General features: G+C 71.9%; 51 protein-coding genes, 3 pseudogenes and 1 riboswitch (1 of these 55 running past the window's edge). Of the genes and pseudogenes, 41 read left to right on the top strand and 13 right to left on the bottom strand.

The window, feature by feature from the left end:
- The 3 genes from glyA to gcvT all read right to left on the bottom strand — a co-directional run.
- A protein-coding gene (gene glyA / locus B9S58_RS18405; RefSeq protein ID WP_103533225.1) for a serine hydroxymethyltransferase crosses the window boundary here: on the bottom strand, positions 1–3 show its start. 1,257 nt of this gene lie to the left of the window's left edge; the window shows 3 of its 1,260 coding nt (coding positions 1–3); the start codon lies at positions 1–3; the stop codon falls past the left edge of the window.
- Between the two features lie 19 nt (positions 4–22).
- Positions 23–400: a glycine cleavage system protein GcvH gene (gene gcvH, locus B9S58_RS18400; RefSeq protein WP_103533224.1), complete on the bottom strand. Its 378-nt coding sequence runs from the start codon at positions 398–400 to the stop codon at positions 23–25.
- 122 nt (positions 401–522) lie between these two features.
- Positions 523–1,647 carry a glycine cleavage system aminomethyltransferase GcvT gene (gene gcvT / locus B9S58_RS18395; RefSeq protein WP_103533223.1) on the bottom strand — a complete coding sequence of 375 codons (1,125 nt, stop codon included), beginning with the start codon at positions 1,645–1,647 and terminating at the stop codon, positions 523–525.
- 174 nt (positions 1,648–1,821) lie between these two features.
- Positions 1,822–1,919, bottom strand: a riboswitch (glycine riboswitch).
- 164 nt (positions 1,920–2,083) lie between these two features.
- Between gcvT and B9S58_RS18390 the strand changes: the two genes are divergently transcribed.
- The 12 genes from B9S58_RS18390 (at position 2,084) to B9S58_RS39185 (ending at position 13,246) form a co-directional block, all read left to right on the top strand.
- A complete protein-coding gene (locus B9S58_RS18390) occupies positions 2,084–2,764 on the top strand; it encodes an AAA family ATPase (RefSeq protein WP_103533222.1) in 681 nt (226 codons plus the stop codon).
- A gap of 72 nt (positions 2,765–2,836) precedes the next feature.
- A complete protein-coding gene (locus B9S58_RS18385; RefSeq protein ID WP_103533221.1) occupies positions 2,837–3,607 on the top strand; it encodes an enhanced serine sensitivity protein SseB in 771 nt (256 codons plus the stop codon).
- A 209-nt stretch (positions 3,608–3,816) separates the two neighbouring features.
- Entirely contained in the window at positions 3,817–4,560 is a 744-nt protein-coding gene (locus B9S58_RS18380) for an enhanced serine sensitivity protein SseB C-terminal domain-containing protein (protein WP_181009362.1), read from the top strand.
- A gap of 282 nt (positions 4,561–4,842) precedes the next feature.
- A complete protein-coding gene (locus B9S58_RS18375; protein ID WP_103533219.1) occupies positions 4,843–6,513 on the top strand; it encodes an ABC transporter substrate-binding protein in 1,671 nt (556 codons plus the stop codon).
- Positions 6,514–6,598: 85 nt separating this feature from the next.
- A complete protein-coding gene (locus B9S58_RS18370; RefSeq protein ID WP_103533218.1) occupies positions 6,599–7,603 on the top strand; it encodes an ABC transporter permease in 1,005 nt (334 codons plus the stop codon).
- A 1-nt stretch (position 7,604) separates the two neighbouring features.
- Positions 7,605–8,567: an ABC transporter permease gene (locus B9S58_RS18365; protein WP_103533217.1), complete on the top strand. Its 963-nt coding sequence runs from the start codon at positions 7,605–7,607 to the stop codon at positions 8,565–8,567.
- A gap of 6 nt (positions 8,568–8,573) precedes the next feature.
- Entirely contained in the window at positions 8,574–9,566 is a 993-nt protein-coding gene (locus tag B9S58_RS18360) for an ABC transporter ATP-binding protein (protein WP_103533216.1), read from the top strand.
- A complete protein-coding gene (locus tag B9S58_RS18355; protein ID WP_103533215.1) occupies positions 9,563–10,735 on the top strand; it encodes an ABC transporter ATP-binding protein in 1,173 nt (390 codons plus the stop codon). Before B9S58_RS18360 ends, B9S58_RS18355 begins: the two co-directional genes overlap by 4 nt.
- 180 nt (positions 10,736–10,915) lie before the next feature.
- A complete protein-coding gene (locus B9S58_RS18350) occupies positions 10,916–11,575 on the top strand; it encodes a trimeric intracellular cation channel family protein (protein WP_103533214.1) in 660 nt (219 codons plus the stop codon).
- 106 nt (positions 11,576–11,681) lie between these two features.
- On the top strand, positions 11,682–12,551 hold the full coding sequence (locus tag B9S58_RS18345; RefSeq protein WP_181009359.1) for a thioesterase family protein: 870 nt from the start codon (positions 11,682–11,684) through the stop codon (positions 12,549–12,551).
- A gap of 93 nt (positions 12,552–12,644) precedes the next feature.
- Positions 12,645–12,797, top strand: a complete 153-nt coding sequence (locus B9S58_RS39190; RefSeq protein WP_258044682.1) for a hypothetical protein — start codon at positions 12,645–12,647, stop codon at positions 12,795–12,797.
- Entirely contained in the window at positions 12,794–13,246 is a 453-nt protein-coding gene (locus B9S58_RS39185) for a YafY family protein (protein ID WP_258044681.1), read from the top strand. The genes B9S58_RS39190 and B9S58_RS39185 overlap by 4 nt, the downstream gene beginning before the upstream one ends.
- Before the next feature lie 20 nt (positions 13,247–13,266).
- Here B9S58_RS39185 and B9S58_RS18335 read toward each other — a convergent pair whose 3' ends face one another.
- The 3 genes and pseudogenes from B9S58_RS18335 to B9S58_RS18325 all read right to left on the bottom strand — a co-directional run bounded on the left by B9S58_RS18335 (position 13,267) and on the right by B9S58_RS18325 (position 15,628).
- Complete coding sequence (locus tag B9S58_RS18335; protein ID WP_103533232.1) at positions 13,267–14,088, bottom strand: MerR family transcriptional regulator; 822 nt, start codon at positions 14,086–14,088, stop codon at positions 13,267–13,269.
- 44 nt (positions 14,089–14,132) lie between these two features.
- Positions 14,133–14,916, bottom strand: a pseudogene (locus B9S58_RS18330) (DUF2268 domain-containing protein).
- Between the two features lie 85 nt (positions 14,917–15,001).
- The gene (locus B9S58_RS18325) at positions 15,002–15,628 is read right to left on the bottom strand and encodes a TetR family transcriptional regulator (RefSeq protein WP_103533211.1); all 627 of its coding nucleotides are present in this window, start codon (positions 15,626–15,628) and stop codon (positions 15,002–15,004) included.
- A gap of 138 nt (positions 15,629–15,766) precedes the next feature.
- On the opposite strand from B9S58_RS18325, the gene B9S58_RS38040 reads away from it, so the two are divergent.
- The 3 genes from B9S58_RS38040 (at position 15,767) to B9S58_RS18315 (ending at position 17,755) form a co-directional block, all read left to right on the top strand.
- Positions 15,767–15,922: a hypothetical protein gene (locus tag B9S58_RS38040; RefSeq protein ID WP_181009358.1), complete on the top strand. Its 156-nt coding sequence runs from the start codon at positions 15,767–15,769 to the stop codon at positions 15,920–15,922.
- Between the two features lie 93 nt (positions 15,923–16,015).
- Positions 16,016–16,375, top strand: coding sequence for a hypothetical protein (locus B9S58_RS18320; RefSeq protein ID WP_103533210.1), 360 nt, complete (start codon positions 16,016–16,018; stop codon positions 16,373–16,375).
- 210 nt (positions 16,376–16,585) lie between these two features.
- Complete coding sequence (locus tag B9S58_RS18315) at positions 16,586–17,755, top strand: cysteine desulfurase family protein (RefSeq protein ID WP_103533209.1); 1,170 nt, start codon at positions 16,586–16,588, stop codon at positions 17,753–17,755.
- A gap of 19 nt (positions 17,756–17,774) precedes the next feature.
- Here the strand turns inward: B9S58_RS18315 and B9S58_RS18310 are convergent, their stop codons facing one another.
- Entirely contained in the window at positions 17,775–18,530 is a 756-nt protein-coding gene (locus B9S58_RS18310; protein ID WP_103533208.1) for an N-acetylmuramoyl-L-alanine amidase, read from the bottom strand.
- Positions 18,531–18,591: 61 nt separating this feature from the next.
- Here B9S58_RS18310 and mnmA point away from each other — a divergent pair, with 61 nt between their 5' ends.
- Positions 18,592–19,728, top strand: a complete 1,137-nt coding sequence (gene mnmA / locus B9S58_RS18305; RefSeq protein ID WP_103533207.1) for a tRNA 2-thiouridine(34) synthase MnmA — start codon at positions 18,592–18,594, stop codon at positions 19,726–19,728.
- Positions 19,729–19,797: 69 nt separating this feature from the next.
- Here the strand turns inward: mnmA and B9S58_RS18300 are convergent, their stop codons facing one another.
- Positions 19,798–20,601: an alpha/beta fold hydrolase gene (locus tag B9S58_RS18300; RefSeq protein WP_103533206.1), complete on the bottom strand. Its 804-nt coding sequence runs from the start codon at positions 20,599–20,601 to the stop codon at positions 19,798–19,800.
- 106 nt (positions 20,602–20,707) lie between these two features.
- Positions 20,708–21,043 carry a DUF427 domain-containing protein gene (locus B9S58_RS18295; protein ID WP_103533205.1) on the bottom strand — a complete coding sequence of 112 codons (336 nt, stop codon included), beginning with the start codon at positions 21,041–21,043 and terminating at the stop codon, positions 20,708–20,710.
- A 117-nt stretch (positions 21,044–21,160) separates the two neighbouring features.
- Here B9S58_RS18295 and B9S58_RS18290 point away from each other — a divergent pair, with 117 nt between their 5' ends.
- The 15 genes from B9S58_RS18290 (at position 21,161) to B9S58_RS18225 (ending at position 41,649) form a co-directional block, all read left to right on the top strand.
- Positions 21,161–21,700, top strand: a complete 540-nt coding sequence (locus B9S58_RS18290) for a TIGR00730 family Rossman fold protein (protein ID WP_103533204.1) — start codon at positions 21,161–21,163, stop codon at positions 21,698–21,700.
- A gap of 51 nt (positions 21,701–21,751) precedes the next feature.
- Positions 21,752–22,441, top strand: coding sequence for an SDR family oxidoreductase (locus B9S58_RS18285; protein ID WP_103533203.1), 690 nt, complete (start codon positions 21,752–21,754; stop codon positions 22,439–22,441).
- A 45-nt stretch (positions 22,442–22,486) separates the two neighbouring features.
- Positions 22,487–23,515: a methionine synthase gene (locus B9S58_RS18280; RefSeq protein ID WP_103533202.1), complete on the top strand. Its 1,029-nt coding sequence runs from the start codon at positions 22,487–22,489 to the stop codon at positions 23,513–23,515.
- Between the two features lie 32 nt (positions 23,516–23,547).
- Positions 23,548–25,779 carry an NAD-dependent DNA ligase LigA gene (gene ligA / locus B9S58_RS18275; RefSeq protein WP_103533201.1) on the top strand — a complete coding sequence of 744 codons (2,232 nt, stop codon included), beginning with the start codon at positions 23,548–23,550 and terminating at the stop codon, positions 25,777–25,779.
- Positions 25,780–26,128: 349 nt separating this feature from the next.
- Positions 26,129–28,303, top strand: a complete 2,175-nt coding sequence (locus B9S58_RS18270; RefSeq protein WP_103533200.1) for a bifunctional diguanylate cyclase/phosphodiesterase — start codon at positions 26,129–26,131, stop codon at positions 28,301–28,303.
- Between the two features lie 126 nt (positions 28,304–28,429).
- Complete coding sequence (gene gatC / locus B9S58_RS18265) at positions 28,430–28,726, top strand: Asp-tRNA(Asn)/Glu-tRNA(Gln) amidotransferase subunit GatC (RefSeq protein ID WP_003966094.1); 297 nt, start codon at positions 28,430–28,432, stop codon at positions 28,724–28,726.
- A gap of 5 nt (positions 28,727–28,731) precedes the next feature.
- A complete protein-coding gene (gatA, locus tag B9S58_RS18260) occupies positions 28,732–30,234 on the top strand; it encodes an Asp-tRNA(Asn)/Glu-tRNA(Gln) amidotransferase subunit GatA (protein ID WP_103533199.1) in 1,503 nt (500 codons plus the stop codon).
- Positions 30,235–30,239: 5 nt separating this feature from the next.
- Positions 30,240–30,479, top strand: a complete 240-nt coding sequence (locus tag B9S58_RS18255; protein WP_103533198.1) for a hypothetical protein — start codon at positions 30,240–30,242, stop codon at positions 30,477–30,479.
- Between the two features lie 17 nt (positions 30,480–30,496).
- Positions 30,497–32,005, top strand: a complete 1,509-nt coding sequence (gene gatB, locus B9S58_RS18250) for an Asp-tRNA(Asn)/Glu-tRNA(Gln) amidotransferase subunit GatB (RefSeq protein WP_103533197.1) — start codon at positions 30,497–30,499, stop codon at positions 32,003–32,005.
- A 184-nt stretch (positions 32,006–32,189) separates the two neighbouring features.
- A complete protein-coding gene (locus B9S58_RS18245) occupies positions 32,190–34,298 on the top strand; it encodes a phosphocholine-specific phospholipase C (RefSeq protein WP_103533196.1) in 2,109 nt (702 codons plus the stop codon).
- 231 nt (positions 34,299–34,529) lie between these two features.
- The gene (locus B9S58_RS18240) at positions 34,530–36,770 is read left to right on the top strand and encodes an efflux RND transporter permease subunit (protein WP_103533195.1); all 2,241 of its coding nucleotides are present in this window, start codon (positions 34,530–34,532) and stop codon (positions 36,768–36,770) included.
- Entirely contained in the window at positions 36,748–37,305 is a 558-nt protein-coding gene (locus B9S58_RS18235; RefSeq protein WP_103533194.1) for a GNAT family N-acetyltransferase, read from the top strand. Before B9S58_RS18240 ends, B9S58_RS18235 begins: the two co-directional genes overlap by 23 nt.
- A gap of 59 nt (positions 37,306–37,364) precedes the next feature.
- On the top strand, positions 37,365–38,036 hold the full coding sequence (locus tag B9S58_RS18230; RefSeq protein ID WP_103533193.1) for a hypothetical protein: 672 nt from the start codon (positions 37,365–37,367) through the stop codon (positions 38,034–38,036).
- Between the two features lie 236 nt (positions 38,037–38,272).
- The gene (locus B9S58_RS38035; protein WP_181009357.1) at positions 38,273–38,449 is read left to right on the top strand and encodes a hypothetical protein; all 177 of its coding nucleotides are present in this window, start codon (positions 38,273–38,275) and stop codon (positions 38,447–38,449) included.
- A gap of 53 nt (positions 38,450–38,502) precedes the next feature.
- Positions 38,503–41,649, top strand: coding sequence for a helix-turn-helix transcriptional regulator (locus B9S58_RS18225; protein WP_103533192.1), 3,147 nt, complete (start codon positions 38,503–38,505; stop codon positions 41,647–41,649).
- A 31-nt stretch (positions 41,650–41,680) separates the two neighbouring features.
- On the opposite strand, the gene B9S58_RS18220 is transcribed toward B9S58_RS18225, so the two are convergent.
- From B9S58_RS18220 to B9S58_RS18210, 3 genes are all read right to left on the bottom strand, one after another.
- Positions 41,681–42,031, bottom strand: a complete 351-nt coding sequence (locus B9S58_RS18220; RefSeq protein ID WP_103533231.1) for a DUF6191 domain-containing protein — start codon at positions 42,029–42,031, stop codon at positions 41,681–41,683.
- 39 nt (positions 42,032–42,070) lie between these two features.
- The gene (locus B9S58_RS18215; protein ID WP_103533191.1) at positions 42,071–43,282 is read right to left on the bottom strand and encodes a sorbosone dehydrogenase family protein; all 1,212 of its coding nucleotides are present in this window, start codon (positions 43,280–43,282) and stop codon (positions 42,071–42,073) included.
- 152 nt (positions 43,283–43,434) lie between these two features.
- A complete protein-coding gene (locus tag B9S58_RS18210) occupies positions 43,435–44,391 on the bottom strand; it encodes an aldo/keto reductase (RefSeq protein WP_181009360.1) in 957 nt (318 codons plus the stop codon).
- A gap of 173 nt (positions 44,392–44,564) precedes the next feature.
- On the opposite strand from B9S58_RS18210, the gene B9S58_RS18205 reads away from it, so the two are divergent.
- From B9S58_RS18205 to B9S58_RS18160, 10 genes and pseudogenes are all read left to right on the top strand, one after another.
- Positions 44,565–45,512: a 2-hydroxyacid dehydrogenase gene (locus B9S58_RS18205; protein WP_103533189.1), complete on the top strand. Its 948-nt coding sequence runs from the start codon at positions 44,565–44,567 to the stop codon at positions 45,510–45,512.
- A gap of 407 nt (positions 45,513–45,919) precedes the next feature.
- A complete protein-coding gene (locus B9S58_RS18200; RefSeq protein ID WP_103533230.1) occupies positions 45,920–48,742 on the top strand; it encodes a bifunctional diguanylate cyclase/phosphodiesterase in 2,823 nt (940 codons plus the stop codon).
- Positions 48,743–48,960: 218 nt separating this feature from the next.
- On the top strand, positions 48,961–50,817 hold the full coding sequence (locus tag B9S58_RS18195; protein ID WP_103533188.1) for an acetolactate synthase large subunit: 1,857 nt from the start codon (positions 48,961–48,963) through the stop codon (positions 50,815–50,817).
- Positions 50,818–50,839: 22 nt separating this feature from the next.
- Positions 50,840–51,367, top strand: a complete 528-nt coding sequence (gene ilvN, locus B9S58_RS18190) for an acetolactate synthase small subunit (protein WP_103533187.1) — start codon at positions 50,840–50,842, stop codon at positions 51,365–51,367.
- Positions 51,368–51,476: 109 nt separating this feature from the next.
- Positions 51,477–52,478, top strand: a complete 1,002-nt coding sequence (ilvC, locus tag B9S58_RS18185; protein WP_103533186.1) for a ketol-acid reductoisomerase — start codon at positions 51,477–51,479, stop codon at positions 52,476–52,478.
- A gap of 293 nt (positions 52,479–52,771) precedes the next feature.
- Positions 52,772–54,364, top strand: a complete 1,593-nt coding sequence (gene serA, locus B9S58_RS18180) for a phosphoglycerate dehydrogenase (RefSeq protein ID WP_103533185.1) — start codon at positions 52,772–52,774, stop codon at positions 54,362–54,364.
- Between the two features lie 234 nt (positions 54,365–54,598).
- Positions 54,599–55,192: pseudogene (locus tag B9S58_RS39180) on the top strand (hypothetical protein); the annotation flags it as partial.
- A gap of 65 nt (positions 55,193–55,257) precedes the next feature.
- Positions 55,258–55,956, top strand: coding sequence for a hypothetical protein (locus tag B9S58_RS18170; RefSeq protein ID WP_103533184.1), 699 nt, complete (start codon positions 55,258–55,260; stop codon positions 55,954–55,956).
- Positions 55,953–56,483 (top strand): annotated as a pseudogene (locus B9S58_RS18165) (hypothetical protein). Before B9S58_RS18170 ends, B9S58_RS18165 begins: the two are co-directional and overlap by 4 nt.
- A gap of 82 nt (positions 56,484–56,565) precedes the next feature.
- Positions 56,566–57,348 (top strand): isoprenyl transferase, encoded by a 783-nt coding sequence (locus tag B9S58_RS18160; RefSeq protein WP_103533183.1) that lies wholly within the window; start codon positions 56,566–56,568, stop codon positions 57,346–57,348.
- 18 nt (positions 57,349–57,366) lie between these two features.
- Here the strand turns inward: B9S58_RS18160 and B9S58_RS18155 are convergent.
- Positions 57,367–57,671, bottom strand: a 305-nt coding sequence (locus B9S58_RS18155; RefSeq protein WP_146063527.1) for a CdaR family transcriptional regulator, incomplete at its 5' end; no start/stop codon positions are given.

The following is a 57,671-nucleotide window of genomic DNA, read 5'->3' as shown; positions in this document are numbered from 1 at the left end:
CATCAGTAGGTCCCTTAAGGTCTCAGTTGCCGGAGAACGCGGTGTACTCGTCGGCGGAGAGCAGGTCGGCCGGCTCCTCCGCGACGCGCACCTTGAACAGCCAGCCGCCCTCGAAGGGAGCGGAGTTCACCAGCGAGGGGTCGTCCACGACGTCCTGGTTGGCCGCCGTCACCTCACCGGTCACCGGCGAGTACAGATCGCTGACGGACTTGGTCGACTCCAGTTCGCCGCAGGTCTCGCCCGCGGTCACCGTGTCGCCGACCTCCGGGAGCTGGGCGTAGACGACGTCACCGAGCGCGTTGGCCGCGTACTCCGTGATGCCGATGGTCGCGACGCCGTCCTCGAAGGCCGACAGCCACTCGTGCTCCTTGCTGTACCGCAGCTGCTGGGGGTTGCTCATGACCTGAATTCTCCTGTACGCGGGGGAGTGCTGATGAACGGTGGTCTTACGGTGTGAGACGGAGGTACGTCACTTCCGTGACGCCTGCGTGCGGCTGAGAAGGACCGGTTTCTTCCGGGATATCACTTCTGGCGCTTGTAGAACGGCAGCGCGACGACCTCGTACGGCTCGTGCGTGCCGCGGATGTCCACGCCCACGCCCTCGGTGCCCGGCGCGGCGAAGGCCGCGTCCACGTAGGCCATGGCGATCGGCTTGCCCAGGGTCGGGGACGGGGCGCCGGAGGTGACCTCGCCGATCACCTTGCCGTCGGCGACGACCGGGAAGCCGGCGCGCGGGACCCGGCGGCCCTCGGCGATCAGGCCGACCAGCTTGCGCGGCGGGGCGGTCTCGGCGCGCTCGGCGGCGGCCCGCAGCGCCTCGCGGCCGACGAAGTCGCCCTCCTTCTCGAACTTCACGACCCGGCCCAGGCCCGCGTCGAACGGGGTGAGCGCGGTCGTCAGCTCGTGCCCGTACAGCGGCATGCCCGCCTCCAGGCGCAGCGTGTCCCGGCAGGAGAGGCCGCACGGGATCAGGCCGTGCGCCGAGCCGGCCTCGGTCAGGGCGCGCCACAGCTGCTCGGCGTGCTCGGGTGCGACGAACAGCTCGAAGCCGTCCTCGCCGGTGTAGCCGGTACGGGCGATGAGCGCCGGGACCCCGGCGACCGTGCCCGGCAGGCCCGCGTAGTACTTCAGCCCGTCCAGGTCGGCGTCGGTGACGGCCTTCATGATGGCGGGCGACTCGGGTCCCTGGACCGCGAGCAGCGCGTACGCGTCCCGGTCGTCGCGCACCTCGGCGTCGAAGCCCCCGACGCGGGCGGTCAGCGCGTCCAGCACGATCTGCGCGTTGCCCGCGTTGGCGACCACCATGTATTCGGGGGCCTCGGTCTCGCCCAGCCGGTAGACGATCAGGTCGTCCACGATCCCGCCGTCCTCCTGGACGATCATCGTGTAGCGGGCACGGCCGTTGCCGACGGTGGCGATGTTGCCCACCAGCGCGTAGCTCAGGAAGGCGGCGGCCTCGGGTCCGGTGACGGTGATCTCGCCCATGTGCGACAGGTCGAAGAGCCCGGCGTGGGTGCGTACGGCGTTGTGCTCGTCGCGCTCACTCGCGTACCGCAGGGGCATGTCCCAGCCCGCGAAGTCGGTCATGGTGGCGCCGAGCGAGCGGTGCAGCGTGTCGAGGGCGGTAAGACGGGGGGCAGTGCTCATGGATACGGCTCCAGGGCATGACGACGTCAGGACGAATCCTCCCCATCTGTCATCGGAACCTGAGAGGTTCGCCGATAGCCCCCGACGGGGTGTGCCCCTGGAGGGCGCCCTGGTTCAGGGGGCTCGGCTTGCACCTTGGGTGGAGCCGCAGGGCGGCTCGCTTTTCAGATCTGCCTCATCCACGCGGTACGGGGCCTGAGAGATTCAAGGGAGGATCTTGCTCCTTCGGCGTCCGGCCCACACTGTGGCCGGAACTCTCCCGCGCGGATTCGAACGGCCGGTATGCAGTTTGGCGGGGTCATCATCGCACGCATTGGGAGAGAGTGGGGGGTCCGGTCCCCACGCAGGTGAAGACGGCGAGGCCGGTTGTGCCGCATTGCCTTTTCTTTACACTTCAGGGGCAGGTGCGGGTGACCCGACGGCAGGGGGATGGGCGATGACGTTGCAGCGGTCGGTACCGACCGCGGGGGTGGCGCACGGCGCGATGCCCGCACAGCCCGGCGCACCCGCACGGGAGCTGCTTGCAGAGAGCGCGCCGGTGGTACGCGACCTGCGCGGGAGCACCTGCCACGGTCCGTACAGCCTCGATTTCACCGCCGGTGACGTCGTCGTGGTCTCCGGACTCCCCGGCAGCGGGAAATCGACCCTCATCCGGCGGGCCGCGCAGGGCCGTGCCATCGACTCCCAGAACACCCGCGACAGCTGGGCCGCGGCCCTGCCCCGCTTACTTCCCTACGCCCTCTACCGCCCGCTGGTCCGCGCCGCGCACTACCTCGGTCTCTGGAACGCCCTGCGCTCCGGTGAATCCGTCGTCGTGCACGACTGCGGCACCCAGGCCTGGGTACGCCGCTGGCTCGCCCGGCACGCCGTGAGCCAGGGCCGCACCCTCCATCTGATCCTGCTCGATGTGACGCCAGAGGTGGCCCGGCAGGGGCAGCGCGAGCGCGGACGCGGGGTCTCCGGCTACGCCTTCGCCCGCCACCGGCACGCGGTGGCCCGGCTGCTCCGCGACACCGAACAGGGGCTGCTGCCCGCCGGCTGCACCTCCGCGGTGCTGCTGGACCGGGTGGCCGCGGGGGCGCTCGGCCGGATCTCCTTCCCGCCCACCGCCCGCTGACGGCTAAGGTGCTGGCCGGAGCACGACGGCCGCCGCGCGCGGCCGAGGCGGTCGAGAGAGGGCACAGAGGCAGTGGACATTCCGGCACCCGCACCGGCGCACCCCCAGCAGGGGTGGCCCGCCAACGAGCTCGAAGAGGTGCTGTCGGCCTCGCTCGGCGTCCCGGACGCGGGCGGCCGCCTCGTCGAGGTGCTCGGCCGCAGCTCCGTCTGGGTGCCGCTGCCGGCCGGCGGCAGCCCCGCGAGCGCGGACCTCGACCTGCCGATGATGGAGATCGACGGTGCGGCCTTCGTCCCCGTCTTCAGCTCCGAGGCCCAGTTCCTCAGCTGCGTCGGCAGCCACATGTCCTTCGCCGTCGCGCCCGCCCGCGACTTCGCCCGGGGCCTGCCTCCGCAGGTCGGCATCGCCGTGAACCCCGGCGGAGTGGTCGGCATACCGCTTCCGCCGCCCGCCGTCGCCGAGCTCTGCCGGGCCGGCCGCACCGCCCTCGACGGGCCCGCCACCGGCGGCCGGGTCCGGCTGTTCGAGCCGGACTGGCAGCACGACCCGGTCGACTTCCTCACCGCCGTGTCCGAGGAGTTCGAGGCCGCCGGCGTGGTGAGCACCGCCCGCCGGGCCCTGGCCAGCATCGAGGGCGGCGACCCGGTCCTCTTCGTCGGCGTCGAGTTCGCCACCTGGGACGGCGCGGGGCAGAGCGCCCCCATGGACGCCATCGGCCGGGCGCTCGGCCGGGTCCAGGTGCCCTGGCCGGTCAACCTGGTCCTGCTCGATGTCGCCCAGGACCTCGTCGGTGACTGGATGCGGGAGAAAGTACGCCCGTTCTACCTGCGCGAGGGGCACTGATCCACCGGTACGAAGGACACTGACGGCAACGGGGCCGGGTGCCGCCGGACCGCGGCGTCAAGTCGGTGTCAGAAGTGGCGCATAAGCTGGTTTGATGGCGTGGTCGCTCCCGTGTGCCCGGGAGCGGTGGCGCGAACGCGACGGATCGACGAGGGGCGGAACCCAGGGTGAGTGCGTCAGGCACTGCGGCGGCCGGGAAGGTCGAGCACATGCTGCGCCAGGTGACCCCCGGGCGTTACGACACCTACGAGGCGCTGCTCGCCGCGGTCGCCGAGGGCCGGATCTGGATGCTGCTCTGGCACGGCGCGGCCGGCTCACCGGACGCCCAGTACGGGAGCATGGAGATCGACGGCCTGGGTTACGCCCCCTGTGTCACCTCCGCCCAGGAGCTCTCCGCCAGCGGCTGGAACCGTGCCCACGAGCTGGTCACCGGACGTGATATCGCCCGCGCCCTCTTCCCCGACCGCTGGGGCATCTGGCTGAATCCGCATGCCCCCGGCGGCGGTGTCGGCATCCCCTGGCTCGACCTGCGGCGCATCGCCACCGGCCTGGACCGGCTGCCCGCCGGACCGCTCCGGCTCTCCGACCCCGCCATCGAACTCCCGCAGTTCTACGCCCTGCTCACCCAGAACGCCCACCGCACCCCCGTGATCCGTTCCCTGCGCCGCGCCTGGGTGCACCCGGCGGTCGGCGTCCCGTATCTCGCGATCGGCCTCGACCTCTACGACACCGGCCGCGCCTCCGTCGAATCGGTGCGCGAGATGATGCGGCAGTCGGTCGGGGCGGTCCCCGAGGGGCTGCCCGTCTCCACCGTCGCCATGTCCGACGAGTACGACCCGGTCGGCATGTGGCTGCGCGCGAACGCCCGTCCGTTCTACGACCGCGAGGCGCACGCCCCCGCCGGTCCGCCGCCCGCCGCCCCCGGATACGGATACCCGCCCCAGCCCCGCTGAACGGCGGCGAGCGGGACGCCGGGGCGCGCGGGCGCTCCGCCCCGCCCCCGACCGGGGCGGAGCGGTCAGTCGCGCCCTCTGACTCCGGTCACCCTCCGTCGAACACCCAGCGATGTCCGGCTTGTTAACTTCCAACGTGAGGATGTCCCGGATCTGGACGGTTTGTTAACCGTCCGGGTCTCGACTAGGTCTCACCGCTATCCGGACTGTTCTCTTGCGGCAGGCACCGTCTGTAGTGTGCGGCCATCAAACCTCACCACATGGCGAACCAGGGGTGGACCCATGCGCATATTCAAGTCCCGGGCTGTCCGGGCGATCACGACAGCGGTCGCTGTCGGGCTGATCGCCACGGGCTGTTCCAGCGAGCGGGACGAGGGCGGCTCCAAGGGGGGCGACAAGGACACCTTCGTCTTCGCCGGATCCGGTGACCCCGGCTCCCTCGACCCGGCCCTCGCGAGCGACGGCGAGACGTTCCGCGTCACCCGTCAGGCCTTCGAGGCGCTGCTGGAGCACGAGCCCGGCGGCAGCAAGCTGGTCGGCGGCCTCGCCGAGAACTGGGAGAGCGACCCGGCCGGCAAGGTCTGGACGTTCAACCTGCGCGAGGGCGTGAAGTTCCACGACGGCGAGACGTTCAACGCCGCCGCGGTCTGCGCGAACTACGACTACTGGTTCAACTGGAAGGGCACGTACCAGTCCAGCGCGGTCTCCTACTACTGGCAGACCATCATGGGCGGGTTCGCGAAGAACGAGGACGCCGAGACGCCCAAGCCGAACTACAAGTCCTGCACCGCCGAGGACGACAACACGGCCGTCATCGAGGTGAACGAGCCCTCGGCGAACCTGCCGGGCGGATTCTCCCTCCAGGCGCTCGCGATCCACTCGCCGAAGGCGCTCAAGGAGTACGCGAAGCAGGACGCGACGGCCAAGGGCGACGCGATCACGTACCCCAAGTACAGCCAGGAGGCCGGCACGGTCGCCGGCACCGGCCCGTACAAGATCGTGAAGTGGAACAAGGGGAACAAGGAAGTCTCCCTGGAACGCTTCGACGACTACTGGGGCGACAAGGCCAAGGTGAAGAACCTGGTCTTCCGCACCATCTCCACCGAGGAGACCCGCCGCCAGGCGCTCCAGGCGGGTGACATCGACGGCTACGACCTGGTCGCGCCGGCCGATGTGACGACGCTGGAGAAGGAGGGTTACGAGGTTCCGACCCGTGACGTCTTCAACATCTTCTACGTCGGCATGAGCCAGTCGGCGAACCCGGCGCTGAAGAAGCTCGATGTCCGTCAGGCGATCACGCACGCCATCGACCGTGAGAACCTCGTCAACACCCAGCTGCCCGAGGGCGGCAAGGTCGGCACCCAGTTCATGCCCGACACGGTCGCCGGCTACTCGGACAAGGTGAAGACGTACCCGTTCGACACCGCCAAGGCGAAGGACCTCCTCAAGCAGGCCGGTGAGGAGAAGCTGAACATCGAGTTCTGCTACCCGACCGAGGTCACCCGCCCGTACATGCCTGCCCCGCAGGACCTGTTCGAGCTGATGAAGGCCGACCTGGAGAAGGCCGGCATCACCGTCACGCCGAAGGCCATGAAGTGGGCCCCGGACTACCTGGACGCCACCGAGGCCGGCTCCTGCGCCCTGCACCTGCTCGGCTGGACCGGTGACTTCAACGACGGCTACAACTTCATCGGCACCTGGTTCGCCGGGCCCGACAAGCAGTGGGGCTTCAAGGACCAGAAGGTCTTCGACGCCGTGAACGCGGCCTCCAAGGCCACCGACTCCACCGAGCGCACCGAGGCCTACAAGAAGGCCAACGAGACGATCATGGAGTACGTCCCGGGCGTGCCGATCTCCTCGTCCCCGCCGGCGATCGCGTTCGCCAAGAACGTCAACCCGCCGAAGGTCTCCCCGCTGACGCAGGAGAACTTCGCCGAGGTCTCCTTCAAGTAATCGCACACCAGCGGGTCCGCCCGGCCACAGCAACCAGGTGGCCGGGCGGACCCGCATCGACGCACGTGAGAAAGGGGCATGCGGGGTGCTGCGACTCGTCGTAAGAAGACTTCTCCAGCTCATTCCCACCCTGCTCGGCCTGTCGGTCCTGCTGTTCCTCTGGCTGAACCGACTGCCCGGCGGACCCGCCACAGCGATCCTGGGCGAGCGGGCCACCGAAGCCGAAGTAGCGAGAATCAACCGGGCCCTCGGACTCGACGAGCCGGTCCACGTCCAGTACTGGCGGTTCCTCAAGCGCATCTTCGAGCTCGACCTCGGAACCTCCACCCAGACCGGCCAGCCGGTGTGGGACGAATTCACCCGCGCCTTCCCCGCCACGGTGGAGTTGAGCATCGCGGCGATTCTGATCGCCGTCGTCGTGGGCATCCCGATGGGTTACCTCGCGGCCAAGCACCGCGGCGGCTGGCTGGACGTGGCCTCCGTCTCCGGATCACTGCTCGGCATCTGCATCCCCGTCTTCTTCCTGGCCGTGCTGCTGCGCGGGATCTTCTCCGTACAGCTGCGGTGGTTCCCGAGCCAGGGCCGGCTCGACTCCGGCCTCAACGCCACCGACGTCACCGGATTCGCCGTCCTGGACGGCCTGTTGACCGGCGAGTTCGACGCGAGCTGGAACGCGATCATGCACTTGATCCTGCCCGCCGTCGCCCTGGCCTCGATCCCGCTCGCCGTCATCGTCCGGATGACCCGCGCCAGTGTCCTGGAGGTGCTCGGCGAGGACTACATCCGCACTGCCGAGTCCAAGGGCCTCGACAAGAAGACCGTGCGCGGGCGCCACGTACTGCGCAACGCCCTGCTCCCCGTGATCACCGCGGTCGGCCTGCTGACCGGCAGCCTGCTCTCCGGTGCGGTGCTCACCGAGTCCGTCTTCGACTTCGGCGGCCTGGGTTCCTTCATCCGTACCGCGATCGACGGCCGCGACTACCCGGTCCTCGTCGGATTCATTCTCTTCATCGCGATGGTGTACGTGCTCATCAACCTCCTGGTCGACCTCGCGTACAGCATCATCGACCCGAGAGTGCGGGTGCACTGACGTGACGATCCTGACCAACCAAGCAGACAAGATCGACCGTCTCGCCGAGCTGACCCAGAGCTCGGAGACGGTCACCGGCACCAGTCTGTGGCGTGAGGCCTTCCGCCGCATGCGCTCCAGCAAGATGGCGATCATCGGCGCGGTCATCATCGGCGTGTTCGTCCTCGTCGCCGTCGTCGGACCGATGCTGGCCCCCCACGGCCCCACCGCGCAGAACTGGCGCAGCGAGGTCTTCCCCAACCAGGGCAAGTTTGTCGGCATGCGCGGCGAGAACTGGTTCGGCCTGGACCACCTGGGCCGCGACATGTTCTCCCGCTGGCTCGTCGGAGCGCGGCAGACGCTGCTCGTCGGTGTGGTCTCCATGCTCATCGGCCTGATCGTCGGCGCCACCGTCGGCGTCCTCTCCGGCGCCGCCGCCACCCTCGGCGGCAAGGTGGGTCAGCGCGTCGACACCGTCATCATGCGCTTCACCGACATCATGCTGTCGCTGCCGTCGCTGCTGCTCGCGGTTTCCATCGCCGCGGTCCTCGGCCAGTCGCTGACCACCGTGATGATCGCCGTCGGTGTCGTCCAGATCCCCATCTTCGCCCGCCTGCTGCGCGGTTCGATGCTGGTCCAGGGCGGCGCCGACTACGTGCTCGCCGCGAAGGCGGTCGGTATCCGGCGCAAGCGGATCGTGCTGACCCAGATCCTGCCGAACTCGCTGAGCCCCGTGATCGTCCAGGCCACCCTGAGCCTGGCCACCGCGATCATCGAGGCCGCGGCCCTGTCCTACCTGGGCCTCGGCAACCCCGACCCGGCCATTCCCGAGTGGGGCGTGATGCTCTCCCAGGCACAGCGCTTCTTCGACAACGACCCGATGATGGCCGCCTACCCGGCTGTCGGCATCATCATCACCGCCCTCGGCTTCACCCTGCTCGGCGAGGCCATGCGCGAAGCCCTCGACCCGAAGTTGCGAGGCTGAAGTCCCATGTCACTGCTCTCCGTTGAGGAACTCAGCGTCACCTTCACCGCCCGCGGCCGCAAGGACGCCACGGCCGTGGACGGTGTCTCCTTCGAGGTCGACCAGGGCCAGGTCGTGGGCCTGGTCGGCGAGTCGGGCTGCGGCAAGTCCGTCACCTCGCTCGCCCTGATGGGGCTGCTGCCCCGCAAGGCCGCGAGGATCGGCGGCCGTGCCGAGTTCGACGGCCGGAACCTGCTGACCATGAACGAGCGCAAGCTCCGCGATCTGCGCGGCAGCCAGCTCGCGATGATCTTCCAGGACCCCCTCTCCTCACTGAACCCGGTCGTCCCCATCGGGATCCAGGTCACCGAGATCCTCCAGCGCCACCGCGGGCTGAAGGGCGAGAAGGCCCGCAAGGAAGCCGCGTCCCTGCTCGACCGGGTCGGTATCCCCGACCCGGACCGGCGGCTCAAGGAGTACCCGCACCAGCTCTCCGGCGGTATGCGTCAGCGGGCGCTGATCGCCATGGCGGTCGCCTGCGCCCCCCGGATGCTGATCGCCGACGAGCCGACGACAGCCCTGGACGTGACCATCCAGGCACAGATCCTGGAGCTCCTGAAGGAGCTGGTCGACCAGGAGGGCACCGCCCTGCTGATGATCACGCACGACCTCGGTGTCGTCGCCGGTCTCTGCGACGAGGTCAACGTCCTGTACGCCGGCCGGGCGGTGGAATCGGCGGGCCGCCGCGAGCTGTTCGCCCACCCCACCCACCCGTACGCGCACGGGCTGCTCGGCTCCATCCCGCGCCTCGACGCGCCGCGCGGCGAACCGCTGCACCCGATCCGCGGGTCCATCAACGACAAGATCGCCTGGGCCGACGGCTGCGCGTTCGCACCCCGGTGCGACCACTACACGATGGAGTGCCTCACCGGCACCCCCGAACTGACCGAACCACGCACGGCCGGACACCAGGTGCGCTGCGTCAACCCGGTCCTGCCCAAGGCGGAGGTCCCGGCATGAGCCTTCTCGAACTGGACGGCGTCAAAGTCCACTTCCCGGTCAAGAAGGGCCTCTTCTTCGACCGTACGGTGGGCCACGTCTACGCGGTCGACGGCGTCTCGCTGAGCGTCGAGGCCGGCCAGACGTACGGGCTGGTCGGCGAGTCGGGCTGCGGCAAGACGACGCTCGGCCGCGCGGTACTGCGGCTGAACGACATCACCGAGGGCGGGGTCGTCTTCGACGGCACCGACCTGGCGAAGCTGCCCTCCGAGGAGATGCGGGCCTTCCGCCGCCGTCTCCAGATGGTCTTCCAGGACCCGCTGGGCAGCCTCAATCCCCGGCAGAACATCGAGTCCATCCTCGCCGAGGGCATGGCCGCCCACGGCATCGGGAAGGACTCGGCGGAGCGCCGGGAGAAGATCAAGGACATCCTCGCCAAGGTCGGCCTGCCGTCCAACGCGATGTCCCGCTACCCGCACGAGTTCTCCGGCGGCCAGCGCCAGCGCATCGGCATCGCCCGCGCCCTGGTCCTGGAGCCGGACGTGATCATCTGCGACGAGCCGGTGTCCGCGCTGGACGTCTCGGTCCAGGCACAGGTGATCAACCTGCTGGAGGAGCTCCAGGAGTCGCTGGGCCTGACCTACCTGGTCATCGCGCACGACCTCGCGGTCGTCCGGCACATCTCGGACGTCATCGGGGTGATGTACCTCGGCGGGCTCGTCGAGGAGGCCCCGAGCGACGCGCTGTACGCGGGGCCCCGGCACCCGTACACCAAGGCGCTGATGTCGGCGGTCCCGGTGCCCGACCCCGAGGTCGAGGACCGCCGCGAGCGGATCCTGCTCCACGGCGACCTGCCCTCCCCGGCCAACCCGCCGACGGGCTGCCGCTTCCACACCCGCTGTCCGTGGGTGCAGGAGACCAAGTGCGCCACGGAGCGCCCGCCGCTGCTGGACACCGGCGACGGGCACAAGGTGGCCTGCCACTTCACGGCCGAGATCGAGGCCGGGACGGTGAAGCAGGCCCTGGCCACCGGCACCGAGGCGGTCACCGGCACGGAAACCGCGGCGGCCGAAGCGGTGGAGGTGCCGGAGGGAGAGGCCGATGTCGCGGAGGCCGAGGCCCCCGCGAAGGTGCCGGGCCAGGGCGACGCGCCTGTCGCGGCACCGGCCAAGGACGGAGCCCAGGACTAGGGCCTCTCGTTTGGATCATGTCGGGCTCGCGGGGTCCGGCACGCGCATCTGCGGCGTTGTCGTCAATCACCAACGCTCCGCGTTGACTCAGTCCTCCGCCTTGCAGCTGCACGCACCGGACCCCGCTCCCTGATCCGACCTGATCCAAACGAAAGGCCCTAGGACCGGCACAATTGCCTGGTGCTCACCGAACTGTTCACGCCCTCCGTCCAGCATGCGCTCGACATCGCCGGGATCTTCGTCTTCGCGATCTCGGGCGCCCTGCTCGCCGTCCGCAAGAACTTCGATGTCTTCGGCATCGCGGTCCTCGCGGAGGTGACAGCGCTGGGCGGAGGGCTGTTCCGTGACGTGATGATCGGCGCGATCCCGCCTGCCGCCTTCACCGACCTCGGCTACTTCATCACCCCGCTGTTCGCCGCCGTGCTGGTCTTCTTCCTCCACCCGCACGTGGAGCGCATCCAGGCCGGCGTCAACGTCTTCGACGCGGCGGGGCTCGGGCTGTTCTGCGTGGCCGGCACGGTCAAGGCGTACGAGTACGGCCTCGGGCTCACGGCGTCGGCGGCGCTCGGCCTGGCCACCGCGGTCGGTGGCGGCGTGCTGCGCGACGTGCTGGCCAACGAGGTGCCCTCGCTGCTGCGCTGGGACCGCGACCTGTACGCGGTGCCCGCGATCGTCGGGGCGACCATGGTGGTCCTGTGTATCCGCTTCGACACCCTCAACGCCCTGACCAGCAGCCTGGCGGCGATCTGCGCGTTCTCCCTGCGCCTGCTGGCGCTGCGCTTCCACTGGCGGGCGCCGCGTGCGTACAACCGCTCCTCCGCACGGGCCGAGGAGGGCTAGGGAAGTCCGGCGGATCGCGTGAGCGGGTCCCGGGCGGCCACGTGGCCGAGAAGTGCGCAGCTTGAAAGCTACCGCTTAGTAGGGTGTTCGATGTACCGTGCATGCCATGGCACAGGCAGCGACTGAGGCGGCGCAGACCGCACGGGCAACCATCGGCGACAGCGAGTTCGACCGGGACACCGCGGTCACCCTGCGCGAGGCGGGCGTCTACGACGCCGAGCTCTCCGCGGGCTGGACCATCATCCAGGCCGTCAACGGCGGCTATCTGCTGGCCCTGCTCGGCCGGGCCCTGGGCGAGGCCCTGCCGCACCCCGACCCGTTCTCCGTCTCGGCGCACTACCTCACCGCCTCCGTGCCGGGCCCCGCCGTCGTGCGCACCCAGACCGTCCGCGCCGGCCGCACCCTCTCCACGGGCCAGGCCTCCCTCTTCCAGTACGCCGAGGACGGCAGCGAGATCGAGCGCATCCGGGTCCTGGCCACCTACGGCGACCTGGACACGCTCCCCGACGACGTCCGTACGACGGCACTCCCGCCCGCCATGCCCGACCGGGACCACTGCCTCGGCCCGAGCGACGGCGCGCCCAGGATCCCCGGCAGTTCCGCCATCACCGACCGCCTCGACATCAAGCTCGACCCGGCGACCGTCGGCTGGGCCGTCGGAGCCCCGTCCGGCAAGGGCGAGATGCGCGGCTGGTTCGGCCTGGCCGACGGCCGCGACCCGGACCCGCTGTCGCTGCTGCTCACCGTGGACGCCCTGCCCCCGACCTCGTTCGAACTGGGCCTGACCGGCTGGACCCCCACCGTCGAGCTGACCACCCACATCCGCTGCCGCCCCGCCCCGGGCCCGCTGCGCGTCGCCATCACCACCCGCAACCTCGCCGGCGGCTTCCTGGAGGAGGACGCCGAGGTCTGGGACAGCGCCGACCGCCTCGTCGCCCAGTCCCGCCAGCTCGCCAAGGCCCCGCGCAGCGCATAGCCGTACGGTGTGGGGGCCCGGCACCGCACGGCTCAGGCCCCCCACGCGGCAAGCAGCCGCAGCGCCCGGGTCCTCCGGCCATCAAATGGACCGGTGAAATCCGACCGGCTGCTCTCCGTCCTCCCGCTGCTCCAGACCCGGGGCACGGTTCCCGCCACCGAGCCGGCCGATCGCCTCGACGTCTCCGGCACAGCGGCGCGGACGCCCCGCGCGACTACACCGTCGACCCCTACGGCCTCGTCGTGAAGGCCGGCGTCTGGTACCTGGTCGCGGACCTCGACGGCGGCCCCCGCCTCTTCCGCGCCGACCGGATCCATACGGCCGAACCCACCGGGGACCCCGTGCGGCGGCGCGCCGGGGCGGAGCCGGCCGGGGTGTGGGAGACGCTGCGCGCCGGGGTGGAGCAGCGCCCCTCCGCCGTACGCCTGCGGGTCCGGTTCCACCGCCCCCGTCCGGAGCTGTTCGGGCGATTGAACGCGGCCGCGCTGACCGGGGAGCCCTTACCGGCCGCGCCCCGGCCGGGGGAGGAGCAGGGGGAGTGGCTGCTGGCGGAGCCGGCGGTGTCCGAGGTCGGCCGGGTGCGGTCCCTGCTCGCGTTCGGGCCGGCCGTGGAGGTCCTCGACCCGCCCGAGGCCCGCACGCTGTTGGCCGAGGTCGCCGCCGAGGTCGTCGAGATGTACGCGGCCGGCGGCTGACCCGGCCCCGCCGCCGTCGCTCACTCCCAGGCGGCGGACTCCGGATCGACGCCGTGGGCCCGGGCGTTCGCGGCGATCACCGCGAACAGCCAGCTGTTGAGCCCCGGCGCGATCGCGTCGTAGTGCGCGGCGTACCCGGGGTCGGCGACATACGTCCGGCCGATGCAGACCTGCATGGCGTACGTGCAGTCGAAGTACGTCGAGATCTGCGCGCGGTGCCGCTCCGCGAGGGCGTCCGCGACATCCGACCCGGGAGCGACGCCGGAACGGTACGCGCCGCCGAGGTCGGCGGTCAGGGCCTCGGTGGCCGCCGCCACGTCCTTCCAGTCCTCGGCGCTCATCCCGGCCGCCCGCTCCGCGTACTGCGCCCACTGGTCCGTGCCGCCCCACCGCTCCTCGGCCTCCTCGGCCCAGCCGGGCTGCCAGTCGGCCCCGAAGATCTCCACCTGCTCCCCGGGCGTCAGCCGGATGCCGGGCTTCGACTCCAGCAGCATGCGGTCCACCGCCCCGACCATCCGCTCGAGCCGGGAGATCCGGTCCACGAGCCGCCCCCGCTGCCGGTGCAGATGCTCGCGCGCGTCGACCGCCGGGTCGTCCAGGAGCCGCCCGATCGCGGCGAGCGGGACGCCGATCTCCCGGTAGACGAGGACCCGGTGGAGCCGGGCGACGTCGTCGTCCCCGTACACCCGGTAGCCGGCCCGGGTACGCCCGACCGGCCGCACGAGGCCGATCGTGTCCCAGTGGTGCAGCGTCTTCGCGCTGACCCCGACGAGCGCGGCCGTCCGTCCGACGGTCAGCCCGTCGGCGGGCGGCTCATCGGGGCGCCGGTCCTCGATCCTCATCGGTCCAGTCTCCCGCAGCCGGTTGTACGGGTTCCGGAGGCGGGTCACACGGTGGTCGGCACGCCCGCGTTGGTGAGGATCTCCCGTGCGGGCAGGGCGACGCTCGCTGCGGCGGTCAGCCCGGAGACCGTGAGGTGGGCGTCCACGAAGCGCAGCCCGGCCGCGTACCCGGCGAAGTCCGGCAGCCCGACTGACCGTTGCCCCAGATGGCGCGTGGTGCGGTCGCCGTACACGTACGCGGGGAGGTTCGGCATCCCGGCGACGTCGATCCCGGCCGCCACCTTCGCGGAGACCTCGTCCAGCTCCGCGCCGGACAGGGACGTCGACCAGGGGCCCATGGCGGCCTCGCCCGCCAGCTCCCGAACGAACGCCTCGGCCAGCCCCTCGGCCACGACCTGTTCACCGACCGTGACCGCCATCGGGTCCCAGACCACGTTGGCGTAGCGGACGTTGTGGTGCAGCTCGTGGGCGGCGGCGTGCTCGATCTTGGCCAGGCCGGTCGCTGTGGGCCACATCATCAGCAGGATCGCGCCCGGGATGCCGCCGAGGCCGAAGTACCCCTGGTTGAGGGTCATCTGCGGGTCGTCCGGGTCGCCGAGCACCAGGACGACGTGCACGGTGCCGGCGGTCCGCGCACCGGGCGCCGTCCCGGTCGAGCGGGAACCCGCTGCCCGCGCGGTGCGTCTCGACCAGGTCTCCGACCCCCGCCCGGGACATCACCTCCTGCAACGGGGCGAGCATCTCGCGCAGGGCGTCAGGTCGTTGGGCCACGGGGCGGTGCAGGAGGTCGAGCAGGGCGGAGGCGGTGTCATGGACGACGATCTTCATACCCGGGGACCGTAGAGCCTCCTGTTGCGGGAGGGTCAAGCGCGGCGGTGGCGTCTCCACGCCTCTCGTCCGGCCCGTGCGTACGTCACCCCTCGTCCAGCCAGTGCGCACGGCCGATGGTGACCAGCCGCAGCCGGCGCCGGGCCACCCGGACGACCTCCGCCTCACCCGCCGGCCCGGCCTCCAGCAGGGTCGACGTGGTGATCACCATGTGGTCCACGTAGAGGCCGCCGAGCATCAGCAGGTCCTCCTCGTTCCATCCGGCGGAACCCGGCTCCTGGCCGAGCGCGCAGGCCACCTCCTCCGCGAACCGCCGCAGCTGGGTCGCGATCGCCTCGCGCACCGGGCCGACCCCGCCGTGCTGCTCACGGGCGATGAACCGGAAGTGGGCGGGCTGCGCGCCGACATGGCGCGCTATCACCTCCACGCTGCGGTCCAGCCGCTCCTCGCTGTCGCCCGTCTCCGCGAGCACCGCGCCGATCAGCCCGTGCAGGCTGCCCAGGGTCTCCTCGACCAGGGCGACGCCGAGCGCGGCGGTGTCCTCGAAGTGGCGGTAGAAGGCCGTCGGGGTGACCCCGGCGGCTCGGGTGACCTCCCGCAGTCCCAGGCTGCTCAGGCTCTGGTGCTCCAGCAGAACGAGCGCGGCGTCCAGGAGGGCCTGGCGGGTCCTGAGCTTCTGGGCCTGGCGGATTCCGGCGGTGATGTGACTCATGCCATTCAGTAAACAACCGTTCTCCGAGTCGAGGAAGGGGTCCGGGGTTTAGACTTCCAAGTCAGTGAACACTCGTACTCCGAATGGCTTCCGGCCCGCTTCCGAGCGGTATTCGTCGTCGCACAGAGAGGTTCCGCCGTGCTCGTCCTCGTCGCCGCGCTGCTCCTGCTGGGGATCGTCCTCGGGGCGGTCACCCACATCCCGCTGTCGCTGACCCTGGCCGCCGCGACCGTGATCGGCTGCTGGCTGATGGTCTTCGCCGTCCGCGAACGCACCGCGCGTCGCACCCGCTGACCCGTCCCGCACTGTTCTGCGCTGTCCCGCCGCACCCGCACCCGCACCCGCCGAGCCTGCCGTTTCCCGGACCGATCCGAAGGAGCTCGCACCATGGCCCTCACCGACTCCGCCCGCCGCGTGACCGACGCCGATACGAATACCGGGACCGGTGGCGGCACCGATGCTGCCGTCGCTCCCGATGCCGCCGCGCCGGCCCCCGCCTCCCGGGCCGTGGGCCGGGAGGCGGACGGTCTTGCCGTCGCCTCGTTCGTCCTCGGCCTCGTCGGGCTGCTGGTCTTCAACATCCTGCTCGGGCCCACCGCGATCGTGATGGCGCTGCTGGCCCTGGCCCGCCGCACCCGCCGCCGGGGACGCGCCTGGCTCGGCCTCGCCCTGGGCGTCGCCGACCTCGCCGTGCTCGCCGCCCTGGTCACCGCCGACGGCACGGTCGCCTGGAGCCTCGGCGGCTGACGCACACCCCCGACGCGGCACCGCGAGCCGCTCTCCCCGTTCCGGATCGGGCTCCGGATCAGGCTCCGTCGGGCTCAGGAACGTGCGCCGGAAGGGGTCCCTGACCGGCCTCCGAGCCGGTCCGCCACACCTCGCGCGGGCGTGCGCGGGCACCGGGCCGTGACGCGCCCGGCATGCGCCCCACCCGGGGCTCGTAGAATCGGCCCCACCATGGCCTACCTCGACCACGCCGCGACCACCCCGATGCTTCCCGAAGCGATCGAGGCGATGACCGCCCAGCTCTCCGTCACCGGCAACGCGTCCTCGCTGCACGCCGCCGGACGCCGGGCCCGCCGTACCGTCGAGGAGTCCAGAGAAGCCCTCGCCGACGCCCTCGGCGCCCGCCCCAGCGAGGTCGTCCTCACCTCCGGCGGCACGGAGGCCGACAACCTCGCCGTGAAGGGCCTCTACTGGTCCCGCCGCGATGCCGACCCCCGCCGCACGCGGGTCCTCGCCGGTCCCGTCGAACACCACGCCGTGCTGGACGCCGCCGACTGGCTCGCCGAGCACGAGGGCGCGACCGTCGACTACCTCCCCGTCGACCACCACGGCCGGGTCCACCCCGAAGACCTGCGCGAGGCGATCCTCCGCAATCCCGACGACGTCGCGATGATCACCGTCATGTGGGCCAACAACGAGATCGGCACCATCATGCCGGTACGTGAACTGGCGGCGGTCGCCGCGGAGTTCGCCATCCCCATGCATGCCGACGCGGTACAGGCCTTCGGTCAGCTGGAGGTCGACTTCGCCCGCTCCGGGCTGGCCGCGATGACCGTCAGCGGGCACAAGATCGGCGGCCCGTTCGGCATCGGCGCACTGCTGCTGGGCCGTGACCACACCCCCGTGCCCGTGCTGCACGGCGGAGGCCAGGAGCGCCATGTGCGCTCCGGCACTCTGGACGTGCCCGCCGTCGCCTCCTTCGCCGTCGCCGGACGGCTGGCCGCCGAGCGGCGCGAGCAGTTCGCCCGCCGCGTGGGCTCCCTGCGCGACGATCTCGTGGCCGCCGTGCGCCGGGCCGTGCCGGACGCCGTGCTGGGCGGCGACCCGGATCCGGCCGGACGCCTCCCGGCCAACGCCCACTTCAGCTTCCCGGGCTGCGAGGGCGACTCCCTCCTCCTGCTGCTGGACGCCCAGGGCATCGAATGCTCCACCGGCTCCGCCTGCACCGCCGGGATCGCCCAGCCCAGCCACGTCCTCCTCGCCACCGGCACCGACCCGGACCTGGCCCGGGGCACCCTGCGCTTCTCGCTCGGCCACACCTCGACCGAGGAGGACGTGAAGGCGCTCGCCGGAGCGATCGGCCCGGCGGTCGAGCGGGCGAGGACGGCCGGGCTCAGCTGAGGGCCATCCCCCGTGACCGTCAGCCGGCGGCCTTCGCCGAAGGCGTGGGGGAAGGGGCGGGCGGCGCCGTCGCGGCCCGCCGCACCAGCTCCAGATAGCGGTCCCAGTCCCAGTGCGGCCCCGGATCGGTGTGGTCGGTGCCCGGCACCTCCACATGCCCGATGATGTGCTTCCGGTCGATGGGTACGTCGTGCCGGGCACAGATCGACGCCGTGAGCCGGGCCGAGGACGCGTACATCGCCTTCGTGAGGTCTCCCGGCCGGTCCACGAACCCCTCGTGCTCGATGCCGACGGCGCGCTCGTTGTAGGCGCGGTTGCCCGCCTGGTACGCCACGTCCAGCTCGCGGATCATCTGCACCACCCGCCCGTCCTGCCCCACGATGTAGTGCGTCGCGGCCCGGTGGGCGGGATCCTGGAACACCTTCACAGCGCTGTCGAAACTGCCCTGGGTGACATGGATGATCACCCGGTCGATCGTGAAGTCGTCCGGGCGGTCCGCACGTCGCCAGTTCGCCTCCGACGCGGCCACCCAGGTCGCCCCCGCGTAGTCCAGCTCGCCCGGTTTCCGGGGCTTCTCGATGCCGGGCACCTGCCACCACAGGCGCTTCACCTTGTCGCGTGCGAGCACGGCGGCCGTGCCGGCGGCCGCCACCGCACCGCCGCCGATCAGCAGCGCGCGCCGGCTGACGCCGTCGGCGGGCTTCCTCCGCGACGACTTGCCCGACGACTTGCCCGAGGGCTTTCGCGACGCCCGGGTGCTCCCGTTGTTCCCCATGTGGTCGTCAACGCTTATCCGCGAGCGTTCGGTTCCCGGCGACCCGTACCCTGGAGGAGCTATGACTCAGACTTCCCAGCGCCCCCTACGTGTCCTCGCCGCGATGTCGGGCGGCGTGGACTCCGCCGTCGCCGCGGCCCGTGCCGCCGAGGCGGGCCACGACGTGACCGGTGTCCACCTCGCCCTGTCCGCGAACCCCCAGTCCTTCCGGACCGGGGCGCGCGGCTGTTGCACCATCGAGGACTCCCGGGACGCCCGCCGCGCGGCCGACGTCATCGGTATCCCGTTCTACGTCTGGGACCTGGCGGAACGCTTCCGCGAGGACGTCGTCGAGGACTTCGTCGCGGAGTACGAGGCCGGGCGCACGCCCAACCCCTGCCTGCGCTGCAACGAGAAGATCAAGTTCGCCGCGCTCCTCGACAAGGCCCTCGCCCTCGGCTTCGACGCCGTGTGCACCGGCCACTACGCCACGGTGGTACTCGCCGAGGACGGCAGCCGCGAGCTGCACCGCGCCTCCGACATGGCCAAGGACCAGAGCTATGTGCTCGGCGTCCTGGACGAGAAGCAGCTCGCCCACGCCATGTTCCCGCTCGGCGACACCCTCACTACCAAGGACGAGATCCGCGCCGAGGCCGAGCGCCGGGGCCTGGCCGTCGCCAAGAAGCCCGACAGCCACGACATCTGCTTCATCGCCGACGGCGACACCCAGGGCTTCCTGGCGAACCGCCTCGGCGGCCCGGCCGAGGGCGACGTCCTCGACGAGTCCGGTACGAAGCTGGGCACCCACGAGGGCGCGTTCGGCTTCACCATCGGCCAGCGCAAGGGCCTGAAGATCGGCCACCCGGCCCCGGACGGCAAGCCGCGCTACGTCCTCGACATCTCCCCGGTGAACAACACCGTCACCGTCGGCCCCGTCGAGGCCCTCGACGTGACCTCGCTGACCGCCATCAAGCCCCGCTGGTGCGGTACGCCCCCGGCCGGCCCGGGCACGTACACAGCTCAGCTCCGCGCCCACGGCGGCGAGACCGAGGTCACCGCCGAGCTGGTGGACGGCTCGGAGCTGAACGTCACCTTCACCGAGCCGGTCCGGGGCGTGGCCCCCGGCCAGGCGGTAGTCCTGTACGACGGCACGCGCGTGGTCGGATCGGCCACCATCGCGACGACGGCCCGCCGCGAGCGGGTGGCGACGGGCGGCTGACGCACGGGCCGACGGGCGGCCGAGGCCAACGGCCCGCCCGGCCTTTCGGCCGGATCGGACAGGGCCCGCCTACGACGCCTGCCGGTACGCGTACACGTCCTTGGCGAAGAAGCCCGCCAGCACCGGGGCGATCACCTGGGGCGCCACCTCGCGCATCTGGCCCGTCAGCGTGCGGTGCCGGCCGCGCGGCAGGGCCTCGGCCAGGGTCCGGGTCGCCGCGCGCGCCGGGGTGCTGCTGAAGCCGCCGCAGACCACCAGCGTCCGGGCGGCGACGGCCGCGAACCGCTCGACCGGGACCGCCCCGTCGCCCAGCAGGGCGTCGTCGTACGCCAGGGTGTGCGCCATCGCCTCCAGCTCCGCCCACACCGGTGTGCGCCGCATCCGGGCGGCCGTCTCGTCGGCGACGCCCGTCATGGACAGGAAAAGCTCCACCGCCCCGCCCCGGTCCCCGGCCGCCAGCAGCCGGTGCAGCCGGACCGTGCAGCGGGCCTTGAACAGCAGACCGGACGCGCCCGGTGTGTAGGGCGGCTCGTACACGGCGATGAGCTCCGCCGGGAGCCCGGCGGCCGCCGCCTCCAGGGCCAGCGCCCCGCCGGACGACATCCCGAAGACCGACGCGCCCGGCCCGGCTGTACCGACGACGGCGGCCAGATCCTCGATCTCCCGTGCCACGGTGCAGTGCCCGGTGTCACCGCTGGCGCCCCGGCCCCGGCGGTCGTAGGTGAGCACCGTGAACCGCGGCGCGAGCAGGGCGGCCAGCGGTGCGTCGGCCGCCGCGGCGCTCAGTGCCCCGCCGACCAGCACCAGCGGCGGCCCCTCGCCCTGGCGGCGGTAGGCGATCGAGGTGCCGTCGGCGGAGAGAATCCTGTCCATGGGAGAGGAGACCGGAGCGGTCCGGGAAACTCATCGCTCCGGCGGGAAAACCTCGCGGAGCCCGGACCCGGACCCGGAACCCGTAACGCGGAGCCCGGACCGCGGGTCAGCCGGCCACCGTCTCCGCGGCGTAGAAGCAGAAATGGTCCTTGATCGCGGCGACTTCGGGCCTCGGTTCCGGGTAGGCCCAGACGAGATCGGCGGCCCCGGGCAGCGACCAGTAGGAGGCGTCCCCCTTGAACGGGCAGTGCGTGCTGGTGTCCGACGGGGAAAGCAGCTCGGTGCGGACGTCCTCGGGTGGCAGGTAGTAGCGGACCGGACAGCCGGTCTCGCGGAGCACGAGCGGGCGGCGGCTCTCGGCCAGCACCTGTCCGTCGTGCACGACCCGGACGTGCTCGGTGTCCGGCTCGACGGTGATGCGGTGTCCTCGCGTGGCAGTCATGCCTGTTCCAGCGGCGTACCGGCCCGTAATCTTCCCCGCCCCGCTGCTGTGGCCGGAATCCGCCCCGGACGAGGGAGTGAACGGGGCGGTGCCCGCAGCGGGTCGTACGGTTGCCCCATGAACATCTGCGTCTTCCTCTCCGCCGCCGACCTCGACGACCGCTACACCGTGCCCGCCCGGGAGTTCGCCGAGCTGCTCGGCAGAGGCGGGCACACCCTCGTCTGGGGCGGGTCGGAGAGCGGCCTGATGAAGGTCGTCGCGGACGGCGTCCAGTCGGCGGGCGGGCGGCTGGTGGGCGTATCGGTCGAGTTCCTCGCCGCGAGGGCCCGTACGAGCGCCGACGAGATGATAATCGCCCGCGACCTCGCCGAGCGCAAGGCGCTCCTTCTGGAGAAGGCCGACGCCGTCGTCATCATGGTCGGCGGGACCGGCACGCTCGACGAGGCCACCGAGATCCTGGAACTGAAGAAGCACGGCAAGTCCACCAAACCGGTCGTCCTGCTGAATACCGCGGGCTTCTACGACGGGCTGCGCCAGCAGTTCCAGCGCATGGAGGACGAGGGCTTCCTCCCCGTTCCCCTGACCGACCTGGTCTTCTTCGCCAAGGACGGCGTCGGCGCGCTCGCCTACCTGGAAGAGGCCGCCGGTCACCAGTGAGCAGGGGCGTCCGCCGGACCCGGTGATCACCGCTCCACCTAGGATCGCCCCATGTCTACCCACCTCATCACCGGCGCCGGATCCGGCATCGGGGCCGCAGTCGCCCGCCGTCTCCTGGAGCGCGGCGACGACCTCGTCCTGCTCGCCCGCGACGCCGGCCGTGCCAAGGAGTTCGCCGACCGCTACCCGGGCGCGCGCACGCTCGTCGGCGACCTCGGCAACCCCGACCGGCTGTCCTGGGCGTTCGGCCAGCAGGCCATGCCCGAGCGGATCGACACCCTGCTGCACATCGCGGGCGTCGTCGAGCTCGGCGAGGTCGGTGAGCTCACCCCCAAGGCCTGGCACTTCCAGCTCAACGCCAACCTGATCGCCCCCGCCGAGATCACCCGCCTGCTGCTCCCGCAGCTCCGTGTCTCCCAGGGCCAGGTTCTGTTCGTGAACTCCGGCGCCGGGCTCAACGCCCACGCGGGGTGGAGCGCGTACGCCGCGAGCAAGCACGGCCTCAAGGCGCTCGCCGACTCGCTGCGCCACGAGGAGCACGGCAACGGTGTGCGCGTCACCACCGTCTACCCCGGCCGCACCGCCGGCCCCATGCAGGCCAAGGTGCACCAGCAGGAGGGCAAGGAGTACGACGCCGCCCGCTGGATCGACCCCGAGTCGGTGGCGACCACGATCCTGATGGCGCTCGACCTGCCGCGCGACGCCGAGGTCAACGACCTCACCGTCCGACCCGGCCGCTGACGCCCTGGGGAGCAGGTTCCCCGCCGGTGACCGTAGGCTTCCCGCGTGAGCGAGAAGAGCAAGTTCAGCGGGTGTCCGGCGACCGGCATCGGGTCGATGCCCGGGGGAGACGCGAGGGAGGCGGCGAAGACCGTCACCGGTTCCTTCGCCGACGGCCAGGGTATGCCGTACCTGGCGGAGCTGCCCGCGCGCGGGCCGGGCGCGGACATGATCGGCCGGACCATCGGCATGCTCGTCGAGATGTACGGACACGTCGAGCCGAGCGGCTGGCGGATCAGCGACCGGCCCGGCCGCGACACCCGCCGCGCCCGCTCCTGGCTGGGGGAGGACCTGGATGCCCTGGAGGAGTTCACCCAGGGGTACGACGGCCTGCTCAAGGTCCAGGCCGTCGGGCCCTGGACGCTCGCCGGCGGACTGGAACTGCGCGGCGGTGAAGCCATGCTGGCCGACCCCGGCGCCTGCCGCGACCTGGCCGGATCCCTGGCCGAGGGGCTCCGCGCCCACCTCGCGGAGGTCCGCCGCCGGATGCCCGGGGCGCGGGTCGTTCTCCAGCTGGACGAACCCTCCCTGACCGCCGTCCTGCTGGGCCGGGTCCGCTCGGCCAGCGGCTACCGCACCTACCGCGCCGTCGACCGCCAGGTCGTGGAGGCGACCCTGCGCGACGTCCTCGCCGTCGCGGGCGAGGACGGCACGACGCTCGTCCACTCCTGCGCTCCGGAGGTGCCGTTCGCCCTGCTGCGCCGGGCGGGGGCCGATGGGATCTCGTTCGACTTCTCCTTGCTCACCGAGCGTGAGGAGGAGGCGATCGGGGAAGCCGTCGAGGGCGGCACCCACCTGTTCCTGGGGGTGGTGCCCTCCACCGACGCCGCCTCGGACGGATTGTCAGACCCGGGCGGTAGCGTCATGGGAGTCAGGACGCTGTGGAGCAGGCTGGGGCTGAATCCGGGGACTCTCGCCGAGTCCGTCGCGATCACCCCGTCGTGCGGTCTCGCGGGTGCGTCGCCCGCGTACGCCCGTACCGCGCTCGCCCACAGCGCCAGAGCGGCGAGGTCGCTCGCGGACAACCCTGAGTGACGGGGACGACGGGCAAACGGGAGGACGGGACCATGGTCGGCGAACAGCGGGTGGAGCAGGAGAGTTCGGTTCCGGCGGACGTGCGGGAGAAGCACGCGCTGCTGGCCGAGCAGATCGAGGAGCACCGCTTCCGCTACTACGTGAAGGACCAGCCGGTCGTCAGCGACGGCGAGTTCGACCGGCAGCTGCGCTCCCTGGAGGCACTGGAGGAGGAGCACCCGGCGCTGCGCACCCCGGACTCCCCGACCCAGAAGGTCGCCGGGTCCTACCGCACGGAGTTCACCTCCGTGGAGCACCGCGAACGCATGCTCTCCCTGGACAACGCCTTCGACGACGAGGAACTGGCCGCCTGGGCGGACCGGGTCGCCAAGGACGTCGGCACCCCCGACCACCACTTCCTGTGCGAGCTCAAGGTCGACGGGCTCGCCGTCAACCTCACCTACGAGCACGGCCGTCTGACCCGGGCGGCGACCCGCGGCACCGGCCGCGTCGGCGAGGACATCACCCCCAACGTCCGTACGATCGCCGAGATCCCGCACCGCCTCAAGGGCGAGGACGTCCCCGCGCTCGTCGAGATCCGGGGGGAGGTCTTCTTCCCCATGGAGGACTTCGAGGAGCTGAACGCCCGGCTGGTCGCCGCCGACGACAAGCCCTTCGCCAACCCCCGCAACGCGGCGGCCGGATCACTGCGCCAGAAGGACCCCAAGGTCACGGCCACCCGCCCCCTGCACATGGTGGTGCACGGCATCGGTGCCCACGAGGGCCTGAGCATCGACCGCCTCTCCGCGGCCTACGACCTCCTCCAGACCTGGGGCCTGCCCACCGCCCGGCACAACAAGGTCGTCGACTCCCTCGCCGGCGTACGGGAGTTCATCGCGTACTACGGCGAGAACCGGCACTCCGTGGAGCACGAGATCGACGGCGTCGTCGTCAAGCTCGACGAGATCCCGCTCCAGGGCCGGCTGGGCTCCACCTCGCGCGCCCCCCGCTGGGCCATCGCCTGGAAGTACGCCCCCGAAGAGGTCAACACCAAACTGGTCAACATCCGCGTCGGTGTCGGCCGCACCGGCCGCGTCACCCCGTACGCCCAGGTCGAACCGGTCGAAGTGGCCGGTTCCGAGGTCGAGTTCGCCACCCTGCACAACCAGAACGTGGTCAAGGCCAAGGGCGTCCTCATCGGCGACACCGTGGTCATCCGCAAGGCGGGCGAGGTCATCCCCGAGATCCTCGGTCCCGTCGTCGACCTGCGCGACGGCACCGAGAAGGCCTTCGAGATGCCGTCCCACTGCCCCGAGTGCGGGACGGGGCTGCGCCCCATGAAGGAGGGCGACATCGACCTCCGCTGCCCCAACGCCCGCACCTGCCCGGCCCAGTTGCGCGAGCGCGTTTTCTACCTCGCCGGGCGCAAGAGCCTGGACATCGACCACTTCGGCTATGTGGCCGCCGCCGCCCTGACCCGGCCGCTGGAGCCCGCCGAGCCCGTCCTGCGGGACGAGAGCGATCTGTTCGCCCTCACCATCGACCAGCTGCTGCCGATCCGGGCGTACGTCCTGGACCAGGACAGCGGGCTGCCCAAGCGCGACCCGAAGACCGGCGAGGAGAAGATCGCGACGGTCTTCGCCAACCAGCAGGGCGAGCCGAAGAAGAACGCCGTCGCCATGCTGGAGGGCATCGCCGCCGCCAAGGAAGCGCCCCTCGCCCGGATCCTCACCGGGCTCTCCATCCGGCACGTCGGGCCCGTCGCCGCCCAGGAACTGGCCCGCCAGTTCCGCTCCATCGACCGCATCGAGGAGGCCACCGAGCAGGAGCTGGCCGATGCCGACGGCGTCGGACCCACCATCGCCGCTTCGGTCAAGCAGTGGTTCGCCGAGGACTGGCACCGCGAGATCGTGCGCAAGTGGCGCGAGGCCGGAGTGCGGATGGCGGACGAGGGCTCCGACGAGGACGCGGGCCCCCGTCCCCTCGAAGGACTCACCGTCGTCGTCACCGGCACCCTCACGGGCCACACCCGCGACGGTGCGAAGGAGGCGCTCCAGACCCTCGGCGCGAAGGTCGCCGGATCGGTGTCGAAGAAGACCGCCTTCGTGGTCGTCGGCGACAACCCCGGCTCCAAGTACGACAAGGCGATGCAGCTGAAGGTGCCCGTGCTGGACGAGGACGGATTCGCGATCCTGCTCGAACAGGGACCCGAACGTGCCAAGGAGGCGGCCCTGCCCGTCCCGGAAGCCACGCCCGGGACCGGCCCGGGCGACAGCGGGGAGTAACCGCCCGCCAGACCGGCGTTCGCCCACTGTTCTCCGGATCGAGACGCCATCGAGACGCTGCCCCGGCGTGGCGCGGCCCGAGCGGGGAAGGAAACGGGGCAGAGGAGTGAAGAAGGGGTCGCCGGTCCCCGAATGGCCCTGCCGCACCACCTGTTCGGGCCAGTAGCAGATAGTGACGGGTGGTCGGTTCGCATTCGGGCAAGAGCTGTAGAGCGCTGCCCCTGGAAGCCTTTCGCGGCCTACTGTTGAGAAGTGCGCCTTCCGTGCACGGCTGCTCGACAGGGCCGTGGCGCCACGGGAGCGGGCGCCACCGAGGGCCATCGGCACCGCCGGCTGTGAGAGGGACGGAATGAAACCGACCGAGAGCGCCGCACCGGTGTCGCGGCTGCAAGGTTTCGTCGGCCTCACGCCCCCCGTGGGCGCCGTCGTCGTGGGGATCGCCGCGTTACTGCTGGCGGTCGGGTCCTACCGGACCGTGTCGCAGGGGCACGCGCTCTTCCCGGACGGGGTGGTGGGCTGGTCCCTCGCCGTGCTCACCGGGATCATCGTCGGCCATCTGGTGGCGCTCGGCCGCGACCGGTGGTGGGGCGGCACCGGCTCCGGGGCCGCCCTCACCCTCGCCGTGCTGCTGCTGTACGGCTGGCTGCCGGCCGTGCTGGTCAGCCTCGCCGTCGTGGTGCTCGTGGGGACCGCACGCCGGCACCGCTGGTGGCAGGGGCTGCTGCACGGTGGCGTGGACATGCTGGGCATCGGCGCGGCGGCCCTCGTCCTGGCCGCCTTCGGCGAGGTGCCCACCGTCGAGGAGCCCTGGCAGCCACTCGACTGGGGCATCGCGGCCGCCCCGGAACTGCTCCTGACGGCGTCGACGTATCTGCTCGCTACCCGGGTCCTGCTGTGGTACGCCCAGGCCCCGCACAACGGCGGGCTGCCCACCATCGCCCGTACGGCGATGCTGCGGCAGGGGCTCGTCGCCGTCGCGCTCCTCGGGCTCGCCCCGCTGATCTGCGCCGTCGCGATGTCCATGCCCGTCCTGCTGCCGCTCTTCGCGGTGCCGCTGATCGCTCTCGACTCCACGCTCTGGATCGCCCGCGCCCGCGCCGAGGAGCAGCTGCGCGACCCGCTGACCGGGCTGCCCAACCGCCAGTGGCTGCTGGAGCGCACCTGGCCGGCGCTGGAGGACGCGGAGAGCATCGGCACCCGCTCCGCGCTGGTCCTGATCGACCTGGACCGCTTCCGCGCGGTCAACGACACGCTGGGCCACCTGGCCGGCGACCGGCTGCTGCTGCAGATAGCGGAGCGGCTGCGGCTCGCCCTGCCGCGTGACGCGGAGGCCGCACGGCTCGGCGGCGACGAGTTCGCCGTCCTGCTGCCGCACACCGACTCGACCACCAGCGCCCAGCAGGTCGCCCGCCACCTGGTCGCCGAGCTGTCCTCGCCGCTCGACCTCGACGGGCTGACCCTCGTCCTGGAGGCCAGCGCAGGGGTCGCGGTCTACCCCGACCACGCCCTGGACGCCGAGGGCCTGCTCCGCCGGGCGGACGTCGCGATGTACCAGGCCAAACGGGACCGCACAGGCGTGGAGGTCTACGAGTCCAAGCGGGACAGCAACACCCCCGACCGGCTCGGGCTCCTCGGCGACCTGCGCCGGGCGCTCGACGCGAGCGAGGTCGAGCTGCACTACCAGCCCAAGGTCCGTTTCGACGGGCAGGTCGCCGGCCTGGAGGCGCTGGTCCGCTGGGTGCACCCGGAGCGCGGCCGGGTCCCCCCGGACGAGTTCATCGCCATCGCCGAGTCCTCCGGCCTGATGCCGCACCTCACGGAGTACGTCCTGGAGACGGCGCTCGCCCAGGTCGCCCGCTGGCGGGCGCAGGGCCTGTTCGTGCCCGTCGCGGTCAACGTCTCCCCGCGCGACGTCCACACCCCCGGCTTCGCGGGGGGCGTCGCCGCCCGGCTCGCCCGCCACGGTGTGCCCGCGGGAGCGCTCCAACTGGAGATCACCGAGCATGTGCTGCTGGAGGATCCGCAGCGCGCCGCCGACACCCTGGCCGGGCTCACCGCGCACGGCGTCAAGATGTCCCTCGACGACTTCGGCACCGGCTACTCCTCCCTGGTCCACCTGCGCAGACTCCCGGTCAGCGAGCTGAAGATCGACCGGTCCTTCGTGGCCCGGCTGGCCGTCGACCACGAGGACGCGGAGATCGTCCGCTGCACCATCGACCTGGCCCACTCGCTCGGCCTGGTCGTCGTCGCCGAGGGCGTCGAGGACGACGAGACGTGGGAGCGGCTGCGGGACCTCAGGTGCGACGCGGTGCAGGGCTGGCTGGTGGCGGCCGCGATGCCGCCCCAGGAGACGACGGCCTGGCTGCGGGCGCGCGGCGAGCACGGCTGGCGGCGGCCCGCGGAGCTGAAGGCCCAGGCGGCGGCCGCGGCCGCCGCCGGATCGGCGGCCGGCTCGATGAACGCGTCGCTGAACGGCGCGGTGAACGGTGCGGTGAACGGCACGGCGGAGACCGAGAGCCCCTGAAAGGCGCCCGGCCGGACAGGGCCGCGCCGCCGGAAAGGCATGGGCGGATCGGGGTGGGGCACCCGTCCCCGGGGGACCCCATAGGATTGGGGCCAAAACCACACACCAACCCCTGAGGATCGCTGCATGCCTGGCATCACGCGCGAGGAGGTCGCCCACCTCGCCCGGCTGGCGCGTCTGGAGCTGAAGGGCGAAGAGCTCGATCACTTCGCCGGTCAGCTCGACGACATCATCGGCGCGGTCGCCCGCGTCTCCGAGGTCGCCGACCAAGACGTACCGCCGACCTCCCACCCGCTGCCGCTGACCAACGTCATGCGCGCGGACGAGGTCCGTCCGTCGCTCACCCCCGCGCAGGCGCTCTCCGGCGCCCCGGCCCAGGAGCAGCAGCGTTTCAAGGTGCCGCAGATCCTGGGGGAGGACTAATCGCCATGACGGACATCAGCACCATCATCAAGCTCACCGCGGCCGAGATCGCCGGGAAGATCGCCTCCGGCGAGCTGACCGCCGTCGAGGTCACCGAGGCACACCTGGCCCGGATCGACGCGGTCGACGAGAAGGTCCACGCCTTCCTGCACATCGACCGCGACGGCGCGCTCGCCCAGGCCCGTGCCGTGGACGCGAAGCGGGAGGCCGGCGAGAAGCTCGGCCCGCTGGCCGGCGTCCCGCTCGCGCTGAAGGACATCTTCACCACCAAGGACATGCCGACCACCGTCGGTTCCAAGATCCTTGAAGGCTGGGTCCCGCCGTACGACGCGACGCTCACGCAGAAGCTGCGCGCCGCCGACGTCGTCATCCTCGGCAAGACCAACATGGACGAGTTCGCCATGGGGTCCTCCACCGAGAACAGCGCCTACGGCCCCACCGGCAACCCGTGGGACCTCACCCGCATCCCCGGCGGCTCCGGCGGCGGCTCCTCCGCCGCCCTCGCCTCCTACGAGGCCCCGCTCGCCATCGGCACGGACACCGGCGGCTCGATCCGCCAGCCCGCCGCCGTCACCGGCACGGTGGGCGTCAAGCCCACCTACGGCGGCGTCTCCCGCTACGGCATGGTCGCCTTCTCGTCCTCCCTCGACCAGGGCGGGCCCTGCGCCCGCACGGTCCTGGACGCGGCGCTGCTGCACGAGGCCATCGCCGGGCACGACCCGCTGGACTCGACGTCCATCGACGCGCCGGTCCCGCCGGTCGTCGAGGCCGCCCGCAACGGCGCCGTACAGGGCATGCGCGTCGGCGTCGTCAAGCAGTTCCGCGGCGAGGGCTACCAGGCCGGTGTCCTGAAGCGCTTCGACGAGTCGGTCGAGCTGCTGAAGTCGCTGGGCGCGGACGTCGTCGAGCTGGACTGCCCGTCCTTCGACCTGGCGCTCTCCGCGTACTACCTGATCGCGCCGTCCGAGTGCTCCTCCAACCTGGCCCGCTTCGACGCCATGCGCTACGGCCTGCGGGTCGGCGACGACGGCACGAAGTCGGCAGAGGACGTCACCGCGCTCACCCGCGAGGCCGGCTTCGGCGACGAGGTCAAGCGCCGCATCATCCTGGGGACGTACGCACTCAGCTCCGGCTACTACGACGCGTACTACGGTTCGGCCCAGAAGGTCCGCACCCTCATCACCCAGGACTTCGCGAAGGCCTTCGAGCAGGTCGACGTGATCGTCTCCCCGACGACCCCGACCACCGCCTTCCCGATCGGCGAGCGCGCCGACGACCCGATGGCGATGTACCTCGCGGACCTGTGCACGATCCCCACCAACCTGGCCGGCAACTCCGCCATGTCGCTGCCCTGCGGCCTGGCCCCGGAGGACGGTCTGCCGGTCGGACTGCAGATCATCGCCCCCGCCATGAAGGACGACCGGCTCTACAAGGTCGGAGCGGCCGTCGAGGCCGCGTTCGTGGAAAAGTGGGGGCATCCGCTGCTTGAGGAGGCTCCGTCGCTGTGAGTGCCATGGCAAAGAAGGCCAAGAACTTCAAGAAGTCCAAGACGGGCGTGTACATCGCGCTCGGCAGCACCGCGTTCGGCGCGATCAGCGTCGCCAAGCAGGCGAAGCTCGCCCGCAACGACAACGACATGCTGCGGCTCGTCGACGCGGCGGTCTCCGCGGCCGCCATCGTCACCGGACTCGCGATCCTCTATCGCGAACTGAAGCGTCTCGGCGACGGCAACGATGATGTACTGCTGGGCTAGAGAGGGAAAGTTTCACCGTGACTGTCACTGACCTGGTGTCGTACGAGGACGCGCTCGCGTCCTACGACCCCGTCATGGGCCTCGAAGTCCATGTCGAGCTCGGCACCAAGACCAAGATGTTCTGCGGCTGCTCCACGGAGCTGAAGCAGGACGCCAACTCCCAGACCTGCCCGGTCTGTCTCGGACTGCCCGGCGCGCTGCCGGTCGTCAACGAGATCGGCGTGGAGTCGGCCATCAAGATCGGTCTCGCGCTCAACTGCGAGATCGCCGACTGGTGCCGCTTCGCCCGGAAGAACTACTTCTATCCGGACATGCCGAAGAACTTCCAGACCTCCCAGTACGACGAGCCGATCGCCTTCAACGGCTATCTGGACGTCCAGCTGGAGGACGGCGAGATCTTCCGGGTGCAGATCGAGCGCGCCCACATGGAGGAGGACACCGGCAAGTCGACGCACGTCGGCGGCGCCACCGGCCGTATCCACGGCGCGTCCCACTCCCTGCTCGACTACAACCGGGCCGGTATCCCGCTCATCGAGATCGTCACCAAGCCGATCGAGGGAGCCGGCGCCCGCGCCCCCGAGGTCGCCAAGGCGTACGTCGCCGAGCTCCGCGAGCTGATCAAGGCGCTCGGGGTCTCCGAGGCGCGCATGGAGATGGGCCAGATGCGCTGCGACGTGAACCTGTCGCTGCGCCCGCACGGCCGTGAGGCGTTCGGCACCCGCTCCGAGACGAAGAACGTGAACTCGCTGCGTTCCGTCGAGCGGGCCGCGCGCTTCGAGATCCAGCGGCACGCCGCCGTGCTGTCCTCGGGCGGCACGATCGTGCAGGAGACCCGGCACTTCCACGAGGAGGACGGCTCCACCACGGCCGGCCGCATCAAGGACAACGCCGAGGACTACCGCTACTTCCCCGAGCCGGACCTGGTGCCCGTGGCGCCGGCCCGCGAGTGGGTCGAGGAGCTCCGCAAGGGCCTCCCCGAGCTTCCCCGGCTGCGCCGGGCGCGGCTCAAGGAGGAGTGGGGCGTCACCGAGCACGACATGCAGTCCATCCTCAACGCGGGCGCGGTCGACCTGATCGTCGCCACGACCGAGGCGGGTGCCCCCTCTGACCAGGCCCGCAAGTGGTGGATGGGCGAGCTGGCCCGTAACGCCAACGAGACCGGCCGCGCCATCGACGAGCTGCCGATCACCCCGGCGCAGGTCGCCCGGGTGGCCGCGCTCGTCGCCGTGGGCGACCTCAACGACAAGCTGGCCCGCCAGGTCATCGAGGGCGTCCTCGCGGGCGAGGGCGACCCGGACACCGTCGTCGAGAAGCGCGGCCTGAAGGTCGTCTCGGACGAGGGTGCGCTGTCCACGGCCGTGGACGAGGCCATCGCGGGCAACGCGGCCATCGCGGACAAGATCCGCGGCGGCAAGGTCGCGGCGGCCGGCGCGCTCGTCGGCGCGGTCATGAAGGCCACCCGCGGCCAGGCGGACGCGGCGCGCGTGCGCGAGCTGATCCTGGAGAAGCTCGGCGTCGAGGGCTGATCTCCGGCCGATCGCGTCCCGAAGGGGCGGTGCACCCGCGCAGTGCGGGCGCACCGCCCCTTTACGCGGTTGGACTTCCGGTCCGACCTCTTGGACGTTCACCACCGGTCCGTACGCAGTCCTTCCCGATGCCACCTGGGCTGACTAGCTTCCCGGCTGTAACCACCGGAACCAGGAGGCTCTTTTGACCACGGACATGTCACGGCGACGGCTCTTCGCGCTGGGCGGCGGCGCACTCGGCGCCGCCGCGGCCGGATCGTTCCTGCCGCCCTCGCTCCAGGCCGCCATCGCCGCGCAGCCCGCCCACGCGGGGTCCGGCGGGGGAGGCCTCGGCGCCATCAAGCATGTGGTGATCCTGATGCAGGAGAACCGTTCCTTCGACCACTACTTCGGCACCCTGCGCGGAGTTCGCGGCTTCGGCGACCGTAACGCCATCGAGCTGCCGACCGGCGGGACGGTGTTCGAGCAGCCCGGCGCGGACGGCTCCGCCGTGCTGCCCTTCCCGGTGCGCGGGGCGGCCGAGGAGCAGAAGAAGGACCTCCAGTACATCGGCGCCCTCGACCACTCCTGGAACGGTGGCGCGAAGGCCTGGGGCGGCGGCTGGATGAACGGCTGGATCAGCGCGAAGACCGCGGCCACGATGGCGTACTACGACCGCCGTGACATCCCGCTCCACTACGAGCTGGCCGACACCTTCACCGTCTGCGACGCCTACCACTCCTCGATCCACACCTCCACCAGCCCCAACCGCAACCACCTCTGGAGCGGGAAGACCGGCTTCGAGGCCAACGGGAAGCGGGCCGTCGGCAACGACGCGTACAGCGAGGGAACCCACCCCGGCTACGACTGGTCCACCTACGCCGAGCGGCTGGAGAAGGCCGGGCGCAGTTGGCGGACGTACACCGAGTGGGAGAACTTCACCGACAACCAGATCGAGTTCTACGCCACCTTCAAGGCGATCGCCCGCAAGGCGCTCGCCCGGACCGGCGGCCACACCTACCTGGAAGCCTTCTACGCGAAGGTCCGGGGCGCGTCCGAGGCCGAGCGCGAGCGGCTCCTCGGGCTGCTGGAGGAGGGCGTCGCCACCCTCACCTGGCGCGAACGCAGCCTGTTCGAGCGGGGGCTGCGCCGGGTTCCGACCGGAACGCTGGCGGAGGAGTTCGCCAAGGACGTGGCGGCCGGGACCCTGCCCGCGGTCTCCTACCTGGTCCCCTCGGCGATCGACTCCGAGCACCCGAGCGTCTCCTCGCCGGTGCACAGCGCCACCGTCGTCTACAAGATCCTCGACGCGCTCGGCAAGCACCCGGACGTGTGGCGGCACACCGCCGTGCTGATCAACTACGACGAGAACGACGGCTTCTTCGACCACGTCCCGCCGCCCGTCGCACCCTCCGAGGTCACCGACGAGCAGTGGGAGGGCCGGCCCACCGGCCTCGGGATCCGGGTGCCGCTGCTGGTCGTCTCGCCGTGGACCGTCGGCGGGTACGTCTGCTCCGAGGTCTTCGACCACACCTCCGTCATCCGCTTCCTGGAGCGCTGGACCGGCGTGAAGGAACCCAACATCAGCGACTGGCGGCGCCGCGTCACCGGTGACCTCACCTCCGCCTTCGACTTCAACCGGCCCCGGCGGCAGCCCGCCGTCGAGCAGCCGGGGGCGATCCCGCCCTTCAGCGGACGCTGGCGGCCGAGGCCGCCCGCCGTGCAGCAGCTCCCCGAGCAAGAGCCCGGCGCACGCCCGGCGCGCCCGCTGCCCTACCAGCCGGACGCCCGGGCGCGGCGGTCGGGCGACGCCCTGCGGGTGGAGCTGGCCAACACCGGCCGGTCCTCGGCGCACTTCGCGCTGTACCCGTACGCGGGCGAGTTCCCGGCCCCGCAGCACAAGGACGTCCGGGGCAGCGCGCACTGGACCGTCCCGCTGACGGGCGAGGCGTACCGCTTCACGGTCACCGGGCCGAACGGCTTCCGGCGCGAGTTCGCGGGACCGGCCGACGGGGGAGCGGAGGTCGCCACGCGCATCGACCACCGCGACCGCGATCTGCACCTCACTCTGCGCAACACCGGCCGCCGGACCCTGACCTTCCTGGTGCGGCCGCTCGGCTACGTCGACGAGGACGACGTACGGGACTGGACCCGCCGCGTCAAGGTCAAGCCGGGCCGCAGCCGGGCGCTCGTGCACTCGGCGGCCGACGCCCACGGCTGGTACGACCTCGCCGTCACCGTCGACGGGGAGGACGGCTTCCGGCGGCGGCTCATGGGACACATCGAGAACGGCCGGGCGAGCGTCTCCGGCTGACCGGGCCCGGCGACGGTCACGTCCGGTGGTCACGTCCGGTGGTCACGTCCGACGGTCACAGGGCTTGATCCATCCCAGGTAGGGAACAGATCAAGCCCTGTGACCATGACCACGAAACGGACAAAGGATCACGTTCTGCTGACAGAGTGGCGGTCTCAGGTCATGAGACGTTTGCGGACAGATCGCGTTATCTGTGGGTAAAGGTCCACGAACCCGCAGGGAGCTCATACGTTGGCTGCCATCGCCCGCTGGTGCATCAGGCACCGCCTCGTCGCCGTCCTCATCTGGCTCGCCGCCCTCGGCGGAACCGCCGCCGCGGCGGGCTTCGCGGGTTCGGCGTACTCCAACGACTACGAGGTCCCCGGCACGGAGTCCGGCCGGGCCACCGAGCTCCTCTCGCGCGGCTTCACCGACCTCGGCGGCGACACCGACACCGTGGTCTGGCACACCACCGGCTCCACGGTCCGGGCCACCGATGTCGAGCAGACCATGACCCGGACGCTCCACGCGATCGAGGAGCTGCCGGGCGTCGGCGCGGTCACCGGCCCCTACGGAGGCACCGGCCCCGGCCAGATCAGCGAGGACGGCCACACCGCCTACGCCACGGTCACCTTCGACCGCCCCGCCGACGAGATCCCCGCCTCCCAGGCACAGGCCCTCGTCGACACCGCGAAGACCGCCGAGGCCGACGGGCTCCAGGTCGAGCTGGGCGGCACCGCTGTCGCCCTCACCGAAGCGCCCTCCGTCCACCTCGCCGAGGGCATCGGCGTCGTCGTCGCGGCCGTCGTGCTCTTCCTCGCCTTCGGCTCGCTCGCCGCCAGCCTGCTGCCCATCGCCACCGCCCTGGTCTCCGTGGGCACCGCCTACGCGGGCATCGTGCTGCTCGGCCACGTCATGACCGTCGCGGACTTCGCCCCGATGCTCGGCATGCTCATCGGGCTCGGCGTCGGCATCGACTACGCGCTGTTCATCGTCACCCGGCACCGCAGAGGGCTGCGGCGCGGGATGTCCGTCGACGAAGCGGCCCGGAACGCGGTCACCACCACCGGCCGCGCCGTCGTCTTCGCCGGGGCCACCGTCTGCATCGCCCTGCTCGGCATGCTGATCCTGCGGCTCGGCTTCCTCAACGGCGTCGCCATCGCCGCCTCGCTCACCGTCGTCCTCACCGTGATGGCCTCGGTCACCCTGCTGCCCGCCCTGCTCTCACTCATCGGGATGCGGGCGCTCAGCCGCCGCGAGCGCGGGCAGCTCGCCGAACACGGACCGCGGCCCGAGCTGCCCACCGGCTTCGCCGCCCGCTGGTCCGCCTTCGTGGAACGGCACCCCAAGCTCCTGGGCGGGATCGCGGCCGTCGTCATGCTGGTGCTCGCCCTGCCCGCGCTCGGCCTCCACCTGGGCACCTCCGACCAGGGCAACAACCCGGCCGGTGCCACCACCCGGCAGGCCTACGACCTGCTCGCCGACGGCTTCGGGCCCGGCGTCAACGGCCCCCTCACCATCGCCGCCCAGCTCGACGGCGCCGACGACCGGCTGGCGCTGGACTCGCTGCCCGAGAAGCTGCGCACCACCGACGGCGTGGCCTCGGCCGGCCCGGTCACCTACAACAGCGCCGGCGACACCGCCTTCCTCACCGTCGTCCCCGACTCGTCCCCCCAGTCGCAGGACACCAGCGAGCTGGTCGACCGGATCCGGGGCGAAGTGCTGCCGCCGGTCCAGGACAAGACCTCGCTGGAGGCCTACGTCGGCGGGGTGACGGCGAGCTACGACGACTTCGCCGAGATCATCGTCGGCAAGCTGCCGCTCTTCGTCGGCGTCGTCATCGGACTCGGCTGTCTGCTGCTGCTCCTGGCCTTCCGGTCCATCGGCATCCCGCTCAAGGCCGCCGTGATGAACGTGGCCGCCGTCGCCTCCTCCTTCGGCGTCGTCGTGGCCGTCTTCCAGTGGGGCTGGGGCAGCGAACTGCTCGGCCTCGGCAGCGCCGGGCCCATCGAACCCTTCCTTCCCGTGATCATGGTCTCGGTGCTCTTCGGCCTCTCCATGGACTACCAGGTCTTCCTGGTCGGCCGGATGTACGAGGAGTGGCTGGAGACCGGCGACAACCGGCGCTCCGTCCGGGTCGGCCTCGCCGAGACCGGCCGGGTCATCAACTCCGCCGCCGTGATCATGATATCCGTCTTCCTCGCCTTCGTGCTCAGCGGCGACCGGGTCATCGCCATGTTCGGCATCGCGCTGGCCACCGCCGTCGCCCTGGACGCCTTCGTCCTGCGCACCCTGCTGGTGCCCGCCCTGATGCACATGCTCGGCGGGGCGAACTGGTGGCTGCCGGGCTGGCTGGAGAAGCGGCTGCCCCGGATCAGCATCGAGCCGCCCGACTGCGTACCGCTCCATGCGAAGATCCCGGGGGCGCGCGCCACGGAGGAGGGCGTCGCGCAGTCGGAGGAGGAGCACGATGTTCACCATGTCCCTGGGTGACGACAAGGCGGAGCTGCGCCCACTGGAGCCCTGGCGGGCCGAGGATTTCCTGGCCCATCTGGACCGGGCCCGGGAACTGGTCGACCCGTGGATCCCGTTCGCCTCGTACGCCACCGACCTGGACTCGGCCCGCGCCCTGCTCCAGCGGTACGCGGACAAGCAGGCGGCGGACACCGGGCGGCTGTACGGGATCTGGCTGGCGGACACCCTCGTCGGCGGCGTCCTCTTCCCGTCCTTCGACGCCGAGCGGGGCAACTGCGAGATCGGCGTCTGGCTGGAGCCCGCCGCCCAGGGCCGCGGCCTGATCACCCGCGCCGCCGAGCGCCTGATCGACTGGGCGGTGCACGAACGCGGTATGCACCGCGTGGAGTGGGACACCTCCCCCGGGAACACCCGGTCGATCGCGGTCGCCGAGCGGCTCGGGATGACCCGGGACGGCGTGCTCCGGCAGAGCTACCTCCACCGGGGGGAGCGGCACGACTCGGAGATCTGGTCCGTGCTCGCCCCGGAATGGCGGGCCCGCACCGGGCGCTGAGCCCCGTCGCGGCCCCGGCGTTAAGAGGGCTCTCATCCGGGCCGCCTAGCGTGCGCCGCATGAACACCACCCCCTCCAGGACGACGACCCCGCCCACGACCACCCCGCCCGCCGGGACGACCGACCCCGCCGAGGGCACCGCCGACGCCGTTACGGAGGAGGCGACCGCGCAGGACTCCCCGGTGAAGGAATCCGAGCCGGAGGACGCCCCCGGTACGCGGTTCGACGCCGCCGACCCCACGACAGCCTCCAACGACATCGCCGAGCAGGACGACGACGGCGACGACGACCTGGAGCCCGACCACTTCGACGAGGCCCGGCACGGTATCGGTGCGGGCGCGGCCGCCGTCGTCTCCGCAGCCCTGGGCGTCGTCGCGCTGACCGGAACGTGGACCGGCCGGGTCGCCGCCGAGCGCGAGACGCTCATCGGCCAGATCAAGACCTCCGGCGGCGGCAGCGCGTCCCAGCAGATCTCCGAGATCTACGGGGACGCCTGGCACACCACCGCCCTGGTCAACGGCGTCTTCGCCGTCCTGGCCCTGCTCGTCGGCGTCTTCGTCCTGGTCCGCCCCGCCTTCGGCGCCCCCTTCGAGAAGCCGCAGCCCACCTGGATCCGCGCGTTCGCCCTGGCCGGCGTCGCCCTCGGCGTGCTCGGCGTCCTGATCTCCGCGGGCATGTACTTCGACCTCTTCGCTGCGCTGCCCAGCGCGGGCGCCCCGGCCGCCGGCTGACCCGGGACCGGACCCCGTACGGCACGGGCCTTAAGGCCCCCGCCCACCCCTAGGACACGGGGTGAGCCGGCCCAGGGCAGGCCCTAAGGCCCCCACCGCCGCGAAGATGCGGAACTCGCCCGATGCGGCGCCCCTCCTGGCCGACGACTGTGGACACACAGCGAACACAGGTCCTCGGCCGACCGGCCGGGCACCCCTCCGGTCCGCTGCCACGACCAGGAACCAGGGGGAACGCCGTGTACGAGTACGAGCTCTACCGCTACATCTCCGCCGAGCTGATTCGCCGGGCCGACGCCGAGCGCGAGATCGGCCGGGCCCGCCTCGCCCGCCGGACCGCCCGCCGGACCGGACGCGGTGATCCCGAAGGGAAGGTGGTGGAGGCCGACCGCGCCCGCTTCGCCCCGGCCGCCTGACGGTGTCCCGGCCCGGGACGACCGCCGCGCCGGGACCGGACCGCGCCGGGAGCATGATCACCGTCCGCGAGAAGGGTCCCGCCGCCTCGTACGCGTATGCGATGCTCGGCGGCGTGGAGACCAGGTCAGTCAGCCCCGTGTTCGTCGGGCGCGCCGAGGAGCTCGCCTCGCTCATCGAGGCGCTCGGGCGGGCCGCGTCCGGCGCCCCCCAGGCGCTGCTGATCGGCGGAGAGGCGGGCGTCGGCAAGACCCGTCTGGTCGAGCAGTTCGTCACGGCGGCCGAGCGGCGTGACGCCGCGGTGGCCGTCGGGGCCTGCGTCGAGATCGGGGCCGACGGGCTGCCGTTCGCCCCTTTCCCGACCGCCCTGCGCGCCCTGCGCCGGGCCCTGCCCGAGGAGATGGCCGCCGCCTGCGCCGGACAGGAGGGCGAACTGGCCCGGCTCCTGCCCGAACTGGGCGAGGCCCACCGGGACGCCACCGACGAGCACAGCATCGCCCGCCTCTTCGAACTCACCGCACGACTGCTGGAACGGGTCTCCGCCGACCGTCCCGTCGTCCTGGTCCTGGAGGACCTGCACTGGGCGGACGCCTCCACCCGGCACCTGCTCGCCCATCTCTTCCGCACCCTCAGCAGCGGCCGCCTCATGGTCGTCGGCACCTACCGGGCCGACGACATTCACCGCCGCCACCCCCTGCGCCCGTTCCTCGCCGAGCTGGACCGGCTGCGCACCGTCACCCGCGTCGAACTCGACCGGTTCAGCCACGACGAGGTCGGCCGCCAGCTCGCCGGCATCCTCGCCGAGACCCCCGAGGCCGCACTCGTCGACGAGATCTTCGACCGCTCCGACGGCAACGCCTTCTTCGTCGAGGAGCTGGCCCGCTCCCTGGAGTGCTGCGGCGACAGCTCCGGGCTGACCGAATCGCTCCGCGACCTCCTGCTCGTCCGCGTGGAGGCGCTCCCCGAACACGCCCAGCGGATCGCCAGGACCGTCGCCGAGGGCGGCTCCTCCGTCGAACACGAACTGCTGGCCGCCGTCGCCGGACTCGGTGAGGACGACCTCGACGAGGCCCTGCGCGCCGCAGTCGGCGCCAACCTGCTGCAACCCGCACCCGACAACGACGGTTACCGCTACCGGCACTCCCTGGTCCGCGAGGCGGTCAGCGACGACCTGCTGCCCGGTGAACGCACCCGCGTCAACCGCCGGTACGCCGAAGCCCTGGAGGCCGACCCCACCCTCGTCCGGGACGACGAACGCGCCACCCGCCTCGCCAGCTACTGGTACGCGGCCCACGACGCCGCCAAGGCCCTGCCCGCCGTGCTCCGGGCCGCCGTCGAGGCCCGCCGCCGCTACGCCCACTCCGAGCAACTGAGACTGCTGGAGCGGGCGATGGAGCTCTGGGACGACGTTCCCGACGGGGTGCGCGCCACCCTGCGCCCCTTCGACTACGCGGAGGTCTACCCGGCCTCCGGCCGCGACCCGGAGACCGCGCCGCTGCGCTACCTGGACGTGATGGCCGAGGCCACCGTCGCCGCCCGCTTCGGCGGCGACCGCGAACGCGCCCTGGCCATCTCCAAGAAGGCCATGCGCGTCCTGGCCGCCGAGGCCGACCCGCTGCGCGAGGCCTGGTTCCGGGTGCAGCGCGCCAAGCTGATGCAGGGGCTCGACGAGGGGGACGGCTGGGAGGAGCTGGCCACCGCGCAGGAGCTGGTGCGCGGACTGCCGCCGTCCCCCGTGCAGGCCGACGTCCTGACCAACGTGGCCAGTTGGCGGGCGCTGCACCAGCCGGGCCCGCAGGCGCTCGCCGACAGCGACCGCGCGGTGGAGTACGCCCGGCTCGTCGGCGACGAGTACATCGAGCTGCACGCCCGCCTCACCCGGGGCTGGCTCACCGCGGACGCGGGCGGCGTCGAGGACGGCCTCGCCGAGATGTACGCGGTCCGGGACCGCGCCGAGAAGCTGCGACTGGTGCACCTCCTGGGCCGGGCCGGCATCAACCTGCCCTCCTCGCTCGAAGCGATGGGCCGCTCGCTGGAGGCTGTCGCCGCCGCCGACCACGGCATCGAGGTCTGCCACAGCCACGGCCTGGCCGACTCCGGCGCCTGGGTGTACGCCAACCAGGCGCAGTCCCTGTTCTCCCTCGGGCACTGGCCCCAGAGCGAGGCCGCCGCCGCGTCCGCCACCCGCCTCGCCCTGGCCCCCAAGGTGAAGGGCCTCGCCGCCCTCCGCCGTACCGAACTGGCCGTCGCCCGCGGGGACATCGCCGCGGGGGAGGAGCTGCTCGCCCTGGCCCGGACCCACTTCGGCCTGCGCGATCCGCAGCCGCAGCACCTGATCGCCCCGGTCCGGCAGGCCATGCTGCTGGCTGCCGCACAGGGCAGGCTCGCCGAGGCGCGGGCCGCGTTCGGGGAACTGGCCCGGCCCGGCTTCCCGCCCGGCACCCAGCGTTACGCCCTGCCGCTGCTCCAGACCGCCGCCATGATCGAGGCGGACGCCCGCGGGCTGCCCGCCGCCGAACCAGGCCGTCCGGAGCTGCTCGCCCTGATCCGCCGGTGCCTGAAGAACCTCCCGATGCTCGTCCCCGTGTGGGCGGCCCACGGCGCCTTCATCGACGCGGAGCTGGCCCGCGCGGAGGGCGTGGACACCCCCGGACACTGGGCCCGCGCCGCCGAGGCCTTCGGCCCGCTGAGCCGCCCCTACGAACTGGCCCTGGTCCACCGCCGTTGGGCGGAGTCCCTGCTCATCGCCCCCGGCGACCGGTCGACCGCCACCGTCCTGCTGCACCGTGCCCAGGAGGCCGCGCACCGGCTCGGCGCACGCCCGCTCGCCGATGCGGTCGAACAGTTGGCGGCCCGGGCCCGCATCACCCTGGACGGCTCCGGCGCGGCACCCGGTCACGACACGGGGATCCACCCGGCCGTCCTGACCGTCGTGCCCGCCGGAGAGGGCCCCGAGCGACCCGCCGAGGAGCAGGACCCCGCCATCGCCGCCGTCGCGTCCTTCGGGCTGACCCCGCGCGAGCAGGACGTGCACCGGCTGGTCGCGGCCGGGCACACCAATCGCAGGATCGCCGAGGAGCTGTTCATCTCGCCGAAGACCGCGAGCGTGCACGTCTCCAACATCCTGGCCAAGCTCGGCGTCTCCAGCCGGGGCGAGGCGGCCGCCCTCGCCCACCGACTCCGGCTCTACCCGGCCGCGTAGGGCGCCCTCCCGGGCGACCGGGCATCGGGCCCTACACCTCGTGCTCCTCGTCCGTGCGGCGCACCGGCCCGCGCACCGGCTTCCCGGGCCGGGGCCGGTCGAGCACGGCGTCCTGCTCGGGCGCGACCGGCCGCATGCGCCCGTTCCGAGGGGTCGGATCACCGTCCGACACCGGCGCACCCGCCGGTATCGGAGCACTGTTCGGGGCCGGATCACCGTCCGTGGCCGGGGCGCGGACAGTCACCTTTCCGGAGGTCAGATCTACCGGCCCCCGGTCCGGATCGCCGATGCCGAGATCCACCCGGCTCAGCTCCAGCCGCCTCTGCTCGTCGGTGGCGTGTCTGCGTCCCGGGGCGAAGAGCTCCTCGAAGAAGTTGAACACCGGCCGTGCTCCCTCCGACATGCCGCGCGGGCGGACCGGCTACCGCACTTCCACCTGGAGGATCCTGTCGTCCCCGGGCTTCTGCGTGCCCCGTCCGTCCGTGTTGCTGGTGACCAGCCACAGGCGGTCGCTCCCCGCACTCACCACAGTGCGCAGGCGGCCGTGCTTCTCATCCAGGAACGACTGGGGGTCCGCCAAAGGTTCCTCCGCCTTCTCGCCGGACAGCGGAATCCGCCACAGCCGCTCGCCGCGCAGCCCGGCCATCCAGATCGAGCCCTCCGCGTACGCGATCCCGCTGGGGGAGGCCTCGGAGGTCTTCCACTGCGCCACCGGGGCGATGAACCCGGCCTCGCCCTCCCGGCCCTCGGCCTCGGGCCAGCCGTAGTTGCCGCCGGGTTCGATCAGATTCAGCTCGTCCCAGGTGTTCTGGCCGAACTCGGCGGCCCACAGCCGCTTCCGGGCGTCCCAGGCGAGGCCCTGCACATTGCGGTGCCCGTACGAATACACCACCGAGTCCGCCTCCGGATTGCCGTGCACCGGCTCGCCGTCGGGGGTCATCCGCAGGATCTTGCCCGCCAGCGACTCCTTGTCCTGGGCCAGCCCGGTGTCCCCGGTCTCGCCCGTGCCCGCGTACAGCATCCTGTCCGGGCCGAACGCGATCCGGCCGCCGTTGTGGATGCTGCCCTTGGGGATACCGCGCAGGACGGTGTCCGGAGCCCCCAGCTGCCGTCCCGCCGGGCGCTTCTCGTCGTAACTCATGCGGACGATCCGGTTGTCGGACGTGGTGGTGAAGTAGGCGTACACCAGTTGGTCCGCGCCGAACGTGGAGGAGACGGCGAGCCCGAGCAGCCCGCCCTCGCCGGCCGGGGATACTCCGGGCACCGAGCCCAGCAGCGTCTGCTTCCCGTTCTCGCCGTCGATCCGGTGGACCGTGCCCTCGTCGCGCGAGGCGACCAGCAGATCGCCGCCCGGCAGCGCGGCGAGACCCCAGGGCGACTTCAGGCCCTCGGTCAGTGTCGAGACCACCTTCGCCGACCCCTTCGCGGGCGGCAGGCCTGCCGCCCGGCTCGGCGAGTCCGGGGGAGCGGAGTCCCCCGAAACGGTCGGGGAACCGGAGGGCCGCCCGGACGGACCGTCGTCCCCGTCGGCGGAACACGCGGCCGACAGCAGCAGGGCGGCCGACGCCAGCGCCGCCACCACCCCCCTGCGCATCGCCGGGGACTGCACAGGTCCGAACAGAGCACCACGCACGGAACCGATCCTTTCGACGCTTGCCCGACTACCTGCTCCCGCACCCTGTTCCTACACCTCGGCCGGTCCAGGAGTTCCCGATCCGCCCATTCTCCCGCCACACGGCCCGAGACGCCCGGTCCGCCGGACACGCCCGGCCGGACCCACCCCCGTCAGTCCCACGACTCGCGGGCGGCGGGCAGCCCGTCGATCTCCGCCAGGTCCCGGTCGTCCAGGACCACCCGCGCGGCCCCGGCGTTCTCCACCGCCCACCGCTCCCGCTTCGCCCCCGGCACCGGCACCACATGCGGACCCTGACGCAGCACCCACGCCAGCGCCACCTGGGCCACGGTCGCCCCGCGGCGCTCCGCGACCCGCCGCAGACCGGCCACCACCGGCTGGTTCGCAGCCATCACCTCCGCCGTGAACCGCGGATGCCTGGCCCGCAGATCCTCCGGCTCGAAGCCCTGGCCCGGCTTCAGTGTCCCGGTCAGATAGCCGCTGCCCAGCGGCATCGCGGCCAGCAGCCCGACCCCGCGCGCCACGCACCACGGCAGCAGCTCCGTCAGCGCCTCGCGCGACCACACCGACAGCTCCGCCTCGACGGCGCTGACCGGGAAGACCTGCTGGATCCGCTCCAGTTGCCGGATCGTTCCCTCATGCGGCCCCGCACCCGACCGCCGTGGCGCCCGCGCCCCCACCGCGCACAGCCCGAGCGAACGCACCTTGCCCGCGGTGACCAGCTCCGCCATCGCACCCCAGGTCTCCTCCACCGGCACCTCCGGGTCGGCCCGGTGCAGTTGGTACAGGTCGATCACATCGGTCTGGAGCCGTCGCAGCGAAGCGTCGCAGGCCCGCCGGACGTACCCGGGCCGGCCGTTGGCGACGATGTGCTGATCGCCCACCAGCAGACCGCCCTTCGTGGAGACGAACGCCTCCTGCCGGCGGCCCTTCAACGCCCGCCCCACCAGCAGCTCGTTGGTGAACGGCCCGTACATGTCCGCGGTGTCGAGCAGCCGGACTCCCGCGTCCAGCGCCGCGTGCACCGTCCGCACCGAACGGTCACCGAGCCGCTGCGACGCGCTGTACCCCCAGCTCATCGGCATGCAGCCCAGCCCGACCGCACCCACGGCAAGCCCCGCCGCCCCGATAGTCCTGCACTCCAACTCCCCGAACCCCTCTCAGGACCTTCCGTTTGCGCGGTCACGGGGCCGCACCGCACCCAAAAGTAACCTCTGGCTTCTCCAGGCCCCCGCGCAGCCGTCCTGGAGCGCTCGCACACCCGTCGCATAGCCTCCTGACCATGACTGCGACGACTGCCGACGTGTGGCTGCCCTTCCCGGCCGAGGAGATCGACGGACTCCCCGAGAGCTTCAACTACCTCTTCTGGGAAGGCGAACCGGACTATCCCGGAGATCCGGCCGACTGCGCCTACTACGTCGTGCCCTACATGAAGGGCCCCGAGGTCGCGGTGCGCCCGCTCGCAGCGATGGGGGCCGTCCAGGTGGTGCAGACGCTCTCCGCCGGCATCGACCACGTGGAGCCGGGCCTCGGCCTGCTGCCCGCGGGGGTGCGGCTCTGCAACGCCAAGGGCGTGCACGAGGCGTCCACCGCCGAGCTGACGCTCACCCTGATCCTCGCCTCCCTGCGCGGTGTCCCCGGGTTCGTCCACGGCCAGGACAAGGGGGAGTGGCGGTCCGGCTTCTACCCCGCGCTCGCCGACAAGTCCGTCCTCATCGTGGGGTACGGCTCCATCGGCTCGGCCATCGAGGACCGGCTCGTCCCGTTCGAGTGCGCGCGGGTGGCGCGCGTCGCGCGCTCCGCACGGACCACCGCACGCGGTCCCGTACAGACGCTCGACGATCTGCCCGCCCTGCTGCCCGAGGCCGACGTCGTGATCCTCTCCACCCCGCTGAACCCGTCCACGCAGGGGCTGGTGGACGCCGACTTCCTCGCCGCGATGCCCGACGGCGCCCTCCTCGTCAACGTCGCCCGCGGCGGAGTCGTCGACACCAAGGCCCTGTTGTCCGAACTCGAGTCCGGACGGTTGCGGGCCGCGCTCGATGTGACCGACCCGGAACCCCTGCCCGCGGGCCATCCTCTCTGGCATGCTCCGAATGTCTTGATCACGCCTCATGTGGGCGGCAGCGCCTCGGCGTTCGAACCGCGCGCCAAGCGGCTGCTGGCCGCACAGCTCACCCGGTTCGCCGCCGGAGAGCCGGTGCGCAACGTCGTGGCCACCACCGGCTGACCCGTCGCGGCGGCCACGCTACGGGGCGGTCCGGATGCACGCAGTGCCGCCCACCTCGCCTTTCGTCACGGAGCGTAGAGAATCTATGGCCCTGAGTGACGGATCTGGTGTATCGTCCGATCCGGGGGCTGCGCCGTGGAAGGGGTGGCGCGGGGGGAGCATCGGAACGCGAGGGGGCGACGGGCGATGTGCTGGCCGTGGAGAGACGATCCGACGCGGACGAGCGGACGGTTGCGGCCGCCCGCGCCGATGGACCACAGTGCCCGCGGATGGCCGGATCCCTGCCCCGAACCGGCATCGCCGGAGCGGTCGCGGCCGGGCCGGAGCGAGCGGTGCCGGACGGACCCCGCGGGGTGCCGGGCGCCCGGGAGCATGTGCCCGGGGGATCCGGGGCGGGGGGCCCTCCGGTGAGCGCGCTGGGAGCCCTGCTCGCCCCGCGGTCCTCCTCCGGTTCCACCGGGATGCGGTCCCGGATCCTGCTCGGCTTCGTCTGCGCGGGGTATTCGGTGGGTGCCGCCGTCGGCTGGGGTTCGCCACAGGTCGCCGTCTTCATGGGGGACTTCGGCCTCGCCGCAGCGGCGCTGATCGCCGCGGTCTCCTGTTTCCTCTACGCGCGGGCGGGCGCGGGCCGGCTGCGGCCCGCATGGCTGCTGTTCTCGCTCTCCTCCGCCATGGCGGCCTGCGGAAACGCCGTCTGGGGCTGGTACGAGGTGATCCTCGGCGTCCCCGTGCCCACCCCCTCCCTCGCCGACGTCTTCTTCCTCTGCTTCGCGCCGCCCGCCATCGTGGGGCTGCTCGTGCTCGCCAAACGCCCCGTCACCCGCGCCGGCTGGGTGTGCCTGGCCCTGGACGCCTGGCTGATCGGCGGTTCCCTGTTGACGCTGGCCTGGAGCCTCGCCCTCGCGCACACCGCACGGCTGGCGGGCTTCCAGGACGCCAGCGTCGCGCCCGCGGCCCTCTCGCTGGCCTACCCGCTGCTCGACATCGTGCTCGTCTCGATGGTGCTCGCCCTGCACTTCCGCCGGGCCGGAGTGAACCGCTCCGCGGTCAACACCGCCATCGCGGCCCTGGCGCTCACCGTGCTGAGCGACGCGGTGTTCACCTCGCCGCTGCTGCGCTCCACCTACCACTCGGGCCAACTCCTGGACGCCGGCTGGTTCGCCGGGTCGCTGCTCCTCGCCTACGCCCCCTGGGGCGCCCGGCGCGCGGCCCGGCCGACCGGCCGGCCCGGGCCCCCGAGGGCCATCGCCAGCCGCCCGATCGCCGGCTCCCTGGCCGCCCTGACCCCGTACCTCGCCGCCGCCGTCTGCACCCTGGGCATCCTGTACAACGTGGTCGACGGCCGCCGGGTGGACCGGGTCGTCATCTTCACCGGCTGCACCGTCGTCCTCGCGCTGGTCGTCCGGCAGGGCATCATGCTCCTCGACAACATCTCCCTCACCCAGGAGCTGGCCCAGAAGGAGAACCACTTCCGCTCCCTGGTGCAGGGATCCAGCGACGTCATCATGATCGCCGCGCCCAACGGCACCCTGCGCTACGTCAGCCCCGCCGCCGCCGGGGTCTACGGGCGCGAGGCGGAGGACCTCGTCGGTTCCGAGCTGTCCTCGATCATCCACCCCGACGACCTCGGACGGGTCGTCCACGAGCTGCGGCGCTTCCTCGCCGCCCCGCCGCACGAGGAGCCCACCACCCGCATCGAGTGCCGCTTCCGCTCGGGCGCGGGCGACTGGCTCAACGTCGAGTCCACTGTCAACCGCCACCAGGGCGGCCTCCTCCTCAACAGCCGGGACGTCACCGAACGGGTCAGGCTCCAGGCCCAGTTGCAGCACAACGCCGAGCACGACCCGCTCACCGACCTGCCCAACCGGGCCCTGTTCACCGCCCGGGTCCGCCAGGCGCTCGGCGGCCGCCGCTCGGGCGACCCCGGCACCGCCGTCCTCTTCATCGACCTCGACGGCTTCAAGGCCGTCAACGACACCATCGGCCATCAGGCGGGCGACGAACTGCTCGTCCAGGCCGGCCGCCGCCTCCAGGACTCCGTCCGGGCCGGCGACACCGCCGCCCGGCTCGGCGGCGACGAGTTCGCCGCGCTCATCATGGGCGACGGCACCCGCGACCAGGGCGCCCGGGAGTACCAGGTCCACGAGATCGCCGACCGGCTGCGCCTCACCCTCTCCCAGCCCTACCGGATCGGCCCCAGCGAGGTCAGGGTGGCCGCCTCCATCGGCGTGGCCTTCGCCGAGCCCGCCATCACCCCCACCGACCTCATGCGCAACGCGGACCTCGCGATGTACCGCGCCAAGGCCGGCGGCAAGGACCGGGTCGAGCTGTACGCCCCGCAGATGCAGGCCGACGTCGTACGCCGCTCCGAACTGGCCACCCGGCTGCGCACCGCCCTGCGCGACGGCGAGTTCGCCCTGCTCCACCAGCCCGTCGTCCACCTCGCCAGCGGCTCCGTCGCCGCCGTCGCCGCCCAGGCCCGCTGGCGCTCCGCCCAGGGCATCCTGTTCACTCCCGCCGAGTTCCTCCGGGTCGCGGGCGACGACGACCGCACCGCCGAGCTCGGCCGCTGGCTCCTGGAGGAGGCGGTGGCCCAGGCCGCCGACCGGGCCAGGGCCGGGCATCCCGTCTCCGTCTCCGTCCGGCTCTCCGCCGCCCGGCTGCTGGACGCGGGCCCGCCCCCCGGCTCCGTCGAGGCGCTGCTGACCCGCCACGGCCTGCCCTCGGGCGCCCTGATGATCGAGGTCGCCGACAGCGACCCGAGGGTCTCCTTCGACGCCCTGGAGCAGCGCCTCGTGGCCCTGCGCCGGCTCGGCGTACGGATCGCGCTCGACGGCTTCGGCAGCGGCTTCGCGGCGATCAACGCGCTGCGCCGGCTCCCCATCGACGTACTGAAGCTCGACCGGAATCTGGTCGAGGGCGTGGTCGAATCGGCCAGGCTGCACAAGATCACCAGTGGTCTCCTGCGGATCGCCTGCGACCTCGGCCTCCAGTCCGTCGCCGACGGCGTCGACGTCCCCGAGCAGGTCCTCGCGCTGCGCGCCATGGGGTGCACCCACGGCCAGGGGATGGCCTTCTCCGGCCCGCTCGACGAGTACCGGCTGCGCCGCGCCCTGGTCCGCGGAGAGTTCCCCGTACCGGGCATTCCGAGTCCCCGGCCGGCGATGGCGGGCGGCTCGATCCCGCTGCTCACCGGATCACATGCTGAGACGCCCGTCCCACCTACTTGACACGTCATGCGTGCCGGAGAGAGGGTCAATGCCATGCGCACCCGAATTCTCGTACTTGGAAAGCGCGTCGGCTGAAGCAGAGTCACTCCACGACACTCTGCTGACCGCACCCGACGCGCTCCCCTCGCTTGCCTCACGGCACGAGGGGTTTTTTGTTGCACCAACACCTCTCAAAACGCTGTAAAACACCCGCGAAAACCCTCAGCTTCGAGAAGAGAATGCCGATGACCGAGCAGGCCACCGGGGCCCACCACCCGCAGCCGCGCGCCCGTAACGGCGGACAGCCGTCCGTCGCCGTTGAGCACGTCACGGGCGCGCAGTCCCTCATCCGTTCTCTCGAGGAAGTCGGCGCCGACACGGTATTCGGCATTCCCGGCGGCGCGATCCTCCCCGCCTACGACCCGATGATGGACTCCACCCGGGTCCGCCACGTCCTGGTCCGCCACGAGCAGGGCGCCGGCCACGCCGCCACCGGGTACGCGCAGGCCACCGGCAGGGTCGGCGTCTGCATGGCCACCTCCGGCCCCGGCGCCACCAACCTGGTCACCCCGATCGCCGACGCGCACATGGACTCCGTGCCGCTCGTCGCGATCACCGGCCAGGTCGCCTCCAAGGCGATCGGCACCGACGCCTTCCAGGAAGCCGACATCTGCGGCATCACGATGCCGATCACCAAGCACAACTTCCTGGTCACCAAGGCCGAGGACATCCCGCACACCATCGCCGAGGCCTTCCACATCGCCTCCACCGGCCGCCCCGGACCGGTCCTCGTCGACATCGCCAAGGACGCCCTCCAGGCCCGGACCACCTTCAGCTGGCCGCCCACCCAGGACCTGCCCGGCTACCGCCCTGTGACCAAGCCGCACGCCAAGCAGATCCGCGAGGCCGCGAAGCTGATCACCCAGGCCAGGCGCCCCGTGCTGTACGTCGGCGGCGGCGTCCTGAAGGCCGGCGCCACCGCCGAGCTGAAAGTCCTCGCGGAGCTGACCGGAGCGCCCGTCACCACCACCCTGATGGCGCTCGGCGCCTTCCCCGACAGCCACCCGCTGCACGTGGGAATGCCGGGCATGCACGGTGCGGTCACCGCCGTCACCGCGCTGCAGAAGGCCGACCTGATCGTCGCCCTCGGAGCCCGCTTCGACGACCGCGTCACCGGCAAGCTGGACAGCTTCGCCCCGTACGCCAAGATCGTCCACGCCGACATCGACCCGGCCGAGATCGGCAAGAACCGCATCGCGGACGTCCCGATCGTCGGCGATGCCCGCGAGGTCCTGGCCGACCTGGTCCAGGCCGTCCAGGCCGAGCACACCGACGGCCGCACGGGCGACTACACCGCGTGGTGGAAGGACCTCAACCGCTGGCGCGACACCTACCCGCTCGGCTACGACCTGCCCGAGGACGGCAGCCTCTCCCCGCAGCAGGTCATCCAGCGCATCGGCAAGCTCGCCCCCGAGGGCACGATCTTCGCGGCGGGCGTCGGCCAGCACCAGATGTGGGCCTCCCACTTCATCGACTACGAGCAGCCCGCCACCTGGCTCAACAGCGGCGGCGCCGGGACGATGGGCTACGCGGTCCCGGCCGCGATGGGCGCCAAGGCCGGCATGCCCGACCGCACGGTCTGGGCGATCGACGGCGACGGCTGCTTCCAGATGACCAACCAGGAACTGACCACCTGTGCGCTCAACAACATCCCGATCAAGGTCGCCGTCATCAACAACGGCGCCCTCGGGATGGTCCGCCAGTGGCAGACCCTCTTCTACAACCAGCGCTACTCCAACACCGTGCTGCACTCCGGCGCGGACACGGACGGCGTCCCGGCCAAGGGCACCCGCGTCCCGGACTTCGTCAAGCTGTCCGAGGCCATGGGCTGCTACGCCATCCGCTGCGAGGACCCGGCCGACCTGGACAAGGTCATCGAAGAGGCCAACTCCATCAACGACCGCCCCGTCGTGGTCGACTTCATCGTCCACGAGGACGCCATGGTCTGGCCGATGGTCGCCGCCGGCACCTCCAACGACGAGGTCCAGGCCGCCCGCGGCGTCCGTCCCGACTTCGGCGACAACGAAGACGACTGAGAGACAGAGAGAGAACGACTCCATGTCCGAAAAGCACACGCTCTCCGTCCTGGTCGAGAACAAGCCCGGTGTCCTCGCCCGGATCACCGCCCTGTTCTCCCGACGCGGCTTCAACATCGACTCGCTCGCGGTCGGTACCACCGAGCACCCCGACATCTCCCGCATCACCATCGTCGTGAATGTCGAGGGTCTGCCCCTGGAGCAGGTGACCAAGCAGCTCAACAAGCTGGTCAACGTCCTGAAGATCGTCGAACTCGAGTCCGCCGCTGCGATCCAGCGGGAGCTCGTCCTGGTGAAGGTCCGCGCCGACAGCGAGACCCGCTCCCAGATCGTCGAGATCGTCCAGCTGTTCCGCGCCAAGACCGTCGACGTCTCCCCGGAGGCCGTCACGATCGAGGCCACCGGAGGGGCCGACAAGCTGGAGGCGATGCTCAAGATGCTGGAGCAGTACGGCATCAAGGAGCTCGTCCAGTCCGGCACCATCGCCATAGGGCGCGGCGCGCGCTCGATCACCGACCGGTCCCTGCGCGCCCTCGACCGTTCCGCCTAGCCGGTATGCGAGCGGCGCCTGCGCCGCTCGCATGGCGAGACCCGACAACGCAACGACGCACCCCGCCGTACGGTGGGACGCAACACCTGCACACCAAGGAGAAGACCCAGTGGCCGAGCTGTTCTACGACGACGATGCCGACCTGTCCATCATCCAGGGCCGCAAGGTCGCGGTTCTCGGTTACGGCAGCCAGGGCCACGCCCACGCGCTGTCGCTCCGTGACTCCGGCGTCGACGTCCGCGTGGGTCTGCACGAGGGCTCGAAGTCCAAGGCCAAGGCCGAGGAGCAGGGCCTGCGCGTGGTGACCCCGGCCGAGGCCGCCGCCGAGGCCGACGTCATCATGATCCTCGTCCCGGACCCGATCCAGGCCCAGGTCTACGAGGAGTCCGTCAAGGACAACCTCAAGGACGGCGACGCGCTGTTCTTCGGCCACGGTCTGAACGTCCGCTTCGGCTTCATCAAGCCGCCGGCCGGTGTCGACGTCTGCATGGTCGCCCCCAAGGGCCCCGGCCACCTGGTCCGCCGCCAGTACGAGGAGGGCCGCGGCGTTCCCTGCATCGTGGCCGTCGAGCAGGACGCCTCGGGCAAGGGCCTGGCGCTCGCTCTGTCGTACGCCAAGGGCATCGGCGGCACCCGCGCCGGCGTCATCAAGACGACCTTCACCGAGGAGACCGAGACCGACCTGTTCGGTGAGCAGGCCGTCCTCTGCGGTGGCACCGCCGCCCTGGTCAAGGCCGGTTTCGAGACGCTGACCGAGGCCGGCTACCAGCCCGAGATCGCGTACTTCGAGTGCCTGCACGAGCTGAAGCTCATCGTCGACCTCATGTACGAGGGCGGCCTGGAGAAGATGCGCTGGTCCATCTCGGAGACCGCCGAGTGGGGCGACTACGTCACCGGCCCCCGCATCATCACGGCCGACACCAAGGCCGAGATGAAGAAGGTTCTCACCGAGATCCAGGACGGCACCTTCGCCAAGGCCTGGATGGCGGAGTACCACAACGGTCTGCCCAAGTACAACGAGTACAAGAAGGCCGACAGCGACCACCTGCTGGAGACCACGGGCCGTGAGCTGCGCAAGCTCATGAGCTGGGTGAACGACGAAGAGGCCTAGGCCTCGGGGGAGCGGGACGGGGCCTCGACGGCCCCGCCCCGCTCCGCAGTACCTGTCGAAAGCCGCTCCGTACGGGCGTACCGGAGGGGCCGTTCCGTACGGGTGTGCACGACGTCCACCCTCGTGCGGGTGATCCTTCCACCGGGGCGCAGTAAGTGGCCCGTCGCAGGACTACACTTCTCAACACATACACGCGTCAGGGCCCACAGTGTCGTGCGTCTACCACGCGGCTAGCCCCTCCACCGCCTGCGGCCGTCGGGACGGCCGTCCGCACTGGACTTGTGAGGACTCACGTGAGCTCGAAACCTGTCGTACTCATCGCTGAAGAGCTGTCGCCCGCAACGGTCGACGCTCTGGGTCCGGATTTCGAGATCCGGCACTGCAACGGCGCGGACCGCGCCGAGCTGCTCCCCGCGATCGCCGACGTCGACGCCATCCTGGTGCGCTCCGCCACCAAGGTCGACGCAGAGGCCGTCGCCGCCGCCAAGAAGCTCCGGGTCGTGGCCCGCGCGGGCGTCGGTCTGGACAACGTCGACGTCTCCTCCGCCACCAAGGCCGGCGTGATGGTCGTCAACGCCCCGACCTCGAACATCGTCACCGCCGCCGAGCTGGCCTGCGGCCTGCTGGTGGCCACCGCGCGCAACATCCCGCAGGCCAACACCGCGCTCAAGAACGGCGAGTGGAAGCGCTCCAAGTACACCGGGGTCGAGCTCAGCGAGAAGGTCCTCGGCGTCGTCGGTCTCGGCCGCATCGGCGTCCTGGTCGCCCAGCGCATGTCGGCCTTCGGCATGAAGATCGTCGCCTACGACCCCTACGTCCAGCCGGCCCGCGCCGCGCAGATGGGCGTCAAACTCCTCAGCCTGGACGAGCTGCTGGAGGTCGCCGACTTCATCACGGTGCACCTGCCCAAGACCCCCGAGACCCTCGGTCTGATCGGTGACGAGGCGCTGCACAAGGTGAAGCCCTCGGTGCGCATCGTCAACGCCGCGCGCGGCGGGATCGTCGACGAGGAGGCGCTGTACTCCGCGCTCAAGGAGGGCCGCGTCGCGGGCGCCGGCCTCGATGTGTACGCGAAGGAGCCCTGCACGGACTCCCCGCTGTTCCAGTTCGACCAGGTCGTCTGCACCCCGCACCTCGGCGCCTCCACCGACGAGGCGCAGGAGAAGGCGGGCATCGCGGTCGCCAAGTCCGTCCGCCTCGCGCTCGCCGGCGAGCTGGTCCCGGACGCGGTCAACGTCCAGGGCGGCGTCATCGCCGAGGACGTGCGCCCCGGTCTGCCGCTCGCGGAGAAGCTCGGCCGGATCTTCACCGCGCTCGCGGGCGAGGTCGCGGCCCGGCTCGACGTCGAGGTGTACGGCGAGATCACCCAGCACGACGTCAAGGTGCTGGAGCTCTCCGCGCTCAAGGGCGTCTTCGAGGATGTCGTCGACGAGACCGTCAGCTACGTCAACGCCCCGCTGTTCGCGCAGGAGCGCGGTGTCGAGGTCCGCCTCACCACGAGCTCCGAGTCGCCCGACCACCGCAACGTGGTCACCGTGCGCGGCACGCTCTCCGACGGCCAGGAGGTCGCGGTCTCCGGCACGCTGGCGGGTCCGAAGAACCTCCAGAAGATCGTCGCCATCGGCGAGCACGACGTCGATCTGGCGCTCGCCGACCACATGGTCGTCCTGCGCTACCAGGACCGTCCCGGTGTGGTCGGCGCGGTCGGCAAGATCCTCGGCGAGGGCGGGCTGAACATCGCGGGCATGCAGGTGTCCCGGGCCGCCGTGGGCGGCGAGGCGCTCGTCGTCCTCACCGTCGACGACACCGTCCCGCAGTCGGTGCTGACCGAGATCGCCGAGGAGATCGGCGCGTCCTCGGCCCGCTCGGTGAACCTCGCCGACTGATGCCGGCACGTTGGTGAAGCTCGCCGACTGACGCTCACGCACAGCCGCACGCCCCCGCTCCGTACCCGGTAGCAGGCCCGCTCGTTCCGTACGAGCGGCCCCGCCGCCGGGTACGTTGCTTTTCCGCGTCCCGGGCAACCCGCCCAGGTGGGCCCGGGGTCGGGTCCTGGGGCCCACGAAGCGAGCGGGTCCCCGACCCTGGGGTGACCGGTTGTCATGTCACTCATGGGCGTCGGGGGCGCCTACGGCCGTTCGACGACCACGGGCGGCGTCACCGGAGGGTCTACGGACGGGGCCGCCGGCGGTGACGCCACCGGCGGTACGGGAGGTACAGGCTCCACCGGAGACCCGGGCGGCACCGGAGGTACCGAGGGCTCGGGAAGCACCGATGGCTCGACCACGACCGGCAGCGGCACGGAAGACCCCGACGACATCGGCCGCCCCGGCACCGGTGAGGACACCTTCCCCGAGGACAACGAGGAGCCCGAGGCCGCCTACGACGTACAGGCGTCCGACGACGGTGAGGGCGAGGGAGGCGGCGAGCAGGCCGAGGAGCGGGAGGACTGCGGCGGCTGGGGCTTCTTCGGCTGCGTCTGGGACCGTACGACGCAGGTTGCCAAGGGCCTCGTGGTCGACGGGATCCGGGGCGACATCACCGGGATCATCGACCTGTTCAAGCCGGAGACCTGGTCGGGCCTCGCCGACTACGGCAAGCAGCTCGGCGACCAGTGGATGAGGGACTCCTCGGGCGTGGGCGACATGTGGGCGGACGCCGACTTCCCGGACGCGATCCGGGACTGGGGCAAGGCGTCCGTCGGCCGCGTGGTGATCCCGGCCGCCGCCCGGCCGGGAGAGCCGCGTGCAGCGGGCCGGCCGACGGAGGAGAGACGGGCATGCGACGTGTGGTGCGGGGTTTCTGGGGCCCCCGGACGGAGTCGGCCGAGGCGCTGGCCGACCGGTGGCGGCGGACCCTCGACGGGCTCGCCGAGCTGGTCCCGCAGGCGGCCGACGTCTGGAGCCAGGTCCACGGCAACGGCCCCGCCACCGCCTTCACCGCCGACAGGAACACCCTGCTCGGTGTGGTCCGCACCGCCCGGAGCGCGGCCGACTGGTCGGACCTCACCGGCACGGGGTTGCGGCTCGTCGGCACCGGGGCGCGCGGCTGGGAGGCGGAGGTCAGCGGACTGGCCGAGGGAGCACCGGAGTTCCTGCTCCAGTCGCTCGCGATCGTCCTGCACGCTCCGGACGGGGCCGTGGTCCCCGAGGAGGCGCTCCTGTCCCTCGTCGCCCGGGTGTGGGAACCGGACTTCGGCGATGTGAGCGACGACGACGTGCTGGACGCGCTGGAGGACGACGCCGGGTACGCCGTCGGTGACCCGGTGGTCGGCCGGACCGGCTACCTCTCCCCGGCCCGCGCCGCCCTCGTCCCCGACGACCTGGGGGCGGTCCGTGAACCCCATCCCGGCGGCGGGGAGTTGCTGAGCATCGCGGCTCCGGGCGACAGTGCGACGGTGGTCCGGGTGTACGGGCGGCTGCGCGAGGCAGGGGCGCTGGCCCCGCTGCCCCGTCCGATGGACCGGGCGGTCCTGTGACCTGCCGGGCGGGCGAGACCTTCGACGCGGAGCGCACGGCGGCCGAGGTGACCGGGCTCCTCACCGCTCCCGTACCGGCCGTGGGCCCCACCGCCGCCGGCGGCGACCCGGACACCGGCGAGTGGACGGCCACCGTCGGGGCGGGCTTCCGGATCGTGCCGCTCCGGGAGGGCCACTCCCTCACCGGGGTGTACGCCCCCGAGTGGAACGACGCCGTGGAGGCCGCCGAGGGCCATCTGGCGGTGCTGGCAGGAGTGTTGGACGGCCGGCTGGGGCCCGCACCGGCCGGTGCGGCTGCACGTGGCGCCGCTGCGGTGGGAGGCCGGGGCGCCCGTGGAGCCGCTGTTCGAGGCGCTGTTCGCCGCGGATCTGTACGGAGACCTGGTGGTCTGGGACCCGGTCGTCCCCGGTGGCCGGTGGATCGCCCTGGCCGTGGGGCACAGCGACGGGACGCGCCGCTGGTGCCGGCCGCCCTGGTCGGTGACGGTCCGGTCACCGAACCGGAGGACGGGGACGGGCCGTTGTGAGGCCCGCTCGGACCCGGTCCGAGGTGGCCGGAGCCGCTGATAAGGTCCTTCGACATCAGCCGTCCCGTGATGGAGAGGGTTCATGAAGCTGCTCCCCCTGTTCCTCCGGCGGCCGATCGAAGCGGTGTACGAGCGTCGGCTCGCCGCCACCCTGGTGGGCCTGCCGCGCCCCCAGCACGTCGGGATCATGGTCGACGGCAACCGGCGCTGGGCCCGGCAGGCCGGGCACGCGGACGTCCGGGAGGGCTACCGGGCGGGCGGCGCCAAGGTGACCACGTTCCTGGGCTGGTGCACGGCCGCCGGGATCGAGCACGTGACCCTCTTCATGCTCTCCGACGACAACCTGGGCCGCCCCGCCGAGGAGCTCGGCCCGCTGATCGAGGTCATCGAGGAGACCGTCCGGGACATCACCGCCGAGGGCCGGGACTGGGAGGTCCGGGCGATCGGCTCGCTCGACATGCTGCCCGGCGCCAGCGCCCGGGTGTTCAAGGAGGCCACCGCCGCCACGACCGGGCGCGGCGGCCTCAAGGTGGACGTGGCGGTCGGCTACGGCGGCCGGCGCGAGATCGTCGACGCCGTGAAGAGCGCCTTCGAGGAGCACATCGCGGCCGGCGGTGATCCGGCCGAACTGGTCGCCCGGTTCGGGATCGACGACATCTCCCGGCACCTCTACTCACCCGTGGCCGACCACACCGACTTCATCATCCGCACCTCCGGGGAGCAGCGGCTGTCCGGCTTTCTGCTCTGGCAGTCCGCGTACGCCGAGATGCACTGGGTGGACTGCTACTGGCCGGCCTTCCGGCACGTGGACTTCCTGCGCGCGCTGCGCTCGTACGCGAACCGGGAACGCCGCTTCGGCAAGTGACGGGCCCGCGGAGCGCCCCTACAACCGGGCCCGCTTCACCGCCATGTGCAGCAGCAGCCGGTCCTCGCCGTCGTTCAGGTCCAGGCCGGTGATCTGCTGGATGCGGGAGAGCCGGTAGTACAGCGTCTGGCGGTGGATGCCCAGGGCGGCGGCCGTCCGGCTCGCCTGGCCCGCGCAGTCCAGGAACACCTCGGCGGTGTGCGCCAGCTCCCGGTGCAGTGGGGTCAGCAGCGAGGCGACCGCCGGGTCCCCGGGGTCGTCGCCGGTGCCCGGGAGGGCGGTCAGCAGGCGGTACGGGCCGATCGCCGACCACCGGGCGACCG

It is taken from the genome of Streptomyces sp. SM11, assembly GCF_002910905.1.
GTDB lineage: Bacteria > Actinomycetota > Actinomycetes > Streptomycetales > Streptomycetaceae > Streptomyces.
Note: the sequence above shows the minus strand (reverse complement) of the source record. Positions and strands in the feature narration are given on the sequence as shown.

Coding starts and splice junctions, on each gene's coding strand:
- gcvH (WP_103533224.1), bottom strand. CDS start 400: ATGAGCAACCCCCAGCAGCTGCGGTACAGCAAGGAGCACGAGTGGCTG.
- gcvT (WP_103533223.1), bottom strand. CDS start 1,647: ATGAGCACTGCCCCCCGTCTTACCGCCCTCGACACGCTGCACCGCTCG.
- B9S58_RS18390 (WP_103533222.1), top strand. CDS start 2,084: ATGACGTTGCAGCGGTCGGTACCGACCGCGGGGGTGGCGCACGGCGCG.
- B9S58_RS18380 (WP_181009362.1), top strand. CDS start 3,817: ATGCTGCGCCAGGTGACCCCCGGGCGTTACGACACCTACGAGGCGCTG.
- B9S58_RS18375 (WP_103533219.1), top strand. CDS start 4,843: ATGCGCATATTCAAGTCCCGGGCTGTCCGGGCGATCACGACAGCGGTC.
- B9S58_RS18360 (WP_103533216.1), top strand. CDS start 8,574: ATGTCACTGCTCTCCGTTGAGGAACTCAGCGTCACCTTCACCGCCCGC.
- B9S58_RS18355 (WP_103533215.1), top strand. CDS start 9,563: ATGAGCCTTCTCGAACTGGACGGCGTCAAAGTCCACTTCCCGGTCAAG.
- B9S58_RS18345 (WP_181009359.1), top strand. CDS start 11,682: ATGGCACAGGCAGCGACTGAGGCGGCGCAGACCGCACGGGCAACCATC.
- B9S58_RS18335 (WP_103533232.1), bottom strand. CDS start 14,088: ATGAGGATCGAGGACCGGCGCCCCGATGAGCCGCCCGCCGACGGGCTG.
- B9S58_RS18325 (WP_103533211.1), bottom strand. CDS start 15,628: ATGAGTCACATCACCGCCGGAATCCGCCAGGCCCAGAAGCTCAGGACC.
- B9S58_RS18320 (WP_103533210.1), top strand. CDS start 16,016: ATGGCCCTCACCGACTCCGCCCGCCGCGTGACCGACGCCGATACGAAT.
- B9S58_RS18315 (WP_103533209.1), top strand. CDS start 16,586: ATGGCCTACCTCGACCACGCCGCGACCACCCCGATGCTTCCCGAAGCG.
- B9S58_RS18310 (WP_103533208.1), bottom strand. CDS start 18,530: ATGGGGAACAACGGGAGCACCCGGGCGTCGCGAAAGCCCTCGGGCAAG.
- mnmA (WP_103533207.1), top strand. CDS start 18,592: ATGACTCAGACTTCCCAGCGCCCCCTACGTGTCCTCGCCGCGATGTCG.
- B9S58_RS18300 (WP_103533206.1), bottom strand. CDS start 20,601: ATGGACAGGATTCTCTCCGCCGACGGCACCTCGATCGCCTACCGCCGC.
- B9S58_RS18295 (WP_103533205.1), bottom strand. CDS start 21,043: ATGACTGCCACGCGAGGACACCGCATCACCGTCGAGCCGGACACCGAG.
- B9S58_RS18290 (WP_103533204.1), top strand. CDS start 21,161: ATGAACATCTGCGTCTTCCTCTCCGCCGCCGACCTCGACGACCGCTAC.
- B9S58_RS18285 (WP_103533203.1), top strand. CDS start 21,752: ATGTCTACCCACCTCATCACCGGCGCCGGATCCGGCATCGGGGCCGCA.
- ligA (WP_103533201.1), top strand. CDS start 23,548: ATGGTCGGCGAACAGCGGGTGGAGCAGGAGAGTTCGGTTCCGGCGGAC.
- B9S58_RS18270 (WP_103533200.1), top strand. CDS start 26,129: ATGAAACCGACCGAGAGCGCCGCACCGGTGTCGCGGCTGCAAGGTTTC.
- gatC (WP_003966094.1), top strand. CDS start 28,430: ATGCCTGGCATCACGCGCGAGGAGGTCGCCCACCTCGCCCGGCTGGCG.
- gatA (WP_103533199.1), top strand. CDS start 28,732: ATGACGGACATCAGCACCATCATCAAGCTCACCGCGGCCGAGATCGCC.
- B9S58_RS18255 (WP_103533198.1), top strand. CDS start 30,240: ATGGCAAAGAAGGCCAAGAACTTCAAGAAGTCCAAGACGGGCGTGTAC.
- B9S58_RS18235 (WP_103533194.1), top strand. CDS start 36,748: ATGTTCACCATGTCCCTGGGTGACGACAAGGCGGAGCTGCGCCCACTG.
- B9S58_RS18230 (WP_103533193.1), top strand. CDS start 37,365: ATGAACACCACCCCCTCCAGGACGACGACCCCGCCCACGACCACCCCG.
- B9S58_RS18225 (WP_103533192.1), top strand. CDS start 38,503: ATGATCACCGTCCGCGAGAAGGGTCCCGCCGCCTCGTACGCGTATGCG.
- B9S58_RS18205 (WP_103533189.1), top strand. CDS start 44,565: ATGACTGCGACGACTGCCGACGTGTGGCTGCCCTTCCCGGCCGAGGAG.
- B9S58_RS18195 (WP_103533188.1), top strand. CDS start 48,961: ATGCCGATGACCGAGCAGGCCACCGGGGCCCACCACCCGCAGCCGCGC.
- ilvN (WP_103533187.1), top strand. CDS start 50,840: ATGTCCGAAAAGCACACGCTCTCCGTCCTGGTCGAGAACAAGCCCGGT.
- B9S58_RS18170 (WP_103533184.1), top strand. CDS start 55,258: ATGCGACGTGTGGTGCGGGGTTTCTGGGGCCCCCGGACGGAGTCGGCC.
- B9S58_RS18160 (WP_103533183.1), top strand. CDS start 56,566: ATGAAGCTGCTCCCCCTGTTCCTCCGGCGGCCGATCGAAGCGGTGTAC.